The organism is Dendronalium sp. ChiSLP03b (genome assembly GCF_034531165.2).
GTDB classification, from domain to species: domain Bacteria; phylum Cyanobacteriota; class Cyanobacteriia; order Cyanobacteriales; family Nostocaceae; genus Dendronalium; species Dendronalium minutum.
On sequence record NZ_JAVRBR020000075.1, the window covers coordinates 1 to 57,671 of the forward strand.

General features: G+C 41.3%; 44 protein-coding genes. 22 read left to right on the forward strand and 22 right to left on the reverse strand.

All coding sequences use genetic code 11. The features are described from left to right. On the forward strand, nucleotides 1-393 hold a 393-nt coding region (locus RMY31_RS18885; RefSeq protein WP_409878078.1), incomplete at its 5' end, for an Hpt domain-containing protein. Nucleotides 394-549: 156 nt separating this feature from the next. Here RMY31_RS18885 and RMY31_RS18890 read toward each other — a convergent pair. After that, the gene (locus tag RMY31_RS18890; protein ID WP_322658058.1) at nucleotides 550-969 is read right to left on the reverse strand and encodes an anti-sigma regulatory factor; all 420 of its coding nucleotides are present in this window, start codon (nucleotides 967-969) and stop codon (nucleotides 550-552) included. 259 nt (nucleotides 970-1,228) lie between these two features. Here RMY31_RS18890 and RMY31_RS18895 point away from each other — a divergent pair, with 259 nt between their 5' ends. Continuing rightward, nucleotides 1,229-2,419, forward strand: a complete 1,191-nt coding sequence (locus RMY31_RS18895) for a PP2C family protein-serine/threonine phosphatase (RefSeq protein WP_322658060.1) — start codon at nucleotides 1,229-1,231, stop codon at nucleotides 2,417-2,419. A gap of 43 nt (nucleotides 2,420-2,462) precedes the next feature. Here RMY31_RS18895 and RMY31_RS18900 read toward each other — a convergent pair whose 3' ends face one another. From RMY31_RS18900 to RMY31_RS18930, 7 genes are all read right to left on the reverse strand, one after another. After that, nucleotides 2,463-2,789, reverse strand: coding sequence for an STAS domain-containing protein (locus RMY31_RS18900; RefSeq protein ID WP_322658061.1), 327 nt, complete (start codon nucleotides 2,787-2,789; stop codon nucleotides 2,463-2,465). Between the two features lie 213 nt (nucleotides 2,790-3,002). Continuing rightward, on the reverse strand, nucleotides 3,003-3,707 hold the full coding sequence (locus tag RMY31_RS18905; RefSeq protein ID WP_322658062.1) for a PIG-L deacetylase family protein: 705 nt from the start codon (nucleotides 3,705-3,707) through the stop codon (nucleotides 3,003-3,005). Between the two features lie 238 nt (nucleotides 3,708-3,945). After that, nucleotides 3,946-5,928, reverse strand: a complete 1,983-nt coding sequence (locus tag RMY31_RS18910; RefSeq protein ID WP_322658063.1) for a glycosyltransferase — start codon at nucleotides 5,926-5,928, stop codon at nucleotides 3,946-3,948. 52 nt (nucleotides 5,929-5,980) lie between these two features. Continuing rightward, nucleotides 5,981-7,441, reverse strand: a complete 1,461-nt coding sequence (locus tag RMY31_RS18915; RefSeq protein ID WP_322658064.1) for a DUF3131 domain-containing protein — start codon at nucleotides 7,439-7,441, stop codon at nucleotides 5,981-5,983. Continuing rightward, entirely contained in the window at nucleotides 7,442-8,500 is a 1,059-nt protein-coding gene (locus RMY31_RS18920; RefSeq protein ID WP_322658065.1) for a hypothetical protein, read from the reverse strand. 304 nt (nucleotides 8,501-8,804) lie between these two features. Further along, nucleotides 8,805-11,612 (reverse strand): DUF3131 domain-containing protein, encoded by a 2,808-nt coding sequence (locus RMY31_RS18925; RefSeq protein WP_322658066.1) that lies wholly within the window; start codon nucleotides 11,610-11,612, stop codon nucleotides 8,805-8,807. Nucleotides 11,613-11,751: 139 nt separating this feature from the next. Continuing rightward, nucleotides 11,752-11,931: a phage integrase N-terminal SAM-like domain-containing protein gene (locus RMY31_RS18930; RefSeq protein ID WP_409878080.1), complete on the reverse strand. Its 180-nt coding sequence runs from the start codon at nucleotides 11,929-11,931 to the stop codon at nucleotides 11,752-11,754. 379 nt (nucleotides 11,932-12,310) lie between these two features. On the opposite strand from RMY31_RS18930, the gene RMY31_RS18935 reads away from it, so the two are divergent. Both RMY31_RS18935 and RMY31_RS18940 read left to right on the forward strand, forming a co-directional pair. Next, nucleotides 12,311-13,354 carry a M15 family metallopeptidase gene (locus tag RMY31_RS18935; protein ID WP_322658067.1) on the forward strand — a complete coding sequence of 348 codons (1,044 nt, stop codon included), beginning with the start codon at nucleotides 12,311-12,313 and terminating at the stop codon, nucleotides 13,352-13,354. 462 nt (nucleotides 13,355-13,816) lie between these two features. Beyond that, entirely contained in the window at nucleotides 13,817-14,359 is a 543-nt protein-coding gene (locus RMY31_RS18940; protein WP_322658068.1) for a Uma2 family endonuclease, read from the forward strand. A 159-nt stretch (nucleotides 14,360-14,518) separates the two neighbouring features. On the opposite strand, the gene RMY31_RS18945 is transcribed toward RMY31_RS18940, so the two are convergent. The 3 genes from RMY31_RS18945 to RMY31_RS18955 all read right to left on the reverse strand — a co-directional run bounded on the left by RMY31_RS18945 (nucleotide 14,519) and on the right by RMY31_RS18955 (nucleotide 19,933). Continuing rightward, nucleotides 14,519-16,039: a DUF3131 domain-containing protein gene (locus RMY31_RS18945; protein ID WP_322658069.1), complete on the reverse strand. Its 1,521-nt coding sequence runs from the start codon at nucleotides 16,037-16,039 to the stop codon at nucleotides 14,519-14,521. Nucleotides 16,040-16,303: 264 nt separating this feature from the next. Next, nucleotides 16,304-18,694 carry a tetratricopeptide repeat protein gene (locus RMY31_RS18950; protein WP_322658070.1) on the reverse strand — a complete coding sequence of 797 codons (2,391 nt, stop codon included), beginning with the start codon at nucleotides 18,692-18,694 and terminating at the stop codon, nucleotides 16,304-16,306. 666 nt (nucleotides 18,695-19,360) lie between these two features. Further along, on the reverse strand, nucleotides 19,361-19,933 hold the full coding sequence (locus RMY31_RS18955; protein WP_322658096.1) for a Uma2 family endonuclease: 573 nt from the start codon (nucleotides 19,931-19,933) through the stop codon (nucleotides 19,361-19,363). Nucleotides 19,934-20,492: 559 nt separating this feature from the next. Here RMY31_RS18955 and RMY31_RS18960 point away from each other — a divergent pair. From RMY31_RS18960 to RMY31_RS18970, 3 genes are all read left to right on the forward strand, one after another. Continuing rightward, nucleotides 20,493-21,281: an N-acetylmuramoyl-L-alanine amidase gene (locus RMY31_RS18960; RefSeq protein ID WP_322658072.1), complete on the forward strand. Its 789-nt coding sequence runs from the start codon at nucleotides 20,493-20,495 to the stop codon at nucleotides 21,279-21,281. A gap of 124 nt (nucleotides 21,282-21,405) precedes the next feature. Further along, on the forward strand, nucleotides 21,406-21,570 hold the full coding sequence (locus RMY31_RS18965; protein WP_322658074.1) for a hypothetical protein: 165 nt from the start codon (nucleotides 21,406-21,408) through the stop codon (nucleotides 21,568-21,570). Further along, on the forward strand, nucleotides 21,567-21,803 hold the full coding sequence (locus tag RMY31_RS18970) for a hypothetical protein (RefSeq protein ID WP_322658075.1): 237 nt from the start codon (nucleotides 21,567-21,569) through the stop codon (nucleotides 21,801-21,803). Before RMY31_RS18965 ends, RMY31_RS18970 begins: the two co-directional genes overlap by 4 nt. A 130-nt stretch (nucleotides 21,804-21,933) precedes the next feature. Here the strand turns inward: RMY31_RS18970 and RMY31_RS18975 are convergent, their stop codons facing one another. Beyond that, entirely contained in the window at nucleotides 21,934-23,346 is a 1,413-nt protein-coding gene (locus tag RMY31_RS18975; RefSeq protein WP_322658097.1) for a hypothetical protein, read from the reverse strand. Between the two features lie 231 nt (nucleotides 23,347-23,577). Further along, nucleotides 23,578-25,500: a tRNA uridine-5-carboxymethylaminomethyl(34) synthesis enzyme MnmG gene (gene mnmG, locus RMY31_RS18980; protein ID WP_322658076.1), complete on the reverse strand. Its 1,923-nt coding sequence runs from the start codon at nucleotides 25,498-25,500 to the stop codon at nucleotides 23,578-23,580. A 345-nt stretch (nucleotides 25,501-25,845) separates the two neighbouring features. Between mnmG and RMY31_RS18985 the strand changes: the two genes are divergently transcribed. The 4 genes from RMY31_RS18985 to RMY31_RS19000 all read left to right on the forward strand — a co-directional run bounded on the left by RMY31_RS18985 (nucleotide 25,846) and on the right by RMY31_RS19000 (nucleotide 29,477). Then, the gene (locus RMY31_RS18985; RefSeq protein WP_322658077.1) at nucleotides 25,846-26,634 is read left to right on the forward strand and encodes a D-alanyl-D-alanine carboxypeptidase family protein; all 789 of its coding nucleotides are present in this window, start codon (nucleotides 25,846-25,848) and stop codon (nucleotides 26,632-26,634) included. A 110-nt stretch (nucleotides 26,635-26,744) separates the two neighbouring features. Further along, the gene (locus RMY31_RS18990; RefSeq protein WP_322658078.1) at nucleotides 26,745-27,869 is read left to right on the forward strand and encodes an NYN domain-containing protein; all 1,125 of its coding nucleotides are present in this window, start codon (nucleotides 26,745-26,747) and stop codon (nucleotides 27,867-27,869) included. A gap of 151 nt (nucleotides 27,870-28,020) precedes the next feature. Then, nucleotides 28,021-28,596, forward strand: coding sequence for a TIGR04376 family protein (locus RMY31_RS18995; protein WP_322658079.1), 576 nt, complete (start codon nucleotides 28,021-28,023; stop codon nucleotides 28,594-28,596). Nucleotides 28,597-28,904: 308 nt separating this feature from the next. Then, nucleotides 28,905-29,477: a nitrate transporter gene (locus RMY31_RS19000; RefSeq protein WP_322658080.1), complete on the forward strand. Its 573-nt coding sequence runs from the start codon at nucleotides 28,905-28,907 to the stop codon at nucleotides 29,475-29,477. A 103-nt stretch (nucleotides 29,478-29,580) separates the two neighbouring features. On the opposite strand, the gene RMY31_RS19005 is transcribed toward RMY31_RS19000, so the two are convergent. Beyond that, nucleotides 29,581-30,984, reverse strand: coding sequence for a collagen-like protein (locus tag RMY31_RS19005; protein ID WP_322658082.1), 1,404 nt, complete (start codon nucleotides 30,982-30,984; stop codon nucleotides 29,581-29,583). Between the two features lie 257 nt (nucleotides 30,985-31,241). Between RMY31_RS19005 and RMY31_RS19010 the strand changes: the two genes are divergently transcribed. Beyond that, nucleotides 31,242-32,432, forward strand: coding sequence for a type I restriction endonuclease (locus RMY31_RS19010; protein WP_322658083.1), 1,191 nt, complete (start codon nucleotides 31,242-31,244; stop codon nucleotides 32,430-32,432). 90 nt (nucleotides 32,433-32,522) lie between these two features. Here the strand turns inward: RMY31_RS19010 and acsF are convergent, their stop codons facing one another. Next, complete coding sequence (gene acsF, locus RMY31_RS19015; protein ID WP_322658084.1) at nucleotides 32,523-33,599, reverse strand: magnesium-protoporphyrin IX monomethyl ester (oxidative) cyclase; 1,077 nt, start codon at nucleotides 33,597-33,599, stop codon at nucleotides 32,523-32,525. 465 nt (nucleotides 33,600-34,064) lie between these two features. Here acsF and RMY31_RS19020 point away from each other — a divergent pair, with 465 nt between their 5' ends. Next, complete coding sequence (locus RMY31_RS19020; protein ID WP_322658085.1) at nucleotides 34,065-34,559, forward strand: TM2 domain-containing protein; 495 nt, start codon at nucleotides 34,065-34,067, stop codon at nucleotides 34,557-34,559. Nucleotides 34,560-34,611: 52 nt separating this feature from the next. Here RMY31_RS19020 and RMY31_RS19025 read toward each other — a convergent pair whose 3' ends face one another. Continuing rightward, complete coding sequence (locus RMY31_RS19025; protein WP_322658086.1) at nucleotides 34,612-35,331, reverse strand: DUF2996 domain-containing protein; 720 nt, start codon at nucleotides 35,329-35,331, stop codon at nucleotides 34,612-34,614. Between the two features lie 93 nt (nucleotides 35,332-35,424). Beyond that, complete coding sequence (locus RMY31_RS19030; RefSeq protein ID WP_322658087.1) at nucleotides 35,425-36,486, reverse strand: low specificity L-threonine aldolase; 1,062 nt, start codon at nucleotides 36,484-36,486, stop codon at nucleotides 35,425-35,427. Between the two features lie 135 nt (nucleotides 36,487-36,621). On the opposite strand from RMY31_RS19030, the gene RMY31_RS19035 reads away from it, so the two are divergent. Further along, nucleotides 36,622-36,975, forward strand: coding sequence for a hypothetical protein (locus RMY31_RS19035; protein ID WP_322658098.1), 354 nt, complete (start codon nucleotides 36,622-36,624; stop codon nucleotides 36,973-36,975). A gap of 99 nt (nucleotides 36,976-37,074) precedes the next feature. Here RMY31_RS19035 and RMY31_RS19040 read toward each other — a convergent pair whose 3' ends face one another. Beyond that, the gene (locus RMY31_RS19040; protein ID WP_322658088.1) at nucleotides 37,075-37,350 is read right to left on the reverse strand and encodes a MoaD/ThiS family protein; all 276 of its coding nucleotides are present in this window, start codon (nucleotides 37,348-37,350) and stop codon (nucleotides 37,075-37,077) included. Between the two features lie 99 nt (nucleotides 37,351-37,449). Continuing rightward, the gene (thrC, locus tag RMY31_RS19045; protein ID WP_322658089.1) at nucleotides 37,450-38,754 is read right to left on the reverse strand and encodes a threonine synthase; all 1,305 of its coding nucleotides are present in this window, start codon (nucleotides 38,752-38,754) and stop codon (nucleotides 37,450-37,452) included. A 687-nt stretch (nucleotides 38,755-39,441) separates the two neighbouring features. On the opposite strand from thrC, the gene RMY31_RS19050 reads away from it, so the two are divergent. From RMY31_RS19050 to RMY31_RS19070, 5 genes are all read left to right on the forward strand, one after another. After that, nucleotides 39,442-42,033: a hypothetical protein gene (locus RMY31_RS19050; protein WP_409878081.1), complete on the forward strand. Its 2,592-nt coding sequence runs from the start codon at nucleotides 39,442-39,444 to the stop codon at nucleotides 42,031-42,033. A gap of 32 nt (nucleotides 42,034-42,065) precedes the next feature. Beyond that, nucleotides 42,066-42,629 (forward strand): hypothetical protein, encoded by a 564-nt coding sequence (locus RMY31_RS19055; protein ID WP_409878082.1) that lies wholly within the window; start codon nucleotides 42,066-42,068, stop codon nucleotides 42,627-42,629. Between the two features lie 164 nt (nucleotides 42,630-42,793). Continuing rightward, nucleotides 42,794-44,353: a hypothetical protein gene (locus RMY31_RS19060; protein WP_409878083.1), complete on the forward strand. Its 1,560-nt coding sequence runs from the start codon at nucleotides 42,794-42,796 to the stop codon at nucleotides 44,351-44,353. Beyond that, nucleotides 44,350-48,342, forward strand: a complete 3,993-nt coding sequence (locus RMY31_RS19065) for a TonB-dependent receptor (RefSeq protein ID WP_409878084.1) — start codon at nucleotides 44,350-44,352, stop codon at nucleotides 48,340-48,342. The genes RMY31_RS19060 and RMY31_RS19065 overlap by 4 nt, the downstream gene beginning before the upstream one ends. A 118-nt stretch (nucleotides 48,343-48,460) precedes the next feature. Then, the gene (locus tag RMY31_RS19070; protein ID WP_409878085.1) at nucleotides 48,461-51,910 is read left to right on the forward strand and encodes a lamin tail domain-containing protein; all 3,450 of its coding nucleotides are present in this window, start codon (nucleotides 48,461-48,463) and stop codon (nucleotides 51,908-51,910) included. A 71-nt stretch (nucleotides 51,911-51,981) separates the two neighbouring features. Here RMY31_RS19070 and RMY31_RS19075 read toward each other — a convergent pair whose 3' ends face one another. Further along, nucleotides 51,982-52,242: a MoaD/ThiS family protein gene (locus tag RMY31_RS19075; protein WP_409878086.1), complete on the reverse strand. Its 261-nt coding sequence runs from the start codon at nucleotides 52,240-52,242 to the stop codon at nucleotides 51,982-51,984. An 879-nt stretch (nucleotides 52,243-53,121) separates the two neighbouring features. Here RMY31_RS19075 and RMY31_RS19080 point away from each other — a divergent pair. Beyond that, on the forward strand, nucleotides 53,122-53,571 hold the full coding sequence (locus tag RMY31_RS19080) for a PIN domain-containing protein (protein WP_409878087.1): 450 nt from the start codon (nucleotides 53,122-53,124) through the stop codon (nucleotides 53,569-53,571). Between the two features lie 434 nt (nucleotides 53,572-54,005). Then, complete coding sequence (locus RMY31_RS19085) at nucleotides 54,006-54,347, forward strand: helix-turn-helix transcriptional regulator (protein ID WP_409878088.1); 342 nt, start codon at nucleotides 54,006-54,008, stop codon at nucleotides 54,345-54,347. A gap of 108 nt (nucleotides 54,348-54,455) precedes the next feature. On the opposite strand, the gene RMY31_RS19090 is transcribed toward RMY31_RS19085, so the two are convergent. Then, complete coding sequence (locus RMY31_RS19090) at nucleotides 54,456-54,596, reverse strand: hypothetical protein (protein WP_409878089.1); 141 nt, start codon at nucleotides 54,594-54,596, stop codon at nucleotides 54,456-54,458. Nucleotides 54,597-54,871: 275 nt separating this feature from the next. Here RMY31_RS19090 and RMY31_RS19095 point away from each other — a divergent pair, with 275 nt between their 5' ends. Beyond that, entirely contained in the window at nucleotides 54,872-55,645 is a 774-nt protein-coding gene (locus tag RMY31_RS19095) for a glucosamine-6-phosphate deaminase (protein WP_409878090.1), read from the forward strand. Between the two features lie 404 nt (nucleotides 55,646-56,049). Here the strand turns inward: RMY31_RS19095 and RMY31_RS19100 are convergent, their stop codons facing one another. After that, nucleotides 56,050-56,280, reverse strand: a complete 231-nt coding sequence (locus RMY31_RS19100; RefSeq protein WP_409878091.1) for a hypothetical protein — start codon at nucleotides 56,278-56,280, stop codon at nucleotides 56,050-56,052. Nucleotides 56,281-57,671: the final 1,391 nt, after the last annotated feature.

A 57,671-nucleotide genomic window follows, 5' to 3' on the forward strand; every position in this document is an offset into this window, starting at 1 on the left:
TTCAAAGCACAAGAGACACTTGCCTGCGAACAGACAGTTTCTACAGCAAATATAGGTTCAGTTGAACTACCAATTGATTGGAAACACTTGCATCAAATATCAGAAAACGATCCAGAGTTTGAATTAAATCTACTAGAAATATTTGTTGAAGATATGCAGAATCGTTTAGAAACAACTAAAGCGGCGATCGCAGCTAATGATTTTGAGCAATTGGCGCGAGAAGCCCATCAAATCAAAGGTGCTAGTGGCAATGTGGGAGCTACAACCATGCATCTGGCGGCCGAAAAACTAGAACAACTAGCTCGCAACCAAGAGTGTAGAGGTGCCGCTAACTTAATCTCAGAGTTAGAAGACTTTATTAAACGTATCCAAGAGTTTTTAAGTAGAAGTTAGGAGTTAAAGCCTATAATAGGTAGTTGGCAACTAATACCAATTTGAAAAAGCAAGTGGCATAGAAGATGGGGGCTACCTCACCAAAATCCAAAAAGGTATCAAGGTATCTTTTAGAAGTAAGTTACCCTGCACTATCGTTTTTTTTACAGTCATCAGTCAACAGTAATATTTATTAATAAATAAACAATAACGATTATCTTCTGTCCGTTCATAACTCAACTTGTCGGCAATGGCGGACATGATTTTTAAACCACGCCCGCGCTCTTGTTCATTTTCCTCAAATTCAGATGTTTGTTGCAACTGTTGCTCTAAATCAAAAGGTTCGCCTTTAGATAAAATGCGAATTTCTATATATTGATTGAAGCGCACAGCTTCCATCTCAATAGGAGTTTCTATAGGTAAATTTTTGTGTGCGTGTTCAACAATGTTAGTAAAGCCTTCTATCAGCAGTGTTTGACATTGCCACCAAATTTGTTGATCGGGAATAGGTGGTTGATTCATCTGCTCAAACCAAGATAAAACTTGAGGCGACGCTGTAAGATCTGTGTTGACTTTTAGATAAATTTTCTTATTCACTCTTTAACCAAGAATAAAATATTTTGACATTATCATATTCGGTAATTAATTTATTTAATTTGAGTAGTTTCACTATACATGACAAATTAAATTGCATATAAGTTAAATTAGAACAATTAATTACACAAATTCTCCAAACGAAGGCTACAGATACAAGCATGTAGACACCCAGATTCAATCTGAGTAAGGGCGCAAGGACTTACGTCCCTTCATTACGAATTATTAATTACTTGTTATTCTACTTAGTCAACTATAATTTATGTTTAAAATTCTGGTTATTGATGATGACCCTATAGTGCGAGCAATACTGAAAAGAACACTCGAAAAGCAGGGTTATGAGACTACTATAGCCAGCGATGGCGAAGAAGGAATTACACAAGCGCAAATGCTACGTCCTGCTTTGATTATCTGTGATTGGATGATGTCCCAGCTAGATGGGCTAGAAGTCTGCCGTCGAATTAAGGCAGATCCAGAATTGGCAACTACTTTTTTTATTCTATTGACTGCTAAGGGAGCGGCTCCAGGAGAGGAAGAAGATAGAGTTAGAGGACTTGACGCTGGAGCAGATGAATTTGTCTCGAAACCAATAGAAATGAATGAATTAAAAGCACGGGTCAGAGCAGGACTAAGGTTGCACCAGCTGAATCAGGATTTACAAAATAAAAAGCAAGCTTTGGAGACACTGAATCAAGATTTGCAAACCCAAAAGCAAATTTTGGAAACAGAATTAGCTGAGGCAGCTGATTATGTGCGATCGCTTCTCCCCTCACCGCTTGTTGGAGCAGTAACTACAGAAGATTTGTTTATTCCCTCAGCACAGCTAGGTGGTGATTGCTTCGACCATTATTGGATTGACGACGAGCGTTTGGCAATTTATCTGTTGGATGTATCAGGACATGGAGTAGGTTCAGCCCTCTTATCTGTATCTGTGCTGAATGTTTTGCGATCGCAATCTCTACCGAATACCAACTTTTGTCAACCGAGTGAAGTCCTAAAAGCACTCAATAACGCTTTTCAAATGAGGAAGCACGGTGATAAATACTTCACCATTTGGTATGGAGTTTATCACCGCCTTAAACGTCAACTTATTTATGCCAATGCCGGACATCCACCAGCTTTGCTGTTATCTAATCCTTCTACAACAAACATCCAAGTTAAACAGCTAACTTCTTTAGATTTACCAATAGGCTTTTTACCGGATGTCCAATTTGATGATGCTGTTTTTGAGGTCGAAGAAAATAGCACTTTATACATCTTTAGTGATGGTGCTTATGAAATTAACCAGCCAGATGGGAAGATTTGGGGTATCAATGCTTTCACTGACTTACTAACCAAATGCAGTCAGGAAAATGCTTGTAATCTAAATCAAGTATTAGCAAGCATTCTCACATTAAATTCTCAAGATAATCTTGAGGATGACTTATCTTTGGTAAGAGTTAACTTTGGTTAGTATAGTCAAACATAAATATTTGGGTTTGGCATTTATTAGCAGCTTATTGTGTCGCCAGTACTTGGCGATTAAATTCATCTTGATCGGTAAATGTTTGAAAAATTCTATCCATTTTAGTCAGTTCAAATAACATCCTGACTTGATCGCTGATAGAACAGACAAAAAGTTTACCATTAGCATTTCTTACTATTTGCATTGCTGATACTAAAGCACCTAAACCAGAGCTATCGATAAACTTTACTTCTTTCATGTCAATCAATAAAATATCAGAGCCATTCGCCACAATGGCGCTAACTTCACGACGCAGTTCATTACCTCTAATACCATCTAAGATTCCAGATAATTCTAATACTGTTACACTTTCACTCATGGTTTTATTTTCCTAGTATTTGGATTGCTAACTATATACTGCTATTTTGGCATTTACTTAATGCGAACGGCAAGATATATGGCAATAATTTGTAATTATATTGCACTTCATCAAGCTTGCTAAAAGCAGTGTTCCATATTTGATACTGTTGTTCAAACAAGATAATCTTGTGCGATTTTGTAAAATATTTTTGTGTTATGTATGCACCTCACTTTAGTTTATTACTTGTTTATTAGTATTGGCGATTGCAGTAAAGAAGCTAGCGTCAACCCATTGCCGAGAGATTTCAAAAGCTTCAAAATAGCCATCTTTTTGACCTAATTCTCTTGCCCAAAAACGAGATAAAACAAGTATCGCATCGAGTTGCATAAATGCTTTATTTATCTCTGATTCATAGCAACCGATAGCTGCCACTTTTTCCTCAATTACAGAGGTAATATCCACAAAAAAATTTGGTTCAAAACCACGCAAAAAAACAGGTGGTGCTGAATACCACAAAGGTATATTTTTGCGGGTAGCAACATTAGAAACTGCGATCGCACACACTTCATGATCTCTGTGCCCATATTTTTCAGGTTGTGGTGCGTGAGTAATAATTAGATCGGGTTGCCAACGCCCAATAGCTTCTTCAGCAACTTTAATTACTGCTTGTGTTGAAAAATTGCACTCTTCAAGAGCATAAAACTCGTAATTTGCACCGATGATTTTACCAGCTTCCTCTGCTTCTTGATGACGTGTACCTTTAATGGACGAACTAGAAAGACTGCCATCAGTCAAAATTAAGCAACGAACATTCCATCCTGCCTTGGACATTAGACTGAGAGTGCCAGCAGCAGGTAGAACTTCATCATCAGCATGGGCATAAATTGTTAAAACAGTTTGCTGACCAAAGTTGTTTGCATCTGAATAAGTGTTCATAGCTGTTCTTTTCTAGATTGGATTTGCTTAGGAGTTAAGTAGATGAACAAAAATATTTACAGTCATTGCGAGCGAAGCGAAGCAATCCCAACCCTTGCGATTGCTTTATTCCGCTGCGCTACATTCGCAATGACTTTGTGTAATTAATTATGTTTACCTACTTAGCAATTACTTGCTAGTAATCAGTGGTCAGTTGTCAGTAGTTATTCTCCTCTCCCCTGCTCCTCCTGCTTATCTCTCAGACCTCTTTTGGAGGTTGCCAAACAGATGCGCGGATAATAGCCCACAAAAGTAATAAGTTATAGATAGCCCATGCACCGTTAAGCAGGTGAACTTCAGGATAATTCAACTGACCAATTGCAAAGCGGTAAAGACTCCATAATATCCCTAGGATGGTAAGGATAAAAACAACCACTTGTGGCCAAACTAGCCGGAGATAAATTCCAGATTGCCGCTGTTTGGGTGTGACTTGGAAATTGAGTTTCTGTCCTGTGAAGACACTCAATACGGCTTGGATTAATAAGGGAAATAACGCGATCGCATATTGTTCAGAACGCCAAACTTCTCTAGCTGGAATGCCCCAAGTGGCTGCGATAAAAGTCAAACGGTTGATAATAAATGCTGGAAAAAAGTGTAAAGCAAAGTCAGGGCCATAGGTTTTAACTGGAATAATGTCTGTGAAAAAATAGATAATTGGACAAGAAATAAAAACCAGAGTTGCAAAACCCGAAAAATAGCTATACATCGTCTTAAAATAATGCAACCTTTGCCAGAAACTTAGCCCTGGTTTGGTGAGCGGATTTTCCCTTATTAACACTTGAATAGTTCCTTGTGCCCAGCGTAGCCGCTGTTTAAGAGTAGAACTCAGATCGTCTGGTGCTAAACCTTCTGCTAGAAGTTCATTGTGATAAATAGATTTCCATCCAGCACTATGCAGACGCATAGCAGTATTCATATCTTCTGTAATACTGTTGCTGGATACACCACCAATTAATTGAAATTCATTCAAACGTTTTTCATCTTTGGCAAACTCATCAGCAAAATATTGCAGGCCAACACTAATCAGCGCTTCTCGCCTCAAAAGCGCATTTGTGCCTGTATAAAAAGCGGCATTCATGCCATCTTTACCCTGTTGGAGTGGACCATAAAATAAATTCGCTCGATGTCCAAAAGGATCGCCCGCAGGAATGTTATAAAAATCCTGGCGGGTCTGGACAAAAGCAATTTGATTCTGGTCGTATTTTCCGGTGAAAAGATTATAGGTGTAAAAATAAGGCAGAACTCGCTTGATAAATTGTGGTTTGGGAATATGGTCAGCATCTAGGGTGAGAATAAACTGTCCGGAAGTTTCTCCAGAAAAAATCGCGTAATTGAGGTTACCCGCTTTAGCATGGTGGGGTACACCAGCAGGTTTGGGACGAGCAATGTAGCGAAAGCGAGCGAGTTCAACTAGTTCTAGTTCTTTCTTGCGAATAGCTTCTTCTAAAGCTTTGCGTTCGGTAATGAGGCGATCGCTTATACTTTGATGAACTGGAGGTAACCAAAGAATAAACTGTCGTAGACTTTGCACAAATCCGGTAGCAGACTCGTTAACTCCTGGTTCTAATGATGCTTGCAGCCATTGTTCAGCAGCTTGAGTATCAGGTGTCAGATTTTGCAGTTGCTTCAAGCGCTCCAACAAACAAGAGTGTTCTGCATCAATTCGCTCCGCTTCTAACTGTAATTGTGGTGACTGCAAATCTTCAATACACAATCTTTCTGTCATCGCTCGCATATCAGCCGAGTTACCATCATCTAGAACATAAACTCTTAACTTTGTTGCTGGGTAATCCATCGCCAGAGCAGCTTTGGCAGTTTCTTCTACGATTTCCGGCGGCTCGTTATAGCAGGTTACAAACACATCCACTGTTGGCCAGTCGGATCTGGGTATAGGTGGAGTCATCTGGTCGAGAGACTTAATCTGTCGAACTAAAGGCCGCCACAACCCAATTACAAACATTACACCACCGAAATAGCTATAAATTTCTGCTATTAGCAAAGGAATAGAGATCCACAGCGCATCAAAATTGATGGAATGGGTGATGCGCCATTGCAAATACCAAATACCAAAAATTAAATTGATTTCGGCCAGATAGCGAAATAACAGCGTTCTTTTTTTGAGTAAAGAGCGACTGTTGCCGGAAAAGTTTGCGGAATTATCTCTAAGAGAAACTGAAGTCATGTTAATACCAGTAATTAATACAATTAAAAATTTAAAATTAAGAATTAAAAATTTAATTGCTTGAATTTTTAATTCTCGAAGGGTCAAGGACTAGTGGATATCTGCCTCTAGCTTTGTAAAGCAGACTTTCTAAAACGATCGCATTTGTATTCACGTCAACAGAAGCATTCACACCGAGTTGGGAATTTTCATATCTTCCTGAGAAATAGCCGCGATTTTTATCGGCTAAATTTTGAGCAAAGTCTCGCAGCCTTTTCGTGTAAGGTTCCTCTGGCATCAGAGCAAACCAAGAAAATGCCGCTTTCGTACTTACAAACCGCAATTGAGGATAGGCTTTTCCCCCAGTGTTAACGGCTTGCCAAGCTTGACCATTGGAATAGACGCTGTAATACAGAAAGTAAGGAGGACGATCTAAGGAATCTTCATTTACAGCAGTTAAAATGCCAGTACGTTTAAACCGTTGTTGTTGCACTTTGAAAAGATTTTGCACTTGAGGCTTAACAGCATCATTCCAACCTATTTCTAAACCCCAGAGTAAGTAAGGATCGTTTGTTAAGTAGTTGCTAGCTCCAGAGTTTTTGAAATTACGCTCGTCGATTTGCAGAGTAATACCATCTATTTGAACGGCTTTTACTGGTGGATTAGAGAGAGCATTTACGGCGTGAAGATTCCACAACTTTAAGCTATTGGCAGCGTATTGCTCGTAACCTAATCGTCCTTCCTGTACTTCCAGAAGTCCCCCTGCTCTGGGAATGGCACCATTTAACCAACCATCTTTGACAAGTTTCGATATCTGCCAACGAGCGACGATGCGATTAATGCGCTCGGTATATTCTGGATAATGCGATCGCATAACATGCAATCCGATTAAAAATCGCGCCATATCCAAAGCTGACCAACCACTTGTACCCTTGGGATCGGGTGTGTCATTGAGATGACGCATTTCGGCATTACGGGTGCTATAAGCTTTGTTGGGCAAACCAGTTGCAGGTAGTGGCAGTTTTTCCAAAGTCTGTAGCAATGCGTTCATCCGCTGTTGAAACATTTCTTTCGGCAATAAACCTAACTGGTAAGCTGCATGAATTCCCAATAAGGCGCTACCCTGATCCCACCAAGTTGTCCATGGTAAGTTGTCTACCGAATTTACTAAACCTGTTTGAGGATTCCAATTGCGTTCAAAATATTTCCAAGCTCGTTGGGCAGCAATTCGATCCGCTTCTTCGGTCAATCGCGGGAAAGAAGCTGTTGGCGAAGGAGTAACAGGTTTTTCTGGCGTAGCTGTCGGTTTTGGTTTTAGCGGTAGTGGCGTGACTATAGGAGCAGTAGGTTCTGGAGTGGTTTGTAGAGGTGGTGTTTGGACATCAGGGTTAAAGTTATCAGGGGCAGCAATGATTATAGATGGGGTAGGAGAGCATTGCCACGTCGTGGGACTCGGACAAAGCAGGGATTGTTGATTTGCCGTTGCGTACAATACTGATTGCAAAATCATGCTTTTGATGCCGTTTGTTGCCATTTATATCTTCTTTGCCAACTCAGTAGGCGATAAATAGCCGAAAGCCGGATTATTTACCGCGTCTTTATACCCAGCAGATTTACCACTATTGCTGTTAATTGCCCAATCACATTCCTTATTAATATTGAAGTAAAGGATGGCTCTTACACCCATCCCAGCTAGCTGAGTGTAAGAGTCTCGTAACCATTGGTCTTTGGCACTGTTTTGTAAACCATTTTGCGTATTACTCGTACTAGCTGTTTGAGCGATGAAAATCGGCTTACTGCCAGCCATAACCTTCATCCGCTTGATATATGGTTCAAAAACTTCTTTTGAACTATTCCAGTGCTTCCAAGAAGAATTACTACAATATCCCCAGTTGTACGAACTAAATGCAACGACATCTACCGACTTATCGCCAGGATAGTAGTTTTCAAAGCGATGTTCATTGTTTTCACTCCAATCATTCGGCGCAAATACCCAACGGATTGCCTGTGAAGATACACCAGCCTCTTTAAATATCTTTTGGATGCGTTGATAAGCTAACTTGAAGTTCGGCGGGTCTTTGCTGTATCCTTCTCCAGGAATGTTCATCTCTTGCAACGGAGCGATAAACGCAATACGACCCTCGCCTCGTTTTGCCCAGTCAGCATAGGCTTTTGCCACTTTTTGCAGAGAACTATCTACGTCTCCCCTAGCAATCTGCGCTGCTGAACGAGTCGATTTGAGATTCATAAAGCCTGTGTATCCGTTGCGCTTTAGTTTGTCTAGGGAAACTGGGATATTGTAGGCAGGATTCGAGTCTTCGATATCAAAGAAAAATCCCGCAATAGAATGGCGCTTACCAACCCATCGATCGACTTGACGCAATTGGCTGTCAATTGTACTTTGATTTCCGATGTAATCTGGGGCATACAATCCCAGTAGTACAGGAGTATTGGAAGCTGTTTGGTTGCGAATTTGGTTTAATTTAGGGTTTTCGAGTTGCTTTGAGGCATCAGCGATCGCCATTAAATTTTTACTCGCAAAGATGCTTCCTAGTAAAATTAGCATCATCAGCGCCAGTCGTACCTTGTTCATAGATTTGAAGGAATAACCAGGAATTTGGAATCGAGATGTCTGTTACTCGTGCAAGCTACTAACTGCATCATGTACAAGTATTCCCAAATACAACTGATTAATAACAAACACAGCTTTGTAATTACAGTGATGTGAGTTCAACGAACCTCTCCCTGTCTTGAACTAAAGTTCAAGTCTGTCCCTCTCCGACTCGGAGAGAGACAGGTTTTGCGTAGTAAAACTAGGGCGAGGTCTTTTTATCCGACTAATTAGGCGAACACCATGTGACCCGTCGAACTCACTTGAACGTGAGTTGCATTTCAACTTATTCTGTGACTTTTGTGCCAGTTGCTAGCGGAGTATTTTTGCTACTTGAAGCCCAGTAACTTCCAGAACCATTAGAAATTAAGCGGGTTCGTTGTGTGGCAGTGTTGGGTAGACCTCGCCCAGAATTCCCCTTAGTAACTTCTTGCCACCAAGGAGATTTCATGGTGGTAGTCGGACGAATTAGAGGTTGTCGATTCATTACCTTGTACAGCAAGGATTGCAAAATCATACTGTTGGTGCTGCTAGTGAAACCAACTGCCGTTTTACCCGTGGCTTCATAAAAGCCCTCATAAAATCCAGCTAATGGGTTATATAAGTCAGTCGTTCCTTGCAGTAACTGTTGACTATACTTGTCTTCTGGAAACAGCGCATGATAGGCAAAAGCGACCGCTGTACTTACCAATCGCCCCTTTGGTACAGGTTGACCGTCATCTCCTAAAGCCACCCAAGGATCGCCCTGCCCAATAATTGAGCTGTGAACAGTGTAAGGTTTACGATCTATCAAGGTGGTGGCTGAGGCTGTGAGGGTGCCGGTGCGACGGTAACGTTCAGCTTGTGCCTGAAAAATTGGTTCAAAGAGCGATCGCATTTGTGGATCTAGTCCAAACTCCAGTGCATAAAGCAAGAAAGGATTGCTAACTGTGTATTGGTTAACTTTGGAGTTAGTATCTGTGCGACGGCGTTGGATTGGTACTTTTACCCCCTCTACTGAGGCAGTTTGATATTCACCGCCAACAGCAGAACCATCAACATTAAATCCCCATAATTGAAAAGCACGAGCGGCATATTCCTCATATCCCAAACGGGTTTCGGGGTTGACGCGGGTAAGATAGCGCCCATCTTGCTCTTTGGCGGTTGTCGCACTGGAGAGAATACCTTCGCGCACCACACGCAAGTATGACCAATCCAGCACAATTTTATCTACGGCTGCCGTGTATTCTGGATGACAAGTTTTTAAGTTGTAAAGCGCTGCCAATATCCTGCCTAAATCTAAAGCTGACCAGCCATTTCCATTTGGGACTGGATTTCCGCCGTAATCTATTGATTGTAGGGTTCTGGTATCGTAACCCCGACTCGGCAACTCTCCAGCAAATAAAGGTAACTTTGTCAAGGCGGCTAAAAGATGTCGGGTGCGCTGGTCAAATTCTTTGGGTGTAATTATATCAAGCGATCGCGCTGCGTGGAGTGCTGCCAGATAATCTCCTAAGCCCCAGAGAGTTGCACCTTTGAAATCACTGCGATCGTCTATCAGCCCACTCTTGGAGTGATAATTCGCTTGAAAGTATCGCCAAGCCGCTTCTGCATAGCGCCGTTCAATTACTGACAGTGGTCGATCTAGTTTGAGGTTAGATGATGACTTGGGACTATCCACTGGTGGAATAGGTGCAACGGCCACTTCTGTGGGTTTAGAAGTATCCGCAGGGGTTGGGGTAGGAGCTGTAACAGTAGAATTCAATTGATTTGAGAGGGTTTCTGGAGAAGCGTTTTCACTAGGCTTGCCAGTAGACACACTCACAGAACCAGAGGCAATCAAAGGGCGATTTCCCTTAGCTTTGTAGTATAAAATCTCCAAAATTAGCCCATTAGTATTACCTGTCAAAGCTTTATTGGGTTGCTTTGATTCTTCATAAATACCAGCATAGTAACCACTATCATCGGGGCTGCGGAGATCCTTGACTGCATCAAAAACTTTTTGGGCATAAGCATTATCTGGAAAAAGATAGCGCCAACCAAAAGCAGCTTTTGTGCTGATGCTGCGAAACTGTGGATAAGGTTGATTGGCATCCGTGATTGTTGCCCAGTTTGCACCGTTGGCGTAGACGGTGTTGTAGAGAAAATAAGGCGCTTGATCGATATTGTCTTCTGTAACGGCAGTTAACTGGCCTGTGCTATCATAACGCCGTTTTTGCACATCTAAAACCCTGGCAGCAAAATCAGCTAACTCACCTTGCAAGCCAAATTCAATCCCATCAAGGATATAAGACTCACTAACAACATAATTATTAGCGTTGGTGCTTTTAAAGTCACGGGTATCAACGGGAATTTGCACACCATTGATTTCGACTAACTTAAACGGCTCAAAAGCAATAGCTTTTGGTGCAGAAAAACCCCAAAGTTGATAACCCCTCGCGCCGTATTCTTCGTAGCCGAGTCGTCCTTCTTGCACGAGTAATGTTTTATTATCTGGGAGAACAGTAGCGCCAAAAAGTTGTCCATCTTTGAGCGATCGCGCCACCTGCCATTTTGCTACAATTCCTTTGAGCCAATCATTATATTGCGGATGACAGGTGCGGATAACATCAAACGCCGCCAAGATTCGCCCGACATCCAAAGCAGACCAACCAATACCCCGCTCCAGTGGATTATTGCCATAATCAACCATTTGTGCATTGGCTGCGTTATAGACTTTATTGGGCAAGGTCTCTTCAAATAACTTCAGGCTGCTGAGAGTTGTCAAAAACTTGTTAAGGCGTGCATCAAAGTCTGCTTGGTCGGTAAGATTCAACCAACGTGCAGCATTCAATGCCATTAAGTAGTTACCCATATCCCAGAGTGTACCCGAAGGATAACCCCCAGTAGAATTGGTAAATCCTGTTGCTGGTTGATAATTTTTGACAAAATACTGCCAAGCAGCACGAGCGTAAGTTTGTTCCTCAGAGGTGAGCGGGGCTGTAATATTGCTACAACTATCGGAATTTTGGGATAAGACTGGTGTCGGGATGTAAAACAATAATTGCAGAAATGTCCCAACTAGGAACAATGCAATCCATCTCAACAGCTTTTGTTGACGGAGTTTGTATATCATAATGCAAATAAGGAGTTAGGAAAGTCATAGCCCGTCTGTACAGCTATATTCATAAACCGAGCTTTATCAGGTCTATTCTTTTTGTAATGGCTTTATCGATTCAGTTGAGTAGCATCAGCGAACAACGTCAAATCGCGTACTAATGTGTTAGAAATGCTTCTATTTCCGCACTCCCCATATCTTTAGGGTGGCGCTTATCATGAAAAAAGATGTAACGCCTAATCCAGTCAATGTAGCTTTTTTCTGTATTGTAAGAATAATGCTTAAGCCGAATTGTATTCTGAGGCTGTTCTAGCAGCTTTTTTGAGCCTTCTTGCATAAAGTAATATTTAGAAAATTTCCGTATAATGTCCTGAATCGGATGTTATCTGGAAACATTCTGGATATCACCAAGGAATATACTGAAAATCAGGTGGTTAAAACATAAATTAAGTATTTGTACGTAAACTTTCAGTCTTATATCTAACGATAAAGTATGAAATGTAAAAATTATGTATAACTATGCAAAATCAGATACTTATACGTAAAAATCTGTATAATATACAGATATTGACACTATATAGAAAAATTATTCATAACATGAAAACAAATACCTGTAAGTGTTACATATAGTTATTCACAAGATATTTAGACAGAAATTTTCCGTCTAATAATATAGTTAGATTCCAAATCTGACAAACTGAAGAATTGAAAAAGATATGCCCGAACCAGAACATCTTAGAACAACAACTGATGAAACTTCAAGGGAAAGAGAGCTTATTTTTAAAGAGAGAGAGCTTGCCCTAAAGGAGAAAGAAGTTGAGGCTAAGATCAAGTACGACCAGAGAGGACTATGGTTCACCTCACCTATACTCCTCGGAGTTATAACTGCAATTTCTGGTTTGATTGGCACAGGTATTGGAGCAGTTCTTCAAGGCAATTCAAACCTTAATTTAGAAAGAAAGAAATTTGAATTTACCCAAATTCAGAAAGCGCTTGAAACAACAGACACAAAAGAAGCTGCAAAACGATTAGTATTCTTAGTTGATATTGGTGTTATCCAAAGTTTGGATGGTCAGAGAATAAGAGAAATTGCCAAAAACGAACCTCAAAAGATACCCACGGCTACTGTATCTGGTTTAACGCCTGAAATAACAGGATGTAATGTAGGTGAAAAGGTTCGTGGACTCGACCGCCAAATAATATTTATAATGCAAAGAGAGAATCCTACTTCTCTTGTAAGTTTCATTGACATAGATGCAGAGTTGAATAAAAATTCAACTTTTCCTCTTCTTCAACCAGCCGCCAAGAAAGCTCTAGGACAAGCCATCAGAAAACGTACTAAAAAATTGATAATTAATGCAGCTTATCGATCGATTACTTCGCAACTTTTACTACACAACTACTCTAAGCAAGAGCAATGTGGTATAATAATAGCTGCTATACCTGGAAAAAGTAATCATCAGACTGGCTTAGCAATTGATATTGAAGATTTTACAGGCTGGCGATCTTATCTAGAGGCTGAAGGTTGGAGGTGGTTGGGACCAGTAGATCCAGTTCACTTTGATTTTGTTGGATCGCGAATTTCCGATATTAAAGAACTTCCAATTAAATCTTTTCAAAAGCTCTGGAATCTAAATAATCCAGAAGATAAACTTCCGGAAAATGGTATTTATGATTCTGAAACTGAGAAACGCTTAAATCAGGCTCCACCAGATGGCTTTCCTAAAGGTGAGAAATGTTCTATCGAATGTGGTTTTTAAATTCTCTAAGGTGAGTGAGTTATTTCTAGAAAACGAAAAACTTAACATTTTTCAGATTCTCTAAAATTTCATCTATCTTAAATAGTCAAAATTTAACAAGCACTTACACGTGGAAAGCAGCGATATGCTATTGATTATGATACAAATATTATCGCCGTCCGGTGAAGGACCAGCCGTTAACACATATGTGATTTTGTCTGGCATATTATCTGCTATTCTTGCGGTTATGAGTTGATGCACACCTTGGATATTGCTCCTGCGATGTCTGCGATGGGCTACGCCTACGCTCGAATTTATGCTTCAATTATGCAACGCCAGATTTATTATGAGTCAAGCGTACTACGAACATCTTGATTAGCGATCGCTTGTCACGACCAGCATTTTATATTGATTGGGGTGCTTCTCAACTAAGAACCCATAAAATTGAACTAGGTCTATCACAAGAATGTGAGCTATTCTGCTATGAAAAGCCTGGCTAAATGGTCTGTAGACGACTATCACCGCATGGTTGAGGTAGGCATTCTGCGCGATCGTCATGTGGAACTGCTAGCAGGTGAAATTGTTGAGATGAGTCCAGAAACCCCAATTCACTACACAACAGCAAAACGAGGTGCAAAATATTTAGAAGAATTGCTAGCAGGTAAAGCTGATATTCGCTTCAATGGGCCTATTACACTATCTGACTCTGAACCCGAACCTGATATTGCGATTGTTCGACTTCCGGAGTCATCTTACAACGATCGCCATCCTGCTCCTAGAGATATATTCTGGATTGTAGAAGTTGCCAAGACAAGCTTAAACAAGGACTTGGAAATCAAGGCTGTGATTTACGCGACAGCCGAGATTCAAGAATATTGGGTTTTAAATTTGTCTGCTAAAGAGATGATTGTGTTCAGAAACCCTCAAAATGGTAAGTATGTTGAAGAATATACTATTCAACAAGGAACGATTACACCATTAGCATTTGCAGATGTTTCAGTGTCTATTCAGAGACTTTTGCCATAGCTTGGCGTTGCTGAATGGAGAGATGAATAGATTTATATAGGTACAGTTCTTCCGAATTTTCGTAGATTCCCAGTATGGACATTGCACAGTAGATGACCTCTATTTATCCCTCTATATATGCAATGCCGTTTTTCGTTATCTGAGAATTTTAGCTGTAACTTACGGTGTTTTGATAGCCTTTTCGGTTGACTTCTGAATCTTGACTCCTGCCCAAACAGTAAGTGGCTGTCCGACTTTCTTATACAGCAAGCTCTCTAAAATCACACCATTATTGTTGGCGGTAAGAGTTTTATTCGGCTGACGCAGAGATTCATAGAAACCGTTGTACCAGCCATCTTTTGATTTGAGGTTAGTTTGGACGAAATCAAATAATTGACGGGTATAAGGAGTGTTGTAAAGTACATGCCAACCGATCGCAGCTTTCGTACTGAGGAACCGTAAATCGTTGTGTTTTTCTCTGGTATCTGTGATGGTTGCCCAAGGTTCTCCGTTGACAAACAAGCTGCTGTAAACAAAGTAAGGAGGGCGATCTAAGTTGTCTTCTGTGACGGCGGTTAATTGTTTTGTAGCCTCATAACGCGCTGCTTGAGCAGCTAAAATCCGATCGGCATAAGCTTTAGGCAAAGCCTGAAATCCAGTTTCAATGCCATCTAAAATATAGGGTTCGCTAAGAACATAGTTATTAGCTTCAGATTTTTTATAGTCGCGTCGATCGTAAGGAATTCCCTGTCCGTAAAGATTAACAAAGGCGGTATGGGACTGATAATCTAAGGCTTTCTTAACATCCAAGCCCCAAAGCTTTAAACCGTAAGCTGCATAATTCTCATAGCCCAAGCGACCTTCTTGATTGTACTGTTCTTTACCTTTGATGACGCTAGTACCGTACATTTGTCCATTTTTGGTCAGACGCTTGACTTGCCAATGTTTCCAAACGTCTTCTGTTTGCGATCGCATCTGTGGATACTTTGCGCCAACAATCTTCAGCCAGATTGCCATCCGTCCCAAATCAAGAGCTGACCAACCAATTTCTTCCCGTTTATCTAGTTGACCATAATTAACGGGTATGAGGGTTTTTGCATTGTATACCTTGTTAGGTAGTTCCCCTTTGTATAAGGGCATAGATGCCAGTGTTTTCAACATTTTGCTCATTTTGGCTTCAAATTCAGCCACAGGCACAATATTGAGTTCTCTAGCACTGACTAAGGCGGCGATCGCTGCTGCCTGATCCCACATAGTTACGGGGGCAAAGCCATCAACGGAATTTACCAAGCCTGTTTCATCGTTCCAGTTGCGCTGGAAATACAACCAAGCCTGACGGGCAGTTTTCATTTCCTCTGGTGTTAACGCTCCTGCACCCGGAGCAACATAAGGAGTTATGGCTATTGTTAATTGGTTGGGAGCAATAGATTCACCTGGCAAAACTACAGATTTAGCGTCAAGGCTGGCAATTGTTTCAGCTTCTTGAGCAGTAAAGGGAGTGTTTTGTGCGGGTTCTCCTGGTTGTGGTAACTGCCGGGAAGCAGTTTCGGATGTCGATATCTCCGGATTTTTTAGAGAAGTATGAGAAAGTTGCTTAGACCAAAGATTTAAAATTGCGATCGCTATTACAGCAGTTACCACTCCTCCTACAGAAGCCAATATGGACAAGCTTTTAGGTGGGGGTTGAAAATCAGAACTCATGTGGGTTCAAGCCTCATCTTGTAAGTTACTGTTGCTTGGAAAGTCTCACCAAACTTCATTCTTCCCAACTTTGAAATCTGACTAACATTAGAATTTATGCAACAATATTCTTTATTGAGACTGAGTGCTAAGGGTGTAAGGGTTTTGACCACGTATACACTGTAACCCCTATACCCCTTCACCGCTAGCCTATTCCCTGCTCGAAGGGTTTGGTCATCAGTTATTAATTAACACTTACAGTAAGATTTTTTTAGTTGGAAGTTCCTAAACTTGTGATTTTTCACTACAGGCAATTATTGAAATTTTTTCAACTTGCTTCGGAGCTTTTATTTCGGTAAATAGCTGAATTGCATGATTGAAATTAACTTGGCTTTTATCAGGCTTTGCCATCTTTTGATAAGTCAAACCAAATTGAAAATAAGCTTCAGCTAGGTCGCATTTAGCACCTATTTTATCCAAAAGCTCGATTGCTTCTAGATGATTTGTAAGGGCTGATTCAAAATCAGCTTGTTGTCGATTAATTTCTGCTAAGCTATTAAGTGTTTTTGCTTTTACCTGCATGTAGTGACTTTCTTCTGCAAATGTCAAAGCTTGACATAACATTTCATTAGCTTTTTCAAAATTCCTTAAATTGACGTAGGTTTGGCCCAAAATCTGCATAAAATAAGCAAATCTTCCGGTTACCACAAGATTTTCCTTGGTGATGTTGTGATAAGCCATATCTGCTAATGCATAGGCGGCATCACATAAACCTAAATACGAATTTACCAAGGCTAAACACACAGAGGCTTTTTCTACCCAACGATGATGGTCGGTATTTTGAGCTAAGTAAATTACCTGTTGGAATAACTTGGCTGATGTCTCTAGTTCCCATAAATCTATTTTGTAAATACCAATGCTTAAGAGGGAATCTACCTCTAACATTCGGAGGTAGTAGACTGTATGTTTATTTTCTGGTTGTGGGACAAGGGATTTCAGGGCTTGAGTTGCTAAACTAATTGTTTTTTCTTGACAGTTAATTGCTGAATTAATTTTGCCAGTAATCCAGTATAAATCACCTAATATATTGTATAACTCAATGATTTTTTTGTCATCTTGAATATTGCTAGCAACTTGATTAATGGCAGTAAGTATAGGTTGAATTAACCCCATACGATAGAGAGTACTACCAAGAGGTAAAAACTGTTGCCATTGATTATTTCTGCTTTTAAGAATGACCTTGCCTGCTAACTCAAATTCATTAATTCCTATGTAGTGATAATATGCTTCTAGAGCCTGCAAAGCATCTTTAAATGTTTCGATTTTTTGCATCCCATCTGTCCAGAATTCTGCGGCTTTGTGGTTGGCGATTTCCCACTCATCGCTGCTGCGTAAATGAGCGATCGCTTCTGCGCGAATCACCGGATGCAGCCAGTATTCGCCTTTATGGCATTCCACTAAAGACCGATTTCTTAAGGAAGTAATGATTTGGCGATGTTGGCAAGGTGAGACATCCCAAAGTAAACAAAACATTCCTTGGGATGGGATGGTCGGTATATCTTGGTAACGATAACATCCCAAACGGCAAAGCAAGCGATAAGCTTGGGGATCGAGAGTTTGTAAACGATTAATTTGACTAACTACTAAATTTTTTAAGTCAGTTGCTGCTAGAGGATCGGCATGATTTTCTTGCCAATAAACAGCCATATCACTGTCAAAATCTTCTTGAATCGAACCGCAGAGAATGCCCATTGCTTTAGCATTTCCACCATAGGTGCGATGCATGATTTGCAAAGTTGGCAAGTCCATGGCTAGCCCGTGATTGCTAAAAAACTGTTGCCATGCAGTTCGATCCAAACCAGGAAGCCGATAGCGATCTACATTCAGCCCAGATTCGCAAAAGCGATCGCGACTCGTAATCAGCGTTACAGATTGCACCCTAGCATCAGCCAAAACTCGCAATAATTCTACATAGTTGCGGTGAGGAGCAATCAATCTACCTTGGCGATCTAATGCTGGTTCCAGATTGTCAATTAACACCCCAATGCGCCGACTGTGGAGTTGGCGCTTGAGTCGTCCCAACGTTACCCCAAATTCTACCCCAGGTTCTTCATGAAAGTCTTGTTTGAGCCACTCTTCTACTACACGTTCCACAGGGGTGATATTCTGCGTTTCCTTCGCCATTAGCAATTCTAAAACCAACTCAAATTCCTGCATTTGCAGGTATTGCTGCGCTAGAGTAGTTTTGCCTAAGCCTCCTTCGCCTTGGATGACAATGACTTTAGCGCCCCGATCTACCAAAGTGTTGAGGTAAGCGATCGCTTCTTTTCGTCCGATAAAATTGGTATTTTCTGGTTTTGGGGTGGAGTTGTGAGGCGATCGCGAATAATCGAGCAAATTAGAGATTACACTGGTTTTCCTGAGACATCGTTCTAAAGTCTCTCGACAATTACTTTTGGTAATTTTCTGCCGCAGTACTTGAGAAAGCAACTTCCATAACTGGGAACCAGCATCCTTAGCGTGTCCTTCTGTGCAACCGTAAGAATGAGCAATATCCAAGTATTTTCTACCCAACCAAACTTGCTGAAGAATAACTTTTTGCAAATCGCTCAACCGTTCCCCGGTCTGAGCAGGAATTATGGTATCTAACCATGCTAATGCTGCTTCAGCATCCATTTTGTAATGACGAGGGTAGTCTACACTTTAGTCTACAGTTCCACTACCGCTATTTTCGGAAAATTTTCTGTCAATCTGACTTTTTACACATAAATTCTCGATCGTTATCTCAAAGAGCGATCGCCACAACTGTGAATCAACCTGTTTAATAGCTATATTGCCAAAAATATCACAGTATATTTACAGAAATTCACATTATTTCCTCACTTTTTCTCACCGACAGAGTGATTGGTTTTAGAGTATCAATTGAATCAGCCAATACCAAGAAATAAATTATCCAAATATTCGGAGGGTGCATTAATTTGTGAACGCACCATCTTTATCTCATCGGTAGAACCATACTTTCTGCGAAGACACACTACATATTGGTGTCGCAATAGTATCAATATTCCAGATAGGAATTATCACGTTGCTGATGGGAGCTATTTCGATAACTCTGGCTTTATAACGGCAACAGAATGGCTGGGAGGCAATAAAAACAGGAGAGACAATTCAAAAAATTAAACATCTGTGGCGCGAAACCTGGAATGTCTGAAATCCCTCAGATAGCAATCCTATCTAATTTGTGAAAATTAAAATAGCAAGATTTCCGATTTTTATATAAAGTCGGGAATCTTATTTATTATGAATAATTTAGGATTGCTATAATACCAATTCACCATCACATTATTCCGGGAAAAAGCAACGGATGGAACAAGAAAATTCTAATAAAAGTGGCGATGTCATTTCATCATCGCCTAACAAAGTAGCAACTAAAACCAATTGTGCTTTTTCTCGCCGATAAACTTCGACTTGTTTAGTCAAGCGATCGACAATCCAATACTCACGTACCCCTTGAACTGAATAAAGTTTCAGTTTTGCTTCCTTATCTCGAAGTTCGTTTTGTTTACCAGGGGATAATACCTCTACCACCAACTCTGGTGCGCTTGTCAAATGTCCTGCTTCATCTTCAATTTGAGCTAGTCGTTCTCGACTTACCCAAACTACATCCGGTATGACGCTATCTGCTTCCGAAAAAAGTACCCCTGGAGTCACAATTGTTTCCCCTAATCCACTCACCTCTGACCAAGTATCGAGTTGTCGAGCAATCTTAACACAAACTTGTTGATGGCGGCGGTGAGGAGTGCGAGTTACAGAGAGTTCTCCATTAATAATTTCGTAGCGCGTCCACTTATTTTCGGGTAAAACTTCTAAATCGTGAATTGTCCAGCGAGCTCCTTCAATAGCTTGGTTCGTAATTGTCTCTGTTTGGCTGGCTGCTTTTCTTTGTTTGATTTTATTTACTTGGCAAGTATTTAAGTTGATGGCTTTGCAATCTTGTGTAATATGATTTGCAACTGCTGGCTGCTGATAACGATGTAAAACAGTTTGTATATTTTTTTTAGAAACTTGTTCGCCAACGACCAAAGAAAGCGATCGCCACAACTGGGAACCAACCTGTTTAATATAGTCGTGTTCATAATTTAATTCATTGGCAATTGCTACATAAGTGCGTCCTACCCAACTTTCCCGAAAGACTACAGATTGAACGTCATTGAGTTTTTGCCCAAACTGAGTAGAGCATAAAAGAGTTTCAACTAGGTTCACAGCCTCTTGTGTCATCATTGTCAGCTAGACCAACTTCTTGCTTAAACTTGCTGAGATTTCACTGGTTCATGAGTGAATTATGCAAACTTTACATTTTTTTACAGTAATAACTCACTTTTTCTCACCGACAGGGCGATCGCCTTGAGGTTATTAATGAGAATTGTTCAGTCAAATAAATACTTTTTTCAAACTAATAAATAGGAGATAAATTATGAAATTTGGTATTGATATCGGACACAATTGCTCTCATGATACAGGTGCAATAGGCATTAAAAAAGAAGATGATTTGACTAAAGCAGTTGGTACATTGTTGATCCAAAAACTTAAAGCTGCTGGCAACACTGTTATTGATTGTACTCCCACAAATGCTAACAGTGATAATCATTCTCTGTGGCAACGAGTTAATATAGCAAATGCTAATAATGTAAATCTTTTTGTCTCAATTCACTTTAACAAATTCAACTCGAAAGCTGATGGTACAGAAGTTTATGGTATTAGTAACGCCTCAAAAGGTATAGCTAAATCAGTCCTCAAAGAGATTGTTGCACTTGGGTATAGAGATAGAGGTGTCAAAGATACAGCTTTTTTCGTTCTAAGACATACCCAAATGCCGGCTATTTTAATAGAATGCTGCTTCTGCGATTCCAAAACAGATATGGATCGCTTTGATGCCGAAAAAATGGCAGAAGCTATCAAAGTTGGCTTAATTGGTGAATCAAAGCAAGATTCACTGAAATCTGATAAAGATTATATTTTGGAAATTACAGTACCAACTATTTTAAAACCATCTACAGACCAAGCATCAACTCTACTTCAAGAAACGCTAGTTGATATTGTTCCTGGAAATTACCCAGTGTTAGACGCTCGTTTTGAAGAACAGCATTACTGGGTGAAATGGTCTGATAAAACTAAAGGAAACCGTGACGAACATTTTGTTTTTGCTGGACATTGCAAAGTTCGTGAAAAAGATGATGCAACAGTCGTAACAGGAACTAAGTAAAAGTAATATCTGAACAATTAAGACTGAATATACTTGACAAACTTTGTAGAGGCATGTCTATTCACGTCTCTACACAACACTTTTTAAATGAACTTGATGAAATGATTTTTGACAAGATAAAATTATGCTATTAATAGATGATTTAACCAATAAATATTTTAATACAGATTTAGGGGCAATCTTGACACAACTTGGCTTTGATGATGCCAAGATTACTGAGATCAAAATGATGTTAGCCTGCCTCATGGCGGCGATACTCCTGACCATGAAGGACATGAAACTGGCATGATGTGTGATGTTTTCTTACCTAAAAAAAATGGGAATTTCGGTGGTATTTTTTGGTTCAGTTCTGAATACGATCGAGATGCGACACGAGCGATTCTTAAATCTATTCGCAAGCAAAAGCTAGTACGAACAGTTTTCTTCAACGATCCGCAGCTAATTACAGAAGGGCTTTGTAAGTTGGCTAGCGGTCACGATCATCACATTCACTTTGAAATTAACCCACCAGTTAGAGCCTAAATTAAAGTCAATAGTTGACTGTCAACCTTAACAGTCAACTATTCGGGAATGTCGTTTAAAAACAAAAACAGATAATAAATTTAGAAGCGATCGCTCTTTAGTGATATTAATCTAAAAGCGATCGCCTCAATTACAACTTCTGTCCTGCATAAATTGATCGCACTTCTCCGTTGCGGCGAACTACAGCTTCACCGTTACTGACATCTACTAATGTCCAACCACTTGAGCCAATGCCCTCACCGATTTTGATGCGGCGAGTCACGCCATCGACTTGAAATAAAGCAACAGATTTGTTGCCCAACTCTAGTAACCCCTCTAAAGTATGGCTAGGAATAGCCGCGGCAGTGGACAAATATCCCTGTTGCTGACTAGCTGTTGATGACACTAAGGCAGTTTCTGGAGTGGATGCTGTGGCCGCCAATTTTGGTGGTGCTGCACCGAATGGGACAACTGGTAATGCAGGTAGAGGGCTGGATGGTTGCCGCACGTCGATTGGTGCAGTTCGCACAGCTAAAGGTTTCAGTTGGGAACGTACAGCAGCAGCCATCATGTTGACATTTACGGGCTTGGCTGCTTGTCTTACCTGATTCAGAGCAGTTTTGACAATATTAGGTTGAGATGTCTTGGAATTAGCTGCTACTGGTGGTATGACTCTGGGGTTGCCAAGAATGGGTGGGGGCGCGTAGCGCATTGGCGACGGCGCTTGATAAACAGGTATGTAAATGCGCTCGACGACGTTTGAGGAACGGTTAGAACTGAGTGAGAGTGGTGTATTGTTCGCAGCCAGAGGAGGTGGTAGCTTACCAACAGGCTGGGTGCTAGCAAAAGCAATGGCGCTTGGGTTAGAGACTACCCGATTCGGAAGTCCTGTCCGGCTAGATAGTTGATTATTTGTCGTATCTTGCTTATCTATAACTGTTAAAGCTCCCAGCATGTAGTCAACCAAATCGGCTTCAACATCTGCTTTTGTAGATAACTGCGACTGTGGTGTATAAATGGGCTGGGTCAATCTGGAAGTGAGAAGCAGTAGTACTCCAGAGTGTATGAAGTAGATTGTACCTGCGAGCGCTACACCTATGGTTGTTCCCAAAATTAGCAGTTTGCCTAAAGCACGTTTGGTTTGCTGATACCTTTGGCTAACTGATAGCACAGTGGGAGTGCCAACCACCACCGTACTCATTTGTTTGTTTCTGAGTTGAGTGACGGCTTGTCCAGTCCGGTTCAGTGCATTTGGCAAAACAATCTGCGGTACATTAACTGTTTGCAGTTGCTCGTATTCTGGAGGTATTGGTGTAGAAGGATTAGCCGACTTGTAAAACCTCTCGCGTGAGTTAGTTTCTTCTTTAGAACGACGTGATACACGACTGCCATACTTTAAAGTTTGGGAAGGCAGATTTCCACTAAAATCCAAAATTTCATCAATATCGGAAAATAGTTCATCCATCAAGCCATCAGCATAGATTTCTATCGACCAAGGCTCGTTAGCGAGCAAGTCCTCTGATGGTTCTGGAATAATGAGATCGGTGCTGAATGCTTGTAACATAGGCATTGTGGGTTATGGCTGCTAGTACGGGGCACGCCGCCCCTACTGCCTGAGAATCAGGATTTTTAAAGAAATATCCAATCGCTCGTTCAATCTAGACGAGCTGATGGTTCGGTAATATTAAGTTCAAGTTGAATCCGGAGACTGCTGATGATGCCAGTACTTAATCTATGTCATCTATCATACTAGTTTCCCTCTTTTCTACTATACTCACCCTTCATGAAGTTTAAGTTAAGTTAACGCTGTAAACACTGACTGGGTCTTGGTTCTACGCAATTCTAAATATATTAGCAGGGCATTAATATCGGCCGGATTCACTCCACCAATACGTGCAGCTTGACCGATAGTGAGCGGTTTTACCTTGTTGAGCTTTTCCCGCGCTTCTTTAGAAAGGGTATCAATTGTTGTGTAATCCAAATCAGCAGGTAACTGGCGGTGTGCCTGACGTGCAATTTGTTCAATCTGATTTTGCTGTCTAGCAAGATAGCCAGAATACTTAATGTCAATTTCTACGCCTTCTTTTTCAGCTTGCTTGAGTTCGGGGTTGCTCAGTCCGTAACTTTCAAGATCAACGTAGTGAAATCCCGGACGACGTAGTAAGTCAGCTAGGGTAATGGAACCTTTGATTGCTTGCCCAAAAGCAGTTGCGATCGCAATCCCTATTTCTTCATGTTCTTTAACTCTTGTGGCGTATAGTCGTTCTTTTTCAGTAGCAATCTGTGCCTGTTTGCTAATAAACATCTCCCAGCGGCGGTCATCAATCAAACCAATTTCTCGTCCTAGGGGTGTCAGCCGTTGGTCGGCATTATCAGAACGCAGTAGCAACCGATATTCTGACCTGCTGGTGAGCATCCGGTAAGGTTCTCGCAAGTCTTTTGTACATAGGTCATCAACCAGCGTTCCAATATAACTTTGCTCGCGGGGAAAAATAATCATTTCCTGACCGCGCACAAACCGAGCTGCGTTAATTCCTGCCACAATTCCTTGCGCTGCGGCTTCTTCATAACCTGTTGTGCCGTTAATTTGTCCCGCACAAAACAACCCAGCAATCTTTTTGGTCATCAGTGTCGGGTAACATTGGGTTGCTGGTAAATAGTCATATTCCACAGCATATGCCGGACGCAGCATGAAGCAGTTTTCCAAGCCAGGGAGACTACGTAACATTTGCAGTTGCAAATTTTCTGGCAACCCTGTGGAAAACCCTTGGATATATAGTTCTGGTATATCCCGTCCTTCTGGTTCGATAAAGATTTGATGACTTTCTTTATCAGCAAAGCGCACAATCTTATCTTCAATACTGGGACAATAACGCGGCCCTTTTGCTTCTACCCAACCACCATAAACAGGCGACAGGTGTAAATTTTCCTGAATTAGGCGATGGGTTTCGGCAGTGGTGCGGGTAATGTAGCAGGGCATTTGTTCCCTTTCCACCCACACCTCTGGGTCGAAGCTAAACCAGCGTACTTCTTCATCTCCCGGCTGAATTGCCATTTTACTGTAGTCAACCGATCGCTTATCTACCCGCGCCGGAGTCCCAGTCTTTAATCGTCCAGTTTCAAATCCTAGGCGATTGAGAGTTTGTGTCAATCCCTCAGCGGCAAATTCCCCAGCACGTCCTGCTGGCATGGATTTATTCCCAACCCAGATTTTGCCTCCCAAGAATGTGCCGGTTGTCAAGATTACCGCTTGGCATTGGAATGCCACACCAAAGTAAGTTTCAACGCCAATCACTTCATCGTTAGCACCCAGCACCAAATCTGTGACCATGCCTTCGCGAATGGTCAAATTTTCTTGGTTCTCAACAATATTCTTCATCACTGCTGCGTATTCGCGCTTGTCTGTTTGGGCACGTAATGCCCAAACCGCAGGCCCCCGTGAAGAGTTGAGGATACGCTTTTGCAGGTAGGTACGGTCTGCCATTTTGCCAATTTCCCCACCGAGTGCATCGACTTCATGGGTCAATTGGGATTTAGCAGGGCCACCCACAGCTGGGTTACAAGGTTGCCAAGCGATTTTATCTAAGTTGAGTGTCAGTAGCAGAGTACGACAGCCGAGGCGGGCAGCGGCGAGTGCTGCTTCGCAACCGGAGTGACCTGCACCGACGACAATCACATCAAAAGCGTCTTGGAATTCAACGGAATTGTGCATGGTCATACTTACAGCATTAACAAACTTAGAGTCAATGATAATTCTAACCGATCCAGTGCTTTCATGGAGGTGTTTTTCTGATAAACAAGCTATCAAAATAACTAGTATAAGAAGGCAAGAGGCAGAAGGCAGAGAGCAGAAGTTAAAAGCTTATTTTCTCAGCTATTTTTCTATTTTAAATAGGATTTTTGCCTTGCTATTTTATATATAAAATTACAATTATCTAGCAATCCTAAATTATCCGTGAAAAAATCTACTACCTATTTTCTATTACCTATTGATTTAAAATATATTTTTATACAAACGAAACGAATTAGGAGAAAGATAAAATTTATCACTATTGTTATTTTTATGATTTTTGCAGTAGTTGCTAGTAATGGGATAAATCACGATAAATTAGTTACGAATGCTCAACTATCAAATAAGTGCTTAACTGCAAATTCATCATCATGTACTGATAAATATCCCATATTACGTACACCTAACCCTAATCTCAAACTCAGCAACCAAGAGCGATTTCTGTCTGCGATCGCTAATAAGTTACCAAGCATTCCTCACCCTGGTACTTTTGAATACATTTTGCTACATTCATATGGCGCTGTATTTGTAAATCAAGAAGTAGCGATTAAATTACCACCAAAAGTAATATTTGCTGACGAGCAAGAAACTCAAGATTTTCAAAGTACCCTGACTATGGAGAAAGTTGATGGTACTAAAGACTGTTATTTACAAAAATCAGCAGCAGAAGCTTTAGATAATGCGCGAGCATCACACAATATTTCTCTCAAATCAGGTTATGGTGAGGGTGATTGCACTCGCAGTTTTGCCACCAACTTAAGATTTTGGCATAAATATGCTAATAACAAAACTTTAGAAAAAGTAAGACAGGGCAAAGAAACAACAATTCTTGGTGTAGTTGCGCCACCTGGAACGTCACAACATCTCTGGGGATTAGCAATTGATTTACGCATATCCAATCAAAAGCAGAGAGAAGTCCTGTATCAAAACGGTTGGTTTCAGACTGTAGAAAATGATGTCCCCCACTGGACGTATATAGGTTTACCTGAAGAAGATTTACCCCTATTTGGTTTTAAAAACAAAGTTGTTAGGGGAATTAGCTATTGGTTGACACCACTTTAAGTGTTAGATGTAATACAAAGTTGGGAAAACTTAACTAATAGTTGCATTTTAATCAGGGATATAGTATGTCAAGCAGAATCATCCATCAGTCGCAAAACTTTCTACTTGATTTGTTAAAAGCAACCTACCAAAATCAAGAAGTACACCCACTTTTACAGCAGAACTTAGACAAACTCAATCATAACTTTGCTTTACTATTGCGAACATGGGCTGTTGAGCAGTTTAGCAATCAACCTACTACATCTCCTAAATTAGCAAAAATAATTTTCAAATTTAGTAAAATTATTCAGGTATTTGAACAAGGAAATCCTGTTATTAATCTGGAAATCGCGATCGCTGGTTATGAAGCAGTTCTACAGGTTTGTTCCCGTGAAGTTTGTCCACAAGAATGGGATAGTACCCAACAAGCTTTGGTGGTAGCTTATTATCAACGCCAACAAATTCTATGCAGAATAATTGAGGAATTCAAAGAAAATAATATCCAAAACCATAATCAGATAAATCTCCTGACTGAACAGCTTCAGCAGGAATTACAACAATCAAAACAGAAATGCGATGATTTACAAATAGAGATTACTCAGTTAAAGCAAGAAGCAAATACTTCTAATACTACTCATATAACATCTTTAACAACAGATTTAGAAGAACTAAAGCAGCGACATAGTTGTTTGGAAAAAAACATTACACAAGTTAAAACCTCATCTTTAATCGAACATTTCAATACCGCTATTTTTTATGATATTGAAAACCTGACGATGGGGAGAAGAAATCCTAATTTAAATTTTTCTCTCAAGCAGATTCAAAAAAGTATAGCAGACCTTAATCTAGTTAATAAAATTTCTATTCAATGCGCTTATACTAATTGGAGCGATCGTAGATTAAAGGTTCTCAAAAATGAAATTCAAGAACTTGGTATTGAACCAATTCAACTTTTTGATTATAGCTATAAAAAGAACGCAGCTGATATCCAACTAGCAATTGATGTCATGGAATTAGCTCATATTCGTCAAAATTTACAAGTATTTGTTATTGTTTCAGGTGATGGTGCATTTGCTTCTTTGGCAAAAAAGCTACATGAGTATGGAAAAACAGTAATTGTATGTGCTTATAAAAACCATACTAACAGAGTGCTTGCGGCTGTTTGCGATCATGTTATTTCAATACCTGAGCCAGAAACAGAAAGTGTAAATCAGAATATTAATTGGGTTGGGCCAAGAATTAATAGGAGAACATAATATAATATAATAGCAGTCCTATCTAAATATTAAGACTGGCGATCGCAGCAGTATCCATACCATCAATAGCAGGATACTGTTACAATTTTTTGCACCCGCGATAATTTACTACAATAAAATAGTCACACATCCGACCTCTGGAGTGCTAGCAGTGGGCTTATTTGATGATTTGAGTCGGTTTCTAGAAAACCGTTTAGAAGAATTCTTGCGTAACAATCCACATTTGGAGTTAGAGGCGCTGTTAGAGCAGCTGCGGCAGCAAGAAGAAGATACTTTAAAGTTGATTGCAGATTTACAAATACAAGAAAAGCGATCGCAAGAGGAAATTTTGTCCACCGCTCAAGAAATTCAGCGTTGGCACATCCGCGTGCAAAAGGCACAGAATGCTAATAGACAAGATTTAGCAGCTGCGGCGCAACAGAGAGAAGCAGCTCTACTGCGTGAAGGAAATCAGCGCTGGGGACACATGCAAGGGTTGAAAGAACGCATAGATCAATCTAAAGAACTACTGCGGAAAATTCAGGTGCGGCGACAAGAGGTACAAGCTAAAGCAGCTGAAGCACAGACAGCCCGCGCTAAAGCTCAAACCCAGCAACGCTTAGAAACCAATGGCTGGTGGAATCCAGCTAGCAGTTATTCCAGTGGATTTGATGAGTTAGAAGACAAGTTTCGCCGCTGGGAAACCCAAGATGAGTTAGAGCAGATGAAGCGTAATCTGGGTAAATAATCTGTTTTCAGTAAACAGTAATCAGCGATCGCTCTGTAAATTGTTCGCTAGTTACTGTTTACCAATTACCTCTTACAGAATGGTATTTAATTATATAAAAATTATTTTTAATGGTATTTATCTATTTTCTAGACTATAAGCATTTAAAAGATGAATTATTGAGATTTTATTTATTTTTTTAATTGAGCTTTAATTTTCTGATAAATTTGACTTAAGCCGATTTTCACAGCCTTTTTTTCCGTGTATCTATTCGGTATTTTTTGTTATTGCCGCAGTATTCCCTAGACGTTCCAAATGAGAACTGAGGCATGGAACCTACTATATTTTTAGATGTTTTAGCTAGCCTACAAAAATTATTTGTAGGTTACATACCAGCCGCTGTTTTGGGTAGTTTCATTGGATATTTAATAGGCATAAATGGCACAATCTATCAGGTATTAAAGCGGTTATTTGAAATACCACATAGTATCCCTCCTATAGTCTTGCTACCCATCTCGCTCATAGTGTTTAGAGAGAGCGAACCTGCAACCATAGTGATAGTTTTTATTGGCACTCTTTGGTCAACTATCATTAATACCGCAATAGGTATGCAACATTTTCGCAGACAAAATAATAACTTTCGGGCAGCTATTTTTCATACATTTCATGCTTTGAAAGTTGGCATTTGGGTAGCTTGGTTTACAGTTATTGCCACAGAAATGTTGATCGGGCCAAGAGGACTTGGCTTTCTCCTTTGGGATGCTTATAAAGCTGGCAATATTAATTACATCATCCAGATGATACTATACATTGCTATCATCGGTAGTTTAATGGATCAGTTGTTAGATTTAGCAGGAAATCTTCTCTCTCAGATTGCCTCTGACGGTAAAAAATCCTCTTAACAAGAAAGGCAGATGGCAGATGGCAGAGGGCAGAAGGGAAGATACCTTTTTCATCCATGGCGATGAGTTTTTTATGGAGACTGCCTTCTTTAATTGGTGGAAATTATCTAGCCTTGCGGATAGCACCCTGCCAGCTAATACTTTGTTTTGCGGAACGTCCTGCCAAAGAGCGAGTTGCTACCACTTCAACATCGACGTTGATACCGGGGCTGAGGGCATCAGCAGGAATTTTCAACTTACCTAAAGCGATAATAAAACGGTTATAGTCGCGGGTCACAAGTTCGGCAGGAATGTCCCCTTCATATTCAGTTTTATAGTCCGAGAAGCCACGAGAGTCATCTCGCGCCCGAAACTTTACTCGAAACTGAGTCTGAATTACGTCAGACTTGGCTGCTAAATCGACTATTTTCAAGTTCAAGTTTTGCCCTGCATCAGCAAATTCTGACACTGCTAACCGGGTAACATCTTTTTTGGGAATTGCATGGTTAACGGTAAACGTAGTCAAGTTAGCCTCGTTTTTGCTGCTACCATCAACCCACAAATCTTCAGGGAAAGTAACTTCCACTTGCTTACTATCCTCTAAACTCACTGTTATAGTTTCATTACCAAAGTTAGCAATGGGTTCTCTTTCCTGCCAAACCACTTGCAAAGCTTGTTCCAAACGCTGTTCAAATTCTCGGTACTCATCGGCAATGACAGAACCAGGGGCAAGTAGAGAAGTTGCTCCCTGACGAAGATTCCATTTGTTCTTTGAGAGGTTGAACTGTTTACCCGTCAGTTCAGAAACTGTTAGCTTTACGGTTGGAGCATCAGCTGCCAAGGGTTCTTTGCTGTTAACAATACTCAAAATTCCCAAGCGCCCTTGCTTGCCATCGCTACCATTGCTGCCGTCGCGCCCATGGCTGCCAGAATAACATCTGTAGCGTTTCTTAGTACATTTATGGTCGGGGCTACCAGGAGTCCCTTTGCAAGTTTCCACTTCCCAACTCCGCCTGCGACAGTTACAACCTGCTGTGCCATTGCCACCCCGACCACCTCTTCCACCTTCTCCTGGGGTAGCACGGACGAGAATGTTCCGTAAGTCTGCCAAATTGGTGTAATAGGCGGTGAGGGAACCACCATTTCCCCCATCTCCTCCTTTACCGCCATTGCCGCCAGCACTGCCATCTGGTGCGTTGATATCATGGTCTACGTTATCACGTTGGCGATCGCAGTTTGGTCTATAACCACGTTCGCCATCTTCACCATCCTCGCCATCCTCACCAGACAAGTCAAGATTTACTGGTGAACTATTGACAAAAATATTTTGGTTCTCGCCGTCACGACCATTTCTACCTGACCGACCATCATCACCTTTACGACCATCTGTGCTATATTCCCTACCTGCTAAATCGTATCTCTCAGAAGCAACTGCTGGACATAAAACTGAGCTAGAGGCAGGCAAAAAGCTAGTAGATAAGCAGAATATTAATAAAAGTGACAGTTTAATCCCAAAACCTTTGTCCATCAGGGTAAATCTAGATTGTTTTAATTACTCCTGACGGTGAATTACGAGAATTTGCTCCCTGTTGTCAAGTAGGGTTTGATACTGAGATTTTCTAATAAATCGGAATGGTTACTTTTATGTATTACGGATGCGATCGCATCCCTGAACACGTCATTAATGTTACTTTAGTTATTTGAGAACACTCTTATATATAAGGGTGACGACGAATTCACAATAACTCTGTATTAATAACTACTTATCTACCAGGAGCAAGCAAGATGGGATTCACTGATGATATTGCCAAGGTATCTGAACAAGTGCGTAAGCGAGCTGACCAAGTGGTTGGTGAAGAATCTACTAAGATGTCACTGATTGTTCCTTTTTTGAGCGCTCTTGGCTATGATGTTTATGACCCTAGCGAAGTAATGCCAGAATATGTAGCAGACTTTGCTGAAAGAAGAGCGCGGCAGCTTGAAAAGGTAGATTATGCTCTAGCTATTAACGGTAATATAGTTATGCTCGTAGAAGCAAAAGCTAGAGGTCAAAAAGCTGAAGTACATGATGGGCAACTTAGCCGTTATTTTAATGCTCTTGTAACAACAAAAGTAGCTGTAGTGACAAACGGTATTGAGTACCGTTTCTTCACTGACCTGCGTCACAAAAATATTATGGACAAAGAGCCTTTTTTTACTTTTAATATCTTTGAATATGACTCAAAAGATATTGATAACCTCAAATTCTTTCACCGTGACAATTTTGATGCAGTAGCTATTACCAGTCATGCTGAAGAAATGGTATATGTAAAAGGCATGACTCAACTTGTAGGTAATCTTTTACGTTCTCCTTCTGAAGAGTTTGTTCGCTTTTTAGTAGCTGAAATTGGTGCAGTTGTCCCTGGTTATGAAATTCAAGGTCGAATTACTGGCAGAGTTATTGAAAAATTTAAACCCATTGTCAAAAAGTCAATTCAGCAAAGTTTAGTAGAGTTAATGACACGCTCACTAAGCCAAGAAATTTCTCAGCCTGTTGAAATAGAAGTAGAACCAGAGATTGAAGAAGAAGAGGAACCTCAAGATCCTCAAGAATCAAAAATAGTTACAACGGCTGAGGAAATCACAGCTTTTGAACAAATTAAAGCTATTACGCAAATCTCAAAAAGCTACAGTTTTGAAGTTAAGTATAAAGACACTGCTTCCTACTTTGGTATAAATCTTGGTAAAACTACCTGGTGGTTTCTGCGGTTGTATCTGTCTTCGCAGAAAAAAAGTATTATTACCCGATTAAGTATAAATGAAGTCAAGTCCCTAGCACCAAATTTTGAAGTGCAGGAAATAACAGCTTCACTAGGAGATGCAGCATCAAAAGTAATCATTACCTCTGTGACTGATATTGATAAGCTTGCATCACTGATTCTCAGGTGTTATGAAGCAGAAGCAGCCAAGCACCAAACAATAAAAAAATCAGCTTAACTATAATTCTTTGCTTTATCGGCAGTTTCCATAAAAAAAGTGGTTCTGTTGAGTACAGAACCACTAACTCTTTTGCACAAAATTTATAACTTAGCGAGCCGTACCTTGAGCGGGAACAGCATCAATTGGTTTCATCATGTACAGCCGCAGCAACTGCCACCCATGTGAGATGAAAATTGGTAGCTTCTGGAAGAATTGCAGGAATTTTGGAGTGTTGGAGTTGGAAATCGCTGTCAATTTTTCGTTATTCTTGACACATACATCCAACCGTTGATAAAACTCTGGATTATCTACATCCAGCATTAACGGGAAGACTCTGCCCGCAGTTTCGTTGGTCTTCTTAATTACATAGATGTCGTATTCTCGCGCATCTAGTCCAAGGGTGGCATAAAAGTCCTTACGCTGGATGTCATTGAGATACATCGTTGCAAACACTGACAATAGAAAGAAACGGCTCCACAGCCTAGCCTTCCAGTCATTCAATATTTGTGGTTGGGCTTTCATGACGGCATCAAAGAAATCACCGTGACGGTTTTCATCCTGACACCAATTTTCAAAGAAGCGGAAAATTGGATAAACTCTGTCTTCTGGGTGCGCTTCTAGGTGACGATAAATAGTGATATAGCGCCAATAGCCAATTTTTTCTGAAAGATAAGTGGCGTAGAAGATGAATTTTGGCTTAAAAAAGGTATAAGCGCGACTCTTAGTCAAAAACCCTAAATCCAACGACATATTGAAGTCTGACAGAGCTTTGTTCAAAAAGCCAGCATGACGCGCTTCATCCCGTGACATCAGGTTAAAGCACTCTGCCAAGACGGGGCTTTTATCCTTCAATCGGCGACCGAGTTCTTTGTACAGCAAAAATCCAGAAAACTCTGCCGTACAAGAACGTTCTAGAAATTCTACGAACAATCGGCGAGTTTCCCCGTCAATATGATCCCAGGATTGTTCAAACTCGGCATCCCGAACGAAGTGATGGCGGTTGTAGTCGGTGCGAAACTCTTCCAAAATGGCTCTTAACTCGTCTTCATTGACGGAGATGTCCATCCGCGCCATCTCATCAAAATCGGTAGTGTAAAACCGGGGTGTTAACAGGGTTTCTTTTGCCGGGACTTTAATCCCTGGCCGCATTTCTTCAAAGCCTGGTTTTTTAAGGGAATCTACCATGTCTTGATTGCTCTTTTGCCTTTATTATCTTGAGTACACTAGAAAGCCAAAGGTAATGCTCTCACACGGTGCAGCAGCTGACAATAATTTATTTGTATAAAGTTCAGTCTACCAAGGTGTAGCCAGGAAACTGTTACATAAAACGTTAAGAGTTGCAACAATACATCAATAATTTGCGGAATCGAGAATCGAGAATTGGTAGCCAACTCAAGAATGAAGTATTAAGGTTGAATGATGAAGTATATCCCATATATAAATCTGCCGGCTTGACTGAAATAAGGGAGTGGGGAGGAGTCACTGCGTTGTTTTGGTTCCCAAAGTTGTAGTAAATGGCGTTGGGAAGTACGGAATATTCCTTTTTCATGCTTGGTTGTGGGATTTTCCTGTGATTGGCTGATGTGAAACAAAACGGCATAAAAAAACCATCTTAGACAACAAGAGTAAATCCAAGGGGTTGAAAACAAGATGAATCTTGAAAACAATCAGCATAAAGACCGTCTTCTTGTCTCTTACATCTTGTGTGCAGTTGGGTTTATGGGTCTGGGAGGGCTGCACCGTTTATACAATGGCAAGATAGGGACAGGTTTGTTGTGGCTGTGTACTGGAGGTTTGTTGTACGTAGGGCAGTTCGTCGATCTGTTTCTCGTCTCTAATATGGTTGACGATTACGAACTGAACCTGAGAGCAAAAGCAGGTCTATCTCCCTTGGGTGTACCCTTGAATAAAGCTGCGATCGCTACTCAAGTCTACCGTCCCACTGGTAACCAGCTCATGGTTAAACTGATTGAAGTAGCAGAAAGCAGAGGTGGTAGCTTAACTGTCACTCAAGGTGTGAAAACAACGGGAGCTAGTTTTGCTGAAGTAGAAGCTACTCTTAAAGAACTGCTGAAATCAGGTTATGTAAAAATAGATAACGACCCCATTACTGGAGCCGTCACCTACCATTTCCATGAACTTTAAAGTTATTAGTCAATGATTCGATGTCACTAATCTTTTGACTCTTGACTCTTGACTAATTTAGACCTAGCCACTTTTGACCGTTCAAACGCTGCACTAAGCCAAATACCAGTAGATCGAGTGTAATTTTGCGCTCATCGATGAGGAATGACTCAAGAGTGCTAGGTCTTTTGCCCTCATAACAAGAAAATCCTTTTTTCCCTTGAATATCTTCTTCAGGAAAATATAGATTAAAGTTGAACAGGCCCTTTTGCCAACTGCCAACCACTTGCCAGCACTCTTCGGCTGATTGAAAGCCAACGATGGGAACCTTCTGTTTTGCAAAAGATAATTGTAAATCTTTTACTCCTTGCTCAGCGATCGCTTTTTGCACAGCTGGCAAGTAGTCTTGCTGGATGAACTCTACAAACGGCTTGTCTTCAACAGAGGGAGCTTTCTCCTTTTTAGCAGTGGCTTTAGCTGCGGCAGGTTTTTCTCCTGCGTCGGATTTTTCTCCGGTGGCGGGTTTTTCTGCTTTTGCGGCTTTAGCTGCGGCGACCGATTTTTCTCCGGCGCTGGGTTTTTCTCGCTTGGGAGATGCAGCAGCTGGCTTAGCAGCATTGGGGTTAGTTTCTGGGTTTACTGCTTTGGGGTCTGGCGCGTTGGCAGTAGGAATGTCTGTCGCTTCAGGTGAGTCTGTACTAGGAGCGTGTTCTTCAGCGACACTGGGAGCCTGCTTGTCAACATTGCTGGGAGCCACTTCGCCAGCTTCATTATGATTTTTTTCTTCTGCCATTGCTCAGGTCAATCCTTAATTTAGCTTTCAGAGCGATCGCTCACCGTTAAGTAGTAAGTTACCTTTATTTTGACATTAGTCAATGGTCAACAGTCAACGACTTTGGACTCTTGACTGGGACGCGATCGCTTCCTTAATATCTCTTAGCAATTCATCAATTTTGGATTGGGTTGTATTCCAGGAACACATAAAACGCACTCCTCCCACACCAATAAAGGTATAAAATTGCCAGTTCTTACCTTTTAAGCTTTGAATAACATGCTCAGGTAGTTTGACAAAAACGGCGTTTGCTTCTCGCGGAAACATAATTTCAACGCTTTCTATATTTAATAGTTGATTTTCTAAATATTCAGCACATTGATTGGCATGTCGTGCATTTTTTAACCACGCGCCAGTTTCTAACAAACCTAACCAAGGAGCAGAAATAAATCGCATTTTTGAGGCTAGCTGACCGGCTTGCTTACATCGATAATCGAAATCTTCTGCTAATGCTTTGTTGAAAAAAAGAATTGCTTCACCTAATGCCATCCCATTTTTGGTACCGCAAAAGCATAAAACATCTACACCACTTTTCCAGGTCATTTCCGCAGGGCTTTTATTCATAGCAGCAACTGCATTTGCAAAACGAGCGCCGTCCATGTGAATCTTTAAGTTATACTTTCGCGCAATTTCTTTAATCCCCAGAAGTTCTTCAATAGAATATAACGTTCCTAATTCAGTTGATTGAGTAATGCTAATAACTTTAGGTTTGGGATAATGAATATCAGCACGCCTAGTTACTATTGCTTCTATTGCTTGCGGTGTTAACTTGCCATTTTCTCCTTTAGCAAGTAGCAGTTTAGAACCATTGGAAGCAAATTCAGGTGCGCCACATTCATCTGTTTCTATGTGCGCTGTCTCATGACAAATCACACTGTGATATGACTGACAAAGTGCAGCTAATGATAAAGAATTGGCTGCTGTACCGTTAAAGGTAAAAAATACTTCGCAATCAATTTCAAAGAGTTCTCGAAAATAATCTGTTGCTTTTTGAGTCCATTCATCATTACCATAAGCTGGCGCACTGCCTTGATTGGCTTGAATCATGTACTCCAATGCTTCCGGACAAATGCCAGAGCAATTATCACTCGCAAACTGTTCTGAGTGGCTACTCATAATCTCTACTTTCATGTAATTTACAAAATATTAGTTAACAATCTTGGCAGCAGTTCCAACTCAAAGGTAACACCAGTGATGAGAAGGTGTTTTAGGGGAACACTAAGGAAAAAACTACTGACGAAGAGGTTAATGATGCAGTTGAGTATAATTGACGAAAAATTGCAGATAGAATTTACATGTCAAGAGCAACTACTAGCTGTTCGCTTCCATAAACTTTGGGAAATACCACTTATCCATATCCAACAAGTTACGACAGCCGAACCTCAAAGCAATTGGAAAGAACTGCGTGCCCCTGGTAGTTTTGTGCCTGGATTAATTAAAGCTGGCACTTATTACACAAACCGGGGCAAAGAATTTTGGTATGTGAATAGAGAAACAAATTATTTAACCATTGAGTTACAAGATGAATCCTATAAGCGGATTATCTTCACTATTAACGACAATGAATTTTGGCAGCAAAGACTTAATGAGGCGATCGCTATATAATTAATCAAGCAAAATCTACCGAAAATATAGGGGCACTGTTTTGTGCCCCTAATAACAAACCTTGAGGATATATTTACTAAATAGTAGGTTTCACCTACGTCAGCCTCCAGCGACAGCAGGCACAATACTGACTTCATCACCATCTTTCAGGGCTGTATCTGTCCCTTCTAAAAAGCGGATATCTTCACTATTGAGGTACAAATTCAGAAAACGGCGTGGCTTTCCCTGCTCATCACACAACCGTGCTTTAATCCCAGGAAAGCTTTTTTCTAAAGACTCTAAAAGTTCAGCAATCGTACTACCACTACATTCTAGGGTAGCTTGGTTATTAGTAAAATTTTGTAGCGCAGTAGGAACTAAAACTGTTACAGACATAGAGATAGAAAGTTAAGAGTGAAGAGTGAGGAGTTAGGAATCAAGTTAAGAGTTAGGAGTTAGGAAAAAAACTCACAACTCATAACTCATAACTCCTAACTAAACGAGGACTTGTTGCCATTCCAAGCGATCGAGTGTACGAGAACGCTCAAGGGCACGTTCAAAGCTATCGAGTTTGGCATCAATAGTCAAGGGTTCGCCAATGTAGCCTTGTACAGCTTCTTGGGTTTTCAGACCATTGCCAGTGATGTAAACCACGGTAGTCTCATCTGGATCGATTCTGCCAGCTTCTACCAGTTTTTTCAGCACGGCAACAGTTGTACCACCAGCTGTTTCTGTAAAGATGCCTTCGGTTTCTGCCAGCAGCTTGATTCCTTCGATAATTTCTGCATCATTGACTGATTCAATATTACCGCCAGTTTTCTTAGCGATTTCAACAGCATAAATTCCGTCTGCTGGATTGCCAATTGCAATTGACTTAGCAATTGTATTCGGTTTCACTGGCTTAATAAAGTCGCGGTCTTGTTTAAATGCTTCGGCGATAGGAGAACAACCATCAGCTTGCGCGCCACTGAAACGGACATTTTTGCCTTCTACTAAACCGACTTCGACAAATTCTTGGAAGCCTTTATGAATTTTGGTAAATAGCGAACCAGAAGCGAGAGGGGCAACAATATGGTCTGGTAGTTCCCAACCCAATTGTTCGGCGACTTCAAATCCCAGAGTTTTGGAACCTTCAGAATAGTATGGGCGCAAATTGATGTTGACAAAACCCCAGCCATGTGTATTAGCAACTTCCGAACAGAGACGATTTACCTGATCGTAATTACCTTTCACTGCCATTAGGGTGGGACTGTAGATCAAGCTACCCAGAATCTTACCTGCTTCTAAATCTGCGGGGATGAACACACAGCAATCTAAACCAGCGTGAGCTGCGATCGCAGCTGTAGAATTTGCCAAGTTCCCTGTGCTAGCGCAGGAAACTGTAGTGAAACCCAATTCCCGTGCCCGGGTGAGGGCAACAGACACCACCCGATCTTTGAAGCTGAGGGTGGGCATGTTGACGGCATCATTTTTGATATAAAGCTTGTTTAAACCCAGGCGACGTGCGAGACGGTGGGAACGAACCAACGGAGTCATCCCGGTTCCCACATCAATCACATTGTCAGTTGCGACAGGCAAAAAGGGACGGTAACGCCAAATAGAATTCGGCCCAGCTTGAATTTTTTCACGAGTGACAGTGCGACGTAGGGCGCTGTAGTCATACAAGACTTCCAGCGGGCCAAAGCATAACTCACAAACATTGCTGGCTTTGAGTTCGTATTCTGCACCACATTCCTTACACTTCAAGGATTTAAATGTGGCGGTGGTTGCTGGGGTAGGTGTTGTTGTTGCCTGAGTCATAAACTAGCTTTCCCTGTTCGTCCGTCAACTGTCCGATGAATAGTAACACGAGGAAAAACGCTAGTCAAACATACCCGACTAAAATTATCGGGTTTAGTTTACTTAAAATAAAATCCAGGTGAACATCAAGGTAATTGCTTGACTAAATTCCAAAAGTGCAGAGTGATAATTCTCTACGGAAGAACATTTTTATGCCTACTGGTATACATAGTTATACAATCTACTTAAGTATGTGTAAATAAATTCCCTGACTCCACTAAAGCTTTAGTGTATTTGTATAAAAACTATTTAAGCTATCTGTGAACTATTTAAGTAACAATACTGTTTTTGACAAAAGTAAATTTATTTTAATACCAGTAATTAAACTGTTTTAAATTCTACGATCTTCGTTTTAAGGTTCTACTATTAGATTCTTGATTTGAAAAAATCACCAGTTTAAGGTTAGTAACCAAAAACTTTTAGAACCTAAGTTAGTAGAGCGTAATCAGAGGTTGCGTACTGCTATAAATACCTAAAAAATAGCTATATATTGACAGTCTCAGGCAATAATTATTCTTCCGAGACAATGTTTTTTGTGTCTGAATGTCTTCAATCCGCAGCCTGGATTTGAGACATCAGGCAAATTATGCGTTTTATTTCTGTTGAAAATATCAACAGAAAAATTTACCGAGCAACTACACTAATGCGATGAAATTTCCGAAGCAATCTACCAAAAATAAGCAATTTAAATTTTACCGTTGTTTAGTAGCGACAGCATTATTAGCTAATGGAATTTTCCAACTTGTAGCACCTGTATTAGCTGAAGGCACAACTGCTGGTCAATCTATTAGCAACACAGCGACTGCGACCTACGAAGATCCCAATAGTCCGGGAACAACAATAAATGCTACCTCTAACACTGTCGTTGTTACTGTAGCAGAAGTTGCTGGTATCACCGTCTCAGCTTCTGGTGTCGAAGATAGCAACGGTGGTTCTGTTGGAGTTGGGGATTTACTGATATACACCTACACTCTGACAAACGTAGGTAACGACCCCACGCAATTCCGGATTCCTAACCTCGCTACAACAACTGGGCCGGGTACAGTTTCTGGTACATTGCCTGGTGGTACACCTAATAGCCTGCAATACAGCACCGACGGTGGTGCAACTTGGGTAAATATCACTAGCACTGAGGTATTCACACCCTCGGTTTCGCCTGGTGGTACAGTTTTGGTGCGCGTGCCTGTCACCGTACAAGCTGGCGCTCAAACCAACGACGTAATTACCGTTACTCTTGGTAATACTCCTGGTAATGCTCAAAACCAACTGCGGAATCCCGATGGTGGTGACGTTTATACCGCAGATAACCCTGATGGTAGCGTTGCTGGTGAGGTAGCTGGTTCACCCGTCAACGGTACGCGAGAAGCTAGTGCCACCGCTCAAATTCAGGTTGGTTCCACTGCCAAGACTTATACGTTAGCCACGATTCTCAAAACTCGCAGTACTTACAGCAATGCTGGCACACCTCAAATTACAGATGATAAACTCACCTACGATTTGAGCGTGCGGGTGGAGTCCAATGACCCAACAGGACAAGGAATTACCCCAGCCCCACTGGTGGGTACAAGCATCAACGTTAATGGTACGGCTGCCACCTACATCTTGGTTTCTGATGCGATTCCTGCGGGTACAGATTTGGCAGTTGCACCAACTCCCCCTCCTGGTTGGCAAGCAGTCTATACCACTGACCCAGTGACGACTGATGCCAATACAACCAATTGGAAAACCTTTCCTTTACAAGGTGCTGACACTCTGGCTGGTGTAACTCGCGTTGGTTTTATCAATCAGCCATCTTCAGTTACTTCCATTGCTCCTGGTGCCACAGTTAGTGGCTTCTCGATTCAGGTAGCTATTGAATCAACTGCAACTTCACCCTTAACTGTTGCTAACATCGCCCAATTGTTCGGTCAAACTCCCGGTACTAACGCCCCTGTATACGACGAATCTGGCGACCAAAATCCCAGCAACTACGACGGCTCTCCAGGTAGTATGACACCACCTCCGGGTACAGATACCAATAATGATGGTGTTCCCAATACTTTACCGCCTACCAGTGTTGATGACGGCTATATTGATGCCCCAACCAATCCGGAAACAGGAACTGACCCAGGTAACAACAACAGTGGTACTGGCCCAGGCGGTGAAGCAAACCCCTTCACAGTGCAAACACCTGTTAACTCAGCGGTACTCAACGGGCCGCAGAATACACCAGATGCTGTTGGACCATCGGGTCAAACCAACGATGACTTCACTAACAAATCTTCCCTCATTCCTGCGGGTACAGCCCCTGGTACAAAAATTGACCCAGCAGCGGTAGGATTTACCAACACAATTAGGAACAGCGGCACTGACCCTGGCAATATCACGCTAACGCCAACTCCACCAGCCAATCCCAAAGATTTACCGGATGGTACAAAGGTGACAGTTACTTATGGTAGTCAGTCTGCTGTCTATACCTACAATCAAGGAACAGGAACCTTTACAACCCCTACACCAATTACCATCCCTAACGTTGCTGCTGGTGCAACTATTAACTATGGTGTAGAAGTAGATTTGCCAGCCAATACATCCCTGTCAACCGATACCATCCCAGACTACCCAGGCGACCAAGAATTTGGCTACCCAGTCTATATAACTGCCTCTATTGATACGAATGCAGATGGTACACCTGATAGTCAAAACATCACTATTGATCGCGTATACACTGGCTATTTGAAACTGGTGAAAGTGTCACGAGTTCTACCGGGAACTGGGCCAGCAATTGGCGCAGGTCAAGATGACTTTGAATCTACACCAGCTTTCAATGGGATCGATCCAAATGCCAATGTTGCTGATGTACCAAGAACACCTGCACCTGGAAACATTATTGAGTACCAGATTCGGTATAAAAATATTTCTGATGCTCAATCTGGCAGCGGTAACGTAATTTTGAATGCTGACAAGGTTGTGATTGTTGAAGATGGCACAACCGCTGATGATACTCCTGCTGGTTCTAACAATTGGGCGTTAGACAACGATAATAACGGTCAAATTGATACCAGTAATATTGTGGGTTCAGCTAAGGATTCTGGGGCTGCAACCATCCAATTTTACAGTGGTAATAACCCAGCTAACACATCTGGTATTGACCAAACTGGAACCACGGTGACTACCGATGTCACTAAGTATGTAGACACCATTACTGGCAGAGTAGCGCCAGGTGAGCAAAGAACATTTACCTTCCAACGCAAGGTTAATTAAGTAGTTTCCGCAAATTTTTAGAGGTTATTCAGATGAAGGGTGTTTCTATTGCAGGTATAGGAGCCATAGCTCTAGTCGCTACAGTTCCAATAGTCAGCCAGATACCGGGAGTGGCTTCTTTATGGCAGTCTGGAAGCGCAACTGCTCAGAATATCAAAAGTCAACCACAAATACAGCTGCGCTTGGAAGCGGAAAAGCAAGTGGTGGTAAAGGATCGGCAAGGTAAGCAAAGCAAAAATTGGCAAGCTTTGAAGGGTCAAGCTGTGGTACAACCAGGAGATGTGCTGCGTTATACCTTAATTAGTGAGAACAAGAGCGATCGCCCAGTCAATAATTTGATTCTAAATCAACCCATTCCCAAACAAATGGTATACGTGCTGAAATCTGCCAATGTGACTAACGATGCCAAAATTACTTACAGCATCGATGGCGGACGCAGTTTCGTAGAAAATCCTACCGTTAAAGTTACCCTCCCTAACGGCAAAGTGGAAACTCAATCAGCACCAGCTAGTGCTTATACCAACATTCGCTTACAAATTCCATCGGTGGCGGTGAAAACAACAGTCAAAGCAACTTATCAAACTCAGGTGCGCTGATTTACAGGATAAGTGATTCTCAGTTGGATTAAACACGAAACATGAACTTAACCCCCAACCCCCTTTCCTATTAGGTAAGGGGAGAAAGGCAATTTTGTATCTATGTATTTTTAAAGTTAAACAAGAGTGCTTTTGTTAACAAACAAAAGGGCATTTCAGAGGAGATGAGTTCAGTGATCCGTCCTCAAAAACAAAAGCAGACTACTTCTAGCACTAGCTGGTGTCAACGACTAACAGCAGCTTTTCTGCTGGGAAACATGTTGTATACCACCATCCCTAGAACAGCGCAGGCGCAACAGACTGTAAGTCCGGTTGCGGTTCAACCTATATTAAGCATCACCAATCAAGCTACCTATACTTATACAGATACTGCCACTAATTATCAATATCAAGGAATTTCTAGTCAACTTAACTTGAGTCCAAACCCATTAGTTGACCCATTAGGGCGAATTTTAGGTTGTGCGGGCACAATCTTACCTGACTATACAGGTTTTTCAGTTGGCGTATACGAACCTAATCTTAGCGATCCAACAGGAACTGAATTGGGACAATTGGTTTCTCTAACTCGGACAGAGTTGCCTGATATTCCTAATAACAATATTCCCGGTGGCAAAGCGCCAAATATACAGAATAGTAATCCCTACTTCATTACTAATAATCCGGCTGGTGTCTATAACTTTCTACTCGACCCGAATAAGGGTCAAACCGATCCAGGTAAAACTTACATTTTTGTAGTTAATCCACCAGCAAACTCCATCTACCAGCAGCGGCGGATCAAGATTCAAATTCTTGGTAGTACTGGCACGAGTAATAACAGTGTTATTCGGTATGTTGCTTCTTCCTTAGATGGGCAACCAATTAGTCTGACAGGTGAGACCAGGTTAGAGGGCACAGTTGTCTTGGTTCCCAATGCGGAATTAGTGGGACTAGACTTATTAGCCTTTGAATTCACTACAAATATGTGTCAAGCAACCCAGGTGCAGCTCGTCAAAACAGGCGATCGCGCTACTGCTGAACCTGGAGATACAGTCATCTACCGCCTGTCGGTCAGAAATTTGGCTGATGCTGATTTGAACAATATTGTTGTTACCGACAACTTACCTTTAGGATTCAACTTCTTACCGAAATCTGTGCGGGGAGAGATAGATGGTCAATCAGTTACCGTTACCTCCGAACGCAATGGCAACACGGTGACATTCCGCACAGACACAACTATTCCCATTGGGAAAGTTCTGAATATTGCTTACGCTGCTCAACTCACGAATGATTCACAACGCGGTAATGGTCGTAACAGTGCGATCGTTAATGCACTACGAGTTGACAACCGTTTTAGCATTAAAGACGGCCCAGCAACCCATCAGTTAAAAATTAGACCAGGAATTGTTTCTGACTGCGGCACCATCATTGGTCGCGTGTTTATTGATAAAAACTTTGACGGCGAACAGCAGCCTGGAGAGCCAGGAGTTCCCAATGCGGTGATTTATCTAGAGGACGGCAACCGTATTACCACAGATCCCAATGGTTTGTTCTCTGTAGCCAATGTTTTACCAGGAAGCCACACAGGCGTATTAGACCTCAGTAGCGTCCCAGGCTACACCCTAGCTCCCAACAAAAAATTCCGCGAACGCAATAGCCAATCTCGCCTAGTGCGTTTAGAGCCTGGTGGCTTGGTACGTATGAACTTTGCAGTCACCCCCACCTCACAGGAGCAAGTCAAGAAATGAAACCCAGACTGCACCGTGCAACTACTTTTAACCTAAAGTTGATGGGGGCTATGGCAGGAGCCTTAAGCGTTGTTTTATATCCAGCTATAGCCCATGCCGAAGTCACAGACACCCCACAGACTGCGACAACTCAAGCTGAGACTAACCCTGCAAACACAATACAACTTCAGACAGTGGAATCTGAACAAGCGACTGTGTCCCCAGCAACTAATACGCAAGAGGTACAAAGCGAGAAGTCCGTACCAAATTTCCCTAGCACTGGGGAGGCTATGCAAGTAACTTCAGCAATTGACACAACAGTGCAGAATGAGAAATCTGTACCAGATCCTCCTAGTGCTGGAGAAGCTATTCCAGCAATTTCTTTGAATTTTCGGCATCCTGCAAACCAAATAGAATCATTTCAACCAGCAATTGATACGCCGTTACCAAGAGGCTTAAGAAAAATAGCACACAGAGGTGAGGAAAATTTCTTGCCCCAGACTACTACCACCCCTACTTCCTCAACCGAAATACAGCCATTTCAACCAGAAACTTCTACCGAGTTGCCTAGAGGCTTACGCAAAATAGCAGTAACACAAAGCAAGGGTGAGGGGCGTAGAGAGATGATGAGTATGGATACTCCTCTTCCCGCCGCGACTCCAGAAGAGACTTCTAATCCAACTACTCCAACTTCAACAACAGTAAAAATCCTGAGTCCAACTCCTGACAGTGTGATGGATATACCAGCTACCACGGTGAAGGTGCAATTTCCTGCTGGTAGTCAAGTGGAATTACGGCTGAATGGCATGTTGGTAGATCCTTCCTTGGTCGGACAGACGGAAACTGATGCCAGTACTAACTTAGTAACGCAGACTTGGTACGGTGTCTCGTTACAAGAAGGTGAAAACACCATCTCTGCACAAGCAGTCGGAGGGTCAAAACCTGCTATGACAGTGCGGGTAGTAGTAAGAGGAGCGCCGCAGGAATTAACGTTAGAAACACTTGAGTCTCGGATTCCAGCTGATGGACGTTCGACAGCTACAGTTCGAGGTCAACTGATTGATGGCAAGGGTAATCGTTCTAACCGAGATGCGGTTGTCACCTTAATACCGACTGGTGGGGAGTTTGTCGAAAAAGACTTCAAACCCGACCAGCCGGGATTTCAGGTAGAAGCACGTAACGGACAATTCACAGCCACTTTGCGATCGCCTTTGAAGGCGCAAACTGTGCGAATTCGGGCCACAGCTAATGATTTAGAAGGTTTTACCCAAGTGCAATTTGAAACAGCACTGCGTCCTAGTTTGGTGACTGGGGTAGTTGATGTACGTTTGGGTGCGAGAGGAACAAATTATTATGGTAGTTTCCGTGATTTCCTACGTCCTGACAAAGATACTAGAACGCAATTAGATTTTCACTCAGCGGTGTTTGCTACGGGTGCGATCGGGGAGTGGTTGTTTACAGGTGCATACAATAGTTCTCGCAACTTAAACGAAGATTGTAATTGCGATAATCGTCTGTTTAGAACTTACCAGTTCAGCGAGCAAAACTATCCCGTCTACGGCGATAGCTCTAAAGTTGATGTTGTCACTCCTTCGATTGACAGCGTATTTGTGCGTTTTGAGCGTTCGACTGGTATCCCTGGAACTGCGCCTGATTATGCCATGTGGGGCGACTATGACACTGAGGAGTTTGCCCGTTCGTCGCAGCAGTTTACTTCTATTACCCGCCAACTCCATGGTTTTAAAGCTAACTATAACTTAGGGAACGTCCAAATTACGGGATTCTATGGAAATCATCTAGAAGGTTTTCAAAGAGATACTATTGCTCCTGATGGTACTAGTGGCTATTACTTCCTTTCCCGTCGGATACTGGTTCCAGGTAGTGAAAATGTCTTTATCGAGTTAGAAGAACTGAATCGTCCCGGTACGGTGCTGCAACGGAAACAGCTTAGTAGAGGGCCAGACTACGAAATCGACTACGATCGCGGTACTTTATTATTCCGCGAACCGATTCTTCGCACCGATATCGATCGAGATGGACAAGTATTAGTACGTCGGATTGTTATTAGTTACCAATACGATAGCCAAGAATCTGACAGCAATATCTTTGCCGGTCGCTTGCAATATAACCTTTCTCGCACTCTCAATCAGGAAAGTTGGATAGGAGCGACTTATGTCCAAGAAAATCAGGGAGTGCGTGACTTTCAACTCTACGGTGCAGATGCTTTGATAGCTTTGGGTGACAAGGGCAGATTAATTGCAGAATATGCCCATTCCACTAATGATTCTGACTTGATGGGTAAGGTAAGTGGTGAGGCTTACCGTTTGGAAGCTGAGGGAAAGATTGCTAATGGTATTCAAGGTCGTGCCTATTATCGCTATGCCGATACTGGCTTTGCAAATAATGCCACTGTCAGCTTTGTACCAGGACAAACTCGCTATGGAGCGCAACTTACAGGTAAGCTAACCTCAACTACCAATGTGCGGGTGCAATACGACCATGAAGATAATTTCGGTATTGCTCCTCAACCATTAGATACCTTTGAAGAACTATTTTCACCGCGTTCTGAGGCGATACCTGGGAGCAAAGTTGATAACTCGCTGACAACGATTTCTGCCGGGATTCAACAACGTTTGGGTAAAGCTATTGTTGATGTGGATTGGATTCATCGTGACAGGGAAGACCGCATCCCTACCAACGCCCTTAGCAGTAGTTCAAATCAATTGCGATCGCGTTTTTCCCTTCCCATTGCCAAAAACCTGACTTTCCAAGCACAAAATGAACTAACTTTATCTTCTCAAGAAGATAGTGTCTATCCAGACCGTACCATCTTTGGCTTGAATTGGGCGGCAATGCCCGGTGTCAATATCAGTCTTGCCCAACAATTTTACACTAGCGGTCAGTTTGACGGTAACTCCATCACTAGCTTAAGTGTCAACGGCGAACACAAACTCGGCACAGATACTACCTTGACTGGTCGTTACACAATTTTGGGGGGTGCCAATCAAATTACTACTCAAGGAGCAATTGGTCTAAATAACCGCTGGACTATTGCTCCTGGGTTGCGGCTGAACTTGGCTTACGAACACGTATTTGGCAACTTCTTCGGACGGACAGCGGCGGGTCAGCAATATGCCCAACCCTTTGCTGTTGGTCAATCAGCCTCTGCGATCGGTTTTGATGGTGGCGATAGCTACAGCGTGGGACTGGAATACAGTGATAATCCCAAGTTTCAAGCTAGCGCTCGCTACGAACATCGTACTTCTTCTGGTGGCTCTAATACTGTTATTTCAGCAGCCGCTACAGGTAAAATTTCCCCTGCTCTGACCGCCTTGGTGCGCTATCACCAGGCAAACTCTTCTAATCAAAAGCTTTCAGGACTCGGAGATACAGTTAACCTCAAGGTGGGTTTAGCCTACCGCGACCCCAACGATGATAAATTTAATGCTTTGTTGCGTTATGAATATCGTCAAAATCCGGCGGTGATTCCTGACACTATTTTGTTAGGTAGTGGTACAGGTTCTGAAGACCATACCTTCGCTTTAGAAGCTATCTACGCCCCCAACTGGCAATGGGAATTCTACGGAAAGTATGCTCTACGTAACAGTACTTCTTACTTGGCTAACGATTTAGCAGGTACTAGTACAGTAAATTTAGGACAATTACGGGCTACCTATCGCCTAGGATACAGCATGGATTTAGTAGGTGAAGCTCGTTGGATTGGTCAATCTAACTATACAGAGACAGGTTTTGTTCTGGAAACAGGTTATTATCTAACTCCTAACTTGCGCCTTGCTGCTGGATATGTCTTTGGTAAAGTCGATGACCGGGATTTTTCTGGCGCACGTTCCGCAGGCGGCCCTTATTTGGGTTTAACCCTCAAACTCAACGAATTATTTGATGGTTTTGGACAGCAAAAAATTCCACAACCGCAGCAACAAAAATCCACAACCTTGGTAAATAGACTCAAGAATGCAACGTCGAGTAGAGATTCAGGAATTAAACCATGAAATCTTTTGGTAGATTTTACCTCACTTTGGGCAAACTCAAAACAGCTAATAGAACCTCTAAACCTGCTGTGAACGCTCTGATTCAATTTGTTTGTTCTTCCTAATTAGTAGTTGCTCAATGCAGAAACCACCTATGAACATCAGGATGAAACGTCCATTGCCAAGCAGCTACCAAGGAAAATTACTCGGTAGCTTTGCCTTTGTTCTGTGTGTCTTAGGACAAGGAATACAACCTAGCTGGGCTGAGGGAAGCAAAGAATTAGTCGCCGATGGTGGATATCGACCTTACTTAGAATGGGCAAGTACAACCACTGCGGGTATTACCAGACAAACAACACTCCAAGTTTATGTCCAAGCAGGAGAAATCGTTAATCTTGGTTCTAGTGTCCCTACAAGTGCGAATGGAACTAACGATATTGTTTACCGAAGTCCCTTCGGAGGCCAAAATGGGTCTTGTGATGTTCTGGCCTCTGGCTTTGGCTTGATTGATACGCTTGCCAAGGAATCAGCTGGCCCCTTACCCAGTGCAGGTGGCTACACACCTTGTAGCTTCACTGCTACAGAAACTGGTATTTACACAGTCGAGTTTCGTGCCCCTAACACAACTAACAATCCCCCACCCAGAACTACAAATGCGGTATTTCCTACAGATAACAGCCAAAATGCCGGGGTAGCTGCTTGGGATATCACGGTTAAAGATAGCAGCAATAATACTAAAAAAGGTCGAGTATTTACCAACTACATTGCCATGAATATGGGGGCGAATGCCAGTGGAAACACTCCAATAGCACTTAACTCCAAGCTTTATATTCAAACTAAAGATGGGTATCGGTATGAAACTGATATGAATGGTGTCGATCCCTTTGGCTTCATCTTTTTTGCTAATAATCGGGGATATCTTGACAAAACGAATAACAGCACTCTTTACCGTTCTGCTGGCGGTGCTACTGATAATAATCTAAACTTCGCTGGCAATGTGCGAGTCCAAAATCCGAATGTTGCCGACACTGCAACAGACATTACTCATCTAGTTTTTTTTAATCGTCCCGATACTATAACGCTCTCAGGTTTAGGTATTCCATTATCACCAATTATTCCAGCAGCACCGACTAATTTTCAATTTACTGGAGCAAATGGAGGGAGTGGGAACCAAACTTACGTCGGGGTTGGGGGCTATTTTAGCTTTAATTCTGCTTCTAGCGGCAGCTATCAAATCATCATTGACACCAATAATGATGGCATTTACGACCCCAGTAGCGATCGCGTGCTACAAAACATCCTATCTTCTGGCTCTAATGTGGTGTTTTGGGATGGCAAGGATGCTAGTGGAACGAATCTACAACCTCTACCAAGTAATGCACCTTACAATGCCCAAATCACAACCAGGGCAGGTGAATATCACTTTCCCATGTTAGATGCTGAGAATAATCCTCTGGGGTTCAAAATTACGATGGAGAACCCGCCTGCTACATTTCCTAATCTTACAGATCAAAATGGACAGCAGATTAGCTCTACGACGGTTTATTACAACGACAATAATTACACTACCGCCAATGGAACATCGATTAATCTAAGTGGTACGGGAGCTACTAATCCCCGTAATGCCTCTAGAGGGATAAATAGTGCCACAGGAGAGCATGAATTTAGTAACGGCTATGGTGATTTTAAGGGGATAGACACTTGGACATACTTCCCCAGTCAAGCTGTACTTACTCCCTTGGTAATTACCACAAATCAGCAGGCCAATGTCAAAGGAACCAAGTCTGTTCGCTTCCTGACAGACAATGATGGTAGCGGCACGGTGACTGTGGGCGATAGCGTAGAATACACTATCACTTATTCCAACCTAAATCCAGGTAACAGCAACGCAATTAATTTTGTTATAATCGATTCTTTACCTTCGCAGTTAACCTTTGTCAGTGCGGCAATTACTGCTGCGACTGCGGGGAATAACATCACTCGCAATACCAGTTATTACGGTTCTGGTGCTGTTACCAATTCTGGTACTTTGCGTGTAGGCGACACCATTACCATTAAAATTACTGCCACAATTAACAATGCCAATGGCGGTAATTCAATTAGTAACCAAGCAAGTGCTACCTTCAACACTCCAGATAATCCTTCAGGAACAGTTGGCACTGTATTCACAGATGCAGACTCTGCTGGTGCTACTACCAATCTACCTACCCCAGGCAATTATTTCTCACAAATTGCTGACGATGGTGTGAACTTAGGGAACGATCCAAGTAAAACTGGGGATGATGACCCGACTTTGTTCACCGCATTAAATGCTCTCAATTATCAGGTTTCACCTTTGGCGGGCAAAGTTATCATTAACGAAGTTCTATACAACGAAACAGACACTACTATTTCTGCTGACAGCAATGATGAGTTTATTGAACTCTACAATGCTTCTTCATCTGCTGTAGATTTGAGTGGTTTGAAGCTAGGAGATGGCAATCTCATCGCCAATAGTACCGACGGTGCTGGCGGGTTTAGTTATACATTCCCCAATGGTACAACTTTACAACCAGGGCAATATGCTGTGATTTGGATTGGCAATAACAACGCCAACCATCAAGCAACAGCAGCTTTTCAAACTTGGTTAGGACAGACTCCTAAGCTGAATAACTCTGGTGATGATATTTGGTTATACGATAACCAGAATCAGATTATCGATTATGTTGCCTATGGTGGTGGTAGCGCGGTGAATACGCCTCCCCCAAGTTCTCTGAATATTTGGAATAACACTTATCAGTCTTCTCTAGCTGGAAGTAGCAATGGTCAATCTATTAGTTTGACCCCAAATGGTCAGGATAGTAATAGCAGTGCTTGTTGGGAAGCCAGTACCAGTGGAAATGCCAGCGCACGGTGTCCAAACTATCTGCCAACTAGAGATACTGATGCTATTAGCGGTCGTGTAACTAGCGTGGGTGAGAACAATAACGGCGCTATGACTCCTAATGCAAAGCTTTTGTTGATTAAACGCATCACGCGCATTAATAATAAAGATTTAACCGATATTGTGGATGGTCGTAGTGACGTTCCTACTAATGCTGCAAACTATATACCAGAACCTTATGCTTCTGATGATAACGATGCCAAATGGCCTGCTGGCTACTTACGGGGATTAATTAATGCTGGCACTGTTAAGCCGGGAGATGAAGTAGAATACACTGTCTACTTCCTATCTAAAGGTCAGGGTAATGCAACCAATGTCAGACTCTGTGATTTAGTCCCTGCCAACACTACTTTTATTCCTACTGCCTTTAATGCTATGACTCCTAATGATGGTGGTTTAGCAGGAGCAGAGCAAGGTATTGCTTTGGCTGTTGGTTCTAACACACCTACGGTTTACCTTAGCAATATAGAAGATGCAAGCGATCGCGGACGTTTTTATCCTGCTAACGACCCAGCCACACCATCATCTTGCGGCAATAATAGCAATGGCGCAGTAGTAGTAAATGTTACACGAAATCCAGATTTACCCAATCTACCCCCAGCAACTGCATCTGGCACACCAGCTAGTTCTTATGGCTTTATTCGCTTCCGTGCCAGGGTGAAATAAGGAAAAGTTAGGAGTTGAGAGTTTTTTATTCATAACTCATAACTCATAACTCATAACTCTTCACTTTTTTGCTAGCCACCACTGACGGGTGGAATTAGCACTACCTCATCGCCATCTTGCAGTAGAGTATCTGGTTCGACAAATATCAAATTAATCCCAAAGCGAGTGACATCGCGCCATTGGGCTAGTTCTGGGTGTTCAACAATGAGGCGATCGCACACCTCTTTAACTGGCGTACCATAAGGAAACTCCAGCACTAGTTCCGAAACCCCATAGGCTTCTTGATAAGCAGCAAATAATTTTACAGTAACTGTGATTGCAGACTTAGACATACAACATGCTCTGGAAACACCAGCAAGCAGTTTTATAATTGAAGAATACTCTATTATCTATTGAAATCGATCGTAGATTTACATTGTTTGAAAATAGGGGACAGATTGCAGAGGATAGAGGTATAGAGGCAGGAGAGCAAGGGAGAAAGCTTTGCCTGGGGAAAGGGCAAAAGGGCAAAGGAAAAAATCTGTCCTTTACCCTTTTAAGATGCCCGAAGGGCTTTAACTCATAACTCATAACTCAGCACTCCCTTGTACAGACGCGATTAATCGCGTCTGTACTTAGCACTTTTTACTTTCCTTTTGCGCATTTACTTACCCCAAGATACTTGTTCTAACTTGGAACTACAAAAAATAATTTGTCGTCCTGTTCGCTTGTCGGGACTTAAACATTTTTTGGAAAGAAATAAGCCTCAAATCTATGCAAGGCAAGGAAAATACACCAAATACCCAAAAACGCCTGAAACCCAGATATATCAAGAAATTAGGCTTAACGAAGTCAAAGTCTCTTTGTATATACATTTGAGTTATTTTTCTGGGTATTTTTTGTCTAAGTCCCATTATCCTCAATTTCAGGCAGAGCAATGTTAAAGCCTGTTTTTAGTTTTCCAGCATATCTGTCTATGATTCAAAAATTTGGCATTTCATCAGAAATATGCTTCCTTTGGGTTGTACTTAATTATGTACACACCAAATTTAGATGCTGCTTCGCAAGTTCATGCATGTTCAATTTGTATCGCGTCTGTGGTTAGTTTCAGTGTTAAATGTAAATAGCAAAACAAGAAACTACTGGAAAATTACTCACTTTGGCGATTCAAATCAAATGCGTATTAGCAGCTTTCTAACACTACATTTGAAAAACCATAAGGGGAGTTGAAAGTGATCGGGATTTTAATGGATGCTGACTTAATAATAGAAGCTTTGCTAAATCGCGATGAATTTGCAGAAGATGTCAAAGAATTATTGGATATGATACATCCATCGATTCAAATGCACTTAACAGATGTTGGCTGGCAAAAAATTTACGCTTATGCTAGTCGTTTCAAGAATAGCAAGACTGCTGAGATAGTAGTAGATTGGTTACAAGAGAAAATTCAGATTTGTATTGTCGATCAGACCATACTGCAAAAAGCACGCTCGTTACCTCTGAAGGATTTTGAATCTGCTGTAGAGTTAGTCTGTGTTAGTTATCACAAAATGGATGCGATTGTTACCCATAGACAAGAAGACTTTGCGGAGCCTCTAAATCAGTTCTGGGTTTGGTCGGTGGCAGACTTGCGATTGCGTGCAAATTTAGAAAGTCAGTTACAAGCAATGATATTTAGTTAGTTACATATCAATAGAGTTCAGTTAGTAATGTTGCATTTCTGGAAGATAAGTATCTAAGCATAAATACTTAAATAGTTATTTTCTTCTTTCCTGTTACCTGTTAAGAGTTCTGTGTCTTTACCAATGAATTTAATTTTGTCCAACTACTTATCACTCACCCCATAAGCCACCTTTGCTAAGGATGAACAAGTTTGACGAACCAGATTGTAGCCAAGAAAAGAGGTGTAAGGCGTTAAGAGTGTAGAGGTATAGGATAAATCCTACTTTGTTAAGGCTGTTCGTGGCGGCAAAGCTTAAATATTTAAAATACTTTAACCTAAGAATTTTGGTGTATTAAGAGTTCAGATAAAAGTTTTTTTAGTGATTTTCTGGGCGCTGGTTTTTTTTGGTGCTAGGATCTACGACTATAAGATTAAGATAAAAGTGCTGTAGCTGTGAAACATAAGCCAAAACCAAGGATCGCTTTGCTTCGTGAAAAAGCAGGGCTAACCCAGCTTGAATTATCGCGTCTTGTGGGCGTGACTGAAAGCACTATCCAAAACTGGGAAAGCGGCAGGACTGGGACAGAGCATATTGAAAGAATCGTTAGGTTTTGTAAAGCCCTGAATTGCCAAGTAGAAGACCTAATTGAGTATGTGAGTGAATCATTAGAGGAGCCTGTAGCTCAACCCAGTTCGTTAAGTGAAATACATCATTTATTGGGAACTGAGGAGCCAGTTACAGCTAGTAGTCCTGACAATGAGGTAGCTCAACAGCGAAAAGCTAGGAGCAGCTAATACGGATCTTCTGTTATCCCTTTGTGTATGTGCTGGCTCATGAATTTGATGCTGTCGCACTACTGTCATGCCTGTCAAACAGACTACACTTAAATCCTTATGTGGTCACTAATCCGAAATTTTTGACACTCCTTGGACTAACACTGCTTCTGTGTCGTAACTTGACAGCATTTGGTGCCAAGCTTGGTAGTGTATTGAGTCAGTGTTGACAATAGTAATATCTAGATAAAACATGATTGCAGCCAGCATAATTTTTGGGTAGAATGTAAATAATTATTAAGTTTATTTACATAACTTACATAGTTTTTCTGTCCTAAGTCATTATTCTTTCCTGAATAGAGGACAAAAAACATACGATCAATCGGCTAAATCCTAAAATCTATACTGAATAAGGACTGAAGACTGGGTACTGGGGATTGGTGACTAAAGATGGAGAAAGGGAAAAGGAATTGTTTTCCTCTTCGCCCTTCTCAATCCCCAATTCCTAATCTTCAGTGTCCAATCGCCAATTTCTGTGTAAGCAAATGATAGCCGCTACAAAATTTTTTCGCGTTGACAATCTATGGGTGCAAATTTACAACTCTGAAGCTGAAATGGCACAAGACGTTGCACAAATTGCACACAAGTATTTACAAGATGTCCTCAAACGACAGGATACAGCAGCGGTCTTGTTAGCCACAGGTAATTCCCAACTCAAATTTCTTGATGCTTTGATTGCATTAGGTGGTGTGGATTGGTCGCGAATTATTTTGTTCCATCTAGATGAATATTTGGGAATCACTGCTGACCATGCTGCTAGTTTCCAGCGCTATATGAGAGAACGAGTAGAGAAGCGAGTATCTCCACAGCAATTTCACTATATAGAAGGTGATACACTGCAACCGGTGGCAGAATGCGATCGCTATACCAAATTACTACAAGCCCAAGCAATCGATTTATGCTGTCTTGGTGTTGGTGAAAACGGACACTTAGCTTTTAACGACCCAGCAGTGGCGAATTTTCAAGATCCTTACAGTGTGAAATTAGTGAAACTAGATACAATGAATCGCCAACAACAAGTGAATACAGGTCATTTTCCAAATCTTGACAGCGTTCCACAGTATGCTTTTACTGTTACTCTTCCTTTAATTTGTTCGGCTAAAAAAATTCTCTGCCTAGCACCGGAAAAACGTAAAGCGCGAGTAGTGAAAGAGATATTACAGGGGTTAGTTAGTACGAAATATCCAGCTTCTATTCTGCGTCAAAAATCGCAAGCAACCTTATTTTTGGATATAAATTCTGCTAGCTTACTGCCTTGAAAGTGCTGAGGAGCCAGTGCGTTGCGGTGAAGCAGTCGTCTGCAAAGACCCTCCTGCGGCACCGCAGTTTCTTTCGGAGCAAAACTCTCCTCCGAACTGCTCGCTGTCTCATCTTGTCTCCCCCTACCTACTGCCTTATTTTCCAGTCTTAAAACTAGACAAGCAAGCTTCAAGATAGGGACAGTCTTCACACTGTAAATTTTTCCCTGGATTATTGCACTCACAAGGAGGATTGACGAAACATTCAGAAGGATCTGTGGGAGGATAATACTTTTTAGATAATAATTGTACAGTAGCTTCTTGCAAACAAAAAATCAAATCTTGCATCATAATACTAATGTTTTTTTGATTAATAAATTATCTTATACACGTGGAAATTTATTATTTTAAAATAGATGTAATTTTTAAGCTACAGACCACCGAGTCCATGCTGAAATTCGATCTTCTACGACATATTCTCTCTTTTGAGAATTGGCAGACTCAGCTACTAACACTTTCAAAGTTACTATAGACACATTATTAATTATTTGGTGTCCGTAACCAACTACTTTCCCTAGATGTCCAGTTTGTTGATTTAGCACATAATCACCGATGGTGAACATATTAGCACTGCGATCTTTTGAGAACTCATACATGACAATTCATACATTTTCTATAGCTTGATATTTTAAAACTTCATACTTTCAGCGTGTTTTGCTAATGACTGAAGGCATAACTTCAGTTTACTTAACTTATTCCTTTGGCAAGAAGGAGAGTCCTATTGTTTGTGTCAAATCATAGTTAAGTCTACATAACTGTTAGGTAAGGATTCAGGTGGGAAATAGTTGACAGAGGTAACAAGATGGGAGATCGCCAGTTGCATGAAGAAGAAAGCGTCCCACAGCAAAGCGATGATGAACCAGAATCAGATGCTTTTTTAGATATAACTGCTGTATGAAATATCTATCTTTAGACATAGTTTATTAAAAATATCTTGTTACTTAGTACACTCCGCATGGTGGATTGACTTCAATCAATTCATATATGTTATGATTTGTATTGTTGAAATGTTGCGATTTGTATTATGTTTATAAGTTACCAAACCAGTATTTTATTTACTGTTTTAAGCTAAAAGAGCTTAATTTGGAAGAATAATATGCCAGTTTAACCAAGTTGAAATATTTTAACAACCAGATGCTTATTCATAAAAATTAAAGTTTCGTTACTATTCACTTAGAGATGTTTAAATTCTGAGTTTTCAAGGGCTACTGAGATAGATATATTTAATACTGAGCAGTAAATTGACCTAATTAAAGAGGAATTATACTGTCATTCCAAATAGAGTGTGGTGAGCCATCTTAGTTTTTAACTATTTTTATAGTTTAATAACAATGTTAAAAAACAGCAATTTGAGGATTAATCATGGCTGCGATCTTAAATGTAAGCCCAGAGATAGACAATATGAATAGTTTCTTAAGGTATTTTTTACTTGGATTGCTCTAAGTAAGATAGAAATTTTGCAAAGTCTAACAGTTGGAAACTTGCTAGAGACAAACATAGTGGAGTTAATAAAAATTCAGAGAAACTTACTAAAATTTCACTGTCATTCTCAAGCAAATATAATGTAGCGAGTTTAGTAATATAGGGTTTGTGACTAATGCTAAAAAATAGTGAACTAACGATTAATCAGGGTTCTAATCTCAAATTGAAGCTTGGAGATCAACGATACGAGCAGTTTTCTAGGGTAGAAGTTTTGCGGAATCGTACAGTTGGAAAGCCATTAGACTTAAACATAGTGAAATAAATCTTGTTTAAGATGAATTTCACAAAATTAAAGTCAACAATCCCAGAAGAAAGAGGCAAGTATTATGCCAGTAGCTTGCTAGTGGGACTAGTTGACTAGTTTGGGGTTAAGCAGAATTAAAGGTTAACCTACTTACAGAATTTACTCAAATGAATGGTGTTGTTTAAAAACATTGCCAGTCAGCAATAAATGTCAGCTTTTTATTGAAAGCTAGTTTTGTCATGCCTTTAATCTCAAACGATA

Bases quoted from the DNA above. Each gene is read 5' to 3' on its own strand.
- RMY31_RS18900 (WP_322658061.1), bottom strand. From the start codon at position 2,789: ATGAGTGAAAGTGTAACAGTATTAGAATTATCTGGAATCTTAGATGGT.
- RMY31_RS19075 (WP_409878086.1), bottom strand. From the start codon at position 52,242: ATGTCTAAGTCTGCAATCACAGTTACTGTAAAATTATTTGCTGCTTAT.
- RMY31_RS19090 (WP_409878089.1), bottom strand. From the start codon at position 54,596: ATGCTGGCTGCAATCATGTTTTATCTAGATATTACTATTGTCAACACT.
- RMY31_RS18925 (WP_322658066.1), bottom strand. From the start codon at position 11,612: ATGATATACAAACTCCGTCAACAAAAGCTGTTGAGATGGATTGCATTG.
- RMY31_RS18915 (WP_322658064.1), bottom strand. From the start codon at position 7,441: ATGGCAACAAACGGCATCAAAAGCATGATTTTGCAATCAGTATTGTAC.
- acsF (WP_322658084.1), bottom strand. From the start codon at position 33,599: ATGGTAGATTCCCTTAAAAAACCAGGCTTTGAAGAAATGCGGCCAGGG.
- RMY31_RS18965 (WP_322658074.1), top strand. From the start codon at position 21,406: ATGCTATTAATAGATGATTTAACCAATAAATATTTTAATACAGATTTA.
- RMY31_RS18970 (WP_322658075.1), top strand. From the start codon at position 21,567: ATGATGTGTGATGTTTTCTTACCTAAAAAAAATGGGAATTTCGGTGGT.
- RMY31_RS19005 (WP_322658082.1), bottom strand. From the start codon at position 30,984: ATGGACAAAGGTTTTGGGATTAAACTGTCACTTTTATTAATATTCTGC.
- RMY31_RS19035 (WP_322658098.1), top strand. From the start codon at position 36,622: ATGCAGTTGAGTATAATTGACGAAAAATTGCAGATAGAATTTACATGT.
- RMY31_RS19100 (WP_409878091.1), bottom strand. From the start codon at position 56,280: ATGTATGAGTTCTCAAAAGATCGCAGTGCTAATATGTTCACCATCGGT.
- RMY31_RS19010 (WP_322658083.1), top strand. From the start codon at position 31,242: ATGGGATTCACTGATGATATTGCCAAGGTATCTGAACAAGTGCGTAAG.
- RMY31_RS19050 (WP_409878081.1), top strand. From the start codon at position 39,442: ATGAAATTTCCGAAGCAATCTACCAAAAATAAGCAATTTAAATTTTAC.
- RMY31_RS18935 (WP_322658067.1), top strand. From the start codon at position 12,311: ATGCCCGAACCAGAACATCTTAGAACAACAACTGATGAAACTTCAAGG.
- RMY31_RS18910 (WP_322658063.1), bottom strand. From the start codon at position 5,928: ATGACTTCAGTTTCTCTTAGAGATAATTCCGCAAACTTTTCCGGCAAC.
- RMY31_RS18940 (WP_322658068.1), top strand. From the start codon at position 13,817: ATGAAAAGCCTGGCTAAATGGTCTGTAGACGACTATCACCGCATGGTT.
- RMY31_RS19095 (WP_409878090.1), top strand. From the start codon at position 54,872: ATGATAGCCGCTACAAAATTTTTTCGCGTTGACAATCTATGGGTGCAA.
- RMY31_RS18920 (WP_322658065.1), bottom strand. From the start codon at position 8,500: ATGAACAAGGTACGACTGGCGCTGATGATGCTAATTTTACTAGGAAGC.
- RMY31_RS19060 (WP_409878083.1), top strand. From the start codon at position 42,794: ATGAGTTCAGTGATCCGTCCTCAAAAACAAAAGCAGACTACTTCTAGC.
- RMY31_RS18945 (WP_322658069.1), bottom strand. From the start codon at position 16,039: ATGAGTTCTGATTTTCAACCCCCACCTAAAAGCTTGTCCATATTGGCT.
- RMY31_RS18930 (WP_409878080.1), bottom strand. From the start codon at position 11,931: ATGCAAGAAGGCTCAAAAAAGCTGCTAGAACAGCCTCAGAATACAATT.
- RMY31_RS19020 (WP_322658085.1), top strand. From the start codon at position 34,065: ATGAATCTTGAAAACAATCAGCATAAAGACCGTCTTCTTGTCTCTTAC.
- RMY31_RS18950 (WP_322658070.1), bottom strand. From the start codon at position 18,694: ATGGATGCTGAAGCAGCATTAGCATGGTTAGATACCATAATTCCTGCT.
- RMY31_RS18975 (WP_322658097.1), bottom strand. From the start codon at position 23,346: ATGTTACAAGCATTCAGCACCGATCTCATTATTCCAGAACCATCAGAG.
- RMY31_RS19040 (WP_322658088.1), bottom strand. From the start codon at position 37,350: ATGTCTGTAACAGTTTTAGTTCCTACTGCGCTACAAAATTTTACTAAT.
- RMY31_RS18985 (WP_322658077.1), top strand. From the start codon at position 25,846: ATGATTTTTGCAGTAGTTGCTAGTAATGGGATAAATCACGATAAATTA.
- RMY31_RS19025 (WP_322658086.1), bottom strand. From the start codon at position 35,331: ATGGCAGAAGAAAAAAATCATAATGAAGCTGGCGAAGTGGCTCCCAGC.
- RMY31_RS18905 (WP_322658062.1), bottom strand. From the start codon at position 3,707: ATGAACACTTATTCAGATGCAAACAACTTTGGTCAGCAAACTGTTTTA.
- RMY31_RS19000 (WP_322658080.1), top strand. From the start codon at position 28,905: ATGGAACCTACTATATTTTTAGATGTTTTAGCTAGCCTACAAAAATTA.
- RMY31_RS19055 (WP_409878082.1), top strand. From the start codon at position 42,066: ATGAAGGGTGTTTCTATTGCAGGTATAGGAGCCATAGCTCTAGTCGCT.
- RMY31_RS19030 (WP_322658087.1), bottom strand. From the start codon at position 36,486: ATGAGTAGCCACTCAGAACAGTTTGCGAGTGATAATTGCTCTGGCATT.
- thrC (WP_322658089.1), bottom strand. From the start codon at position 38,754: ATGACTCAGGCAACAACAACACCTACCCCAGCAACCACCGCCACATTT.
- RMY31_RS18895 (WP_322658060.1), top strand. From the start codon at position 1,229: ATGTTTAAAATTCTGGTTATTGATGATGACCCTATAGTGCGAGCAATA.
- RMY31_RS18960 (WP_322658072.1), top strand. From the start codon at position 20,493: ATGAAATTTGGTATTGATATCGGACACAATTGCTCTCATGATACAGGT.
- RMY31_RS19070 (WP_409878085.1), top strand. From the start codon at position 48,461: ATGCAGAAACCACCTATGAACATCAGGATGAAACGTCCATTGCCAAGC.
- mnmG (WP_322658076.1), bottom strand. From the start codon at position 25,500: ATGACCATGCACAATTCCGTTGAATTCCAAGACGCTTTTGATGTGATT.
- RMY31_RS19065 (WP_409878084.1), top strand. From the start codon at position 44,350: ATGAAACCCAGACTGCACCGTGCAACTACTTTTAACCTAAAGTTGATG.